Source organism: Blattabacterium cuenoti, from assembly GCF_014252255.1.
GTDB classification, from domain to species: domain Bacteria; phylum Bacteroidota; class Bacteroidia; order Flavobacteriales; family Blattabacteriaceae; genus Blattabacterium; species Blattabacterium cuenoti_J.
Genome location: NZ_CP059213.1, coordinates 173,015 through 230,685, shown reverse-complemented (window position 1 = coordinate 230,685; position 57,671 = coordinate 173,015). Strand labels below are relative to the sequence as shown.

The following is a 57,671-nucleotide window of genomic DNA, read 5'->3' as shown; positions in this document are numbered from 1 at the left end:
ATTAATAATAAAATAGCTTATATAAATCCAATAGCAGGAACTATACGTAGATCTGGAAATAAAGAAAAGGATAAAAAATTATCTGAAATTCTTTCTAAAAATCCAAAAGAAAATGCAGAACACGTTATGTTAGTAGATTTAGCAAGAAATGATTTAAGCAAAAATTCTTATAATGTAAAAGTAGAAAAATTTAAGGAAATTCAAATTTTTTCTCATGTTATACATATGATATCTAAAGTATCTGGAAAATTAGAAGATAATATATCAATTATAAAAATATTTGGAGATACTTTCCCAGCAGGAACTTTATCAGGAGCACCTAAATATAAAGCAATGGAATTAATAGATAAAATAGAAAACCAACATAGAGGAATATATGGAGGAGCTATTGGTTTTTTTGGATTAAATAATGATTATATTAATACAGCTATAGTTATTCGTTCTTTTATAAGTAAAAATAATACTCTTTTTTTTCAGGCTGGTGCAGGTATTGTTTCCGAATCTAAAGAAGAAAAAGAATTGGAAGAAGTTAATAATAAACTTATGGCTTTATTTAAATCTATCAAATTAGCTAAAAATATATGAATATGAAGTATTATGAATAAAATACTTATTTTAGATAATTATGATTCTTTTACTTATAATCTTGTTCATGCTGTAAAAAAATTAACAAAAAATTCTGTACAAGTATATAGAAATAATGAAATTAAGCTTTCTGATATAGAAAAATACAATAAAATTATTCTTTCTCCAGGACCTGGAATTCCTGATGAAGCACATATTTTAAAACCTTTAGTAAAAACTTTTGCTTCTACAAAAAGTATTTTTGGAGTTTGTTTAGGACAACAAGCAATAGGAGAAGTTTTTGGAGCAACTCTTCTTAATACTAAAGAAGTTTATCACGGAATAGCTAGTTCAATAAAAATTATAGATTCAAAAGAAGTTTTATTTAAAAAATTACCTAAAGAAATTAAAGTTGGTCGTTATCATTCTTGGATTATATCTCCACATAATTTTCCTAAAGAACTTCAAATTACAGCAATTGGAGATAAAGGAGAAATCATGGCTTTACGTCATAAATTTTACGATGTACGAGGAGTACAATTTCATCCAGAATCTATTTTAACTCCATATGGAGAAAAAATTATAAATAATTGGTTGAAAATGAAGTAATAATGAAAAAAATATTAGAAAATCTTTTTTTAGAAAAATCTTTAACAAAACAAGAGGCTAAAAATATTATTATAGAATTATCAAAAGGAAAAATTAATGAAACTCATATAGTAGCTATATCTACTATATATAATATGAGAACACCTACTTTAGAAGAAATAATAGGATTTAGACAAGCATTAATGGAATTATGTATAAAAATAAATTTAAAAGAATTTAATGCTATTGATATAGTAGGAACAGGTGGGGATAAAAAAAATACTTTTAATATTTCTACTTTAGCATGTTTTATAGTAGCAGGAGCAGGAGAAAAAGTTATTAAACATGGTAGTTTTAGTTCTTCATCAATATCTGGATCTTCCAATTTATTAAAAGGTTTAGGATATAATTTTACAAATAAAGAAGAAAATTTAAAAAATCAATTAGAAAAAGTTGGAATTTGTTATTTACATGCACCTATGTTTCATCCCGTTTTAAATATGATATCTAAAACGAGAAAAGAATTAGGTATTAGAACTATTTTTAATACACTTGGTCCGTTAATTAATCCAGTAGAACCAAAAAATCAATTATTAGGAGTTTCTAATTTAGAAATTGCTAGAATTTATTATTATATGTATCAAAAAAATATACAAAATAATTATGCTATTATTCATAGTTTAGATGGTTATGATGAAATAACATTAACGAATGATGTTAAATATTATTCTACAAAAGGTGAAAGATTATTTTCTGTGGAAAAATTATTAAAAATAGGAAAAAATAAAATAAAAATAAATCCATATGAATTAAAAGGAGGAAAAAATATAAAAGAAAATATTCGTATGTTTATTAGTGTTTTATCTGGAGAAGGTACTTTATTTCAAAATGAAGTTGTTTTAATAAATGCTACATTTGCGTTAAGCTTACTCAATAAAGATAGTTTTGAAAATAATTATAATAAAGCAAAACAATCCTTAAAAAGTGGAAAAGCAAAAAATATTCTCAAAAAATTATTGAGCTTATGAATTTTCTTGAAAAAATAGTTTTTTTCAAAAAAAAAGAAGTGCATAATAATAAAATAGTACATTCTATAAAAAAATTAGAAAAATGTTTTCTTTTTGAAAGAAAAACTTTTTCATTAGTTAAAAATTTAAAAAAAAAAAAAACTGGAATTATTGCAGAATTTAAATTAAAATCTCCATCTAAAGGAATTATAAATAATACAGTTTCAGTAGAAAAAGTAGTTAAAGATTATGAATTATCAGGAGTCAGTGGAATATCAATTCTTACAGATAAGAAATTTTTTTCTGGAAAAAATGAAGATTTAGAAAAATCACGTTCTTTAGTTTCTATTCCTATATTAAGGAAAGATTTTATTATAGATGAATATCAAATTATAGAATCTAAATCTATAGGATCTGATGTTATTTTATTAATTGCTAATATACTTTCTAAAAATCAAATTAAAAATTTTTCAAAACTTGCAAAAAGTATTAATTTAGAAGTTATTATTGAAATTCATAATGAATTCGATATTGATAAAATATCAGAATATATAGATATTGTAGGTATTAATAATAGAAATTTACAAACTTTTATTATCAATTATAATAATTGTTTTAAATTATTTTCCAAAATTCCTAATAATTATATAAAAATAGCAGAAAGTGGAATTAGTAATGTAAATCGTATTTTAGAGTTAAAAAAACAAGGATTTCAAGGTTTTTTAATTGGGGAATATTTTATGAAAAAAAAGGATCCTGGTGGAACTTGTAAAAAGTTAATAAAATCTTTATTACAAAATGTACTATGAATAGTAAATTATTAAAAATTAAAATATGTGGAATAAAATTTCATATACAAAAAATTTCTAATTTATTACCTGATTTTATGGGATTTATATTTTATCCTAATTCTCCTAGATTTGTAGGTTATGATTTTATTATTCCAGAATTAAAAAAAGGTATATTGAAAATTGGAGTTTTTGTAAATGAAGAAGAAAAAAAATTATTAGAAATAAATAAAAAAAATAAATTTGATTTTGTTCAATTACATGGGACAGAAAATCCTTTTTATTGTGAAAAATTATTTAAAAATAAATTAAAATTAATTAAAGCTTTTAGAATAGATAATTTTTTTTCTTTTAAAAAAACTATAGATTATGTTCCTTTTTGTACTTATTTTTTATTTGATAATAATACAATTTATTATGGAGGAAGCGGAAAAAAATTTTGTTGGGAAAAACTTTATGAATATAATTTTAAAATTCCATTTTTTTTAAGTGGAGGAATTGGTATAAAAGATTTTGATAAAATTAAAAATTTTTCACATTCAAAAATGTTTGGAATTGATCTTAATAGTAAATTTGAAATTTTACCAGGAAAAAAAGATAGTATCTTATTAAATCCATTTATAAAAAAAATAAGAAGATTATGAAGTATTTTGTTGATAACAATGGGTATTATGGAGAATTTGGTGGAGCTTTTATTCCTGAAATGTTATATTATAATATAACAGAATTACAAAATAAATATAAAAAATTTATTACAAGTTTTGAATTTCAAAAATTGTATAAAGAAATATTAAAAGATTATGTGGGAAGACCTACTCCTTTATTTTTTTGTAAAAAATATTCTGAAAAATATAAAGCTAAAATTTATTTTAAAAGAGAAGATTTAAATTATACAGGATCACATAAAATTAATAATGCTATAGGTCAATCATTATTAGCAAAAAAATTAGGTAAAAAAAAAATTATTGCTGAAACAGGAGCTGGTCAACATGGAGTAGCTACTGCTACTGCTTGTGCATTAATGGATTTAAAATGTATTATTTTTATGGGAGAAATGGATATACAACGTCAGTATTCTAATGTTCTTAGAATAAAATCTCTTGGAGCTGAAATTATTCCTGTTTGTAGTGGAGATAAAACTTTAAAAGATGCAGTAAATGAAGCTATTCGTTATTGGATAAATCATCCAGAATATTATTATTTAATTGGTTCTACAGTGGGCCCTCATCCTTATCCTCAAATGGTTGCAGATATTCAATCTATTATTAGTGAAGAAATTAAAATGCAATTAAAAGAAAAAGAAGAATCTTATTTTCCTAATTATGTAATTTCTTGTATAGGTGGAGGAAGTAATGCAGCTGGATCTTTTTATTATTTTTTAGATAATGATTCTGTGAATCTTATTGCCGTAGAAGCAGCAGGATTAGGTATCAATACAAAAAAAACAGCTGCAACTATTCATTGTGGATCTCAAGGAATATTACATGGAAGTATGACTATGCTTTTACAAAATACAGATGGTCAAGTTATTCCTGCTTATTCTATATCTCCAGGATTAGATTATCCTGGGATAGGACCTATGTTTGCTAATCTTTTTGTCAAAAAACGTGTTAATTTTTTATCATCAACAGATGAAGAAGCTTTACAAGCTGGATATGAACTAACACGGTTGGAAGGAATCATTCCTGCTTTAGAAAGTTCTCATGCATTAGCAGTATTAAAAAAAATATCTTTTAAAAAAGAGGATATTGTTGTGATAACTCTATCTGGAAGAGGGGATAAAGATATTAAGATTTATGAAAAATTTTTTAAAAAATTATATAATAATGAAAATGAATAAAATACATAATTTATTTATAAATAAAAATAAAAAAATATTATGCATTTATTTTACAGCTGGATTTCCAAATATAAATAGTACAATTAAAATAATAAAAATATTACAAAATTTACCTGTTGATTTAATAGAAATAGGAATACCTTATTCTGATCCTTTAGCGGATGGTGTAATTATTCAAAATAGTAATAAAATATCATTAAATAATGGAATGAATCTTTCTTTATTATTTTCACAACTTCAACAATATAAAAATAAAATAAAAATTCCTATTATTCTTATGGGATATTATAATCAATTTTATAAGTTTGGAGAAAAAAAATTTTTAAAAAAATGTGAACAATCAGGAATTTCTGGATTAATTATTCCAGATCTCCCTATAGATATTTTTATAAAAAAATATCAAAATTTATTAAAAAAATATTTATTATCAATGATATTTTTAATTACTCCACAAACAGATTCAGATAGAGTTACTTTATTAAGTAAATTAACTGATGGTTTCTTATATTTAGTTTCTTCTAATTCTATAACAGGAAAATTTGATGATTTTTTTGGAAAAAAACAAATATCTTTTTTTGAACGTATAAAAAAATTATCTATAAATATTCCTAAATTAATTGGTTTTGGTATAAATAATAAAAAAACTTTTGATTTTTCATGTCAATACGCAAATGGAGCAATTATTGGAAGTTCTTTTATTCAATCATTAAATAAAAATCAATTAGAAGAAAGTATTAAAAAATATATAAAATCGATTATAAATTAGATTTTTTTCCAAAAAGAAAAGTTCCTAATCTAATAATATTACTTCCATATTTTATTGCTATATGATAATCTCTACTCATACCCATAGAAAGTATATAATGCTTATATTTTTTTTTATATTCATTATATAACGAATGTAAATATGAAAATTCTTTCTGTATTTTTGATAGTTCTTGAAAAGAAGCAATACCCATTAAACCTATTATTTTTACATTATTCATAGATTGATAAATTTTATTTTCTAATATTTTATAAGCTTCTTGATCAGTTATTCCAGATTTACTTTTTTCGGATGAAATTTTAATTTGTAAAAGACAATTAATAATTTTATTATATTTTAACGCAATTTTATTTATTATTTGAATTTGTTTTAAATTTTGAACACTGTGAATTAAATAAATAAAAGGTATTATATACTTTAATTTATTATTTTGTATTCTTCCAATCATATGCCAACGAATATCTTTTGGTAAATTTTTATATTTTTTTATTATTTCTTGAATATAATTTTCTCCAAAATCTCTTTGTCCTAATTTGTATAATTTTTTTATAGAATAAATATCTTGACTTTTAGATACTGCTAAAATTTTTACATTTTTTGGAATTAATTTTTTTATAGAAAAAAATCTATTTTTTATCATGATGAAAATTTTCTTTCAAATTCTTTCATAATTTCAATTAAAAATTGAACACTTTTTAATGGAAGAGCATTATATATACTTGCTCTATATCCTCCAAAAAATCTATGTCCATCTAATCCAATAATGTTTTCTTTTTTCCACATTTTATTAAATTCTTTTTCCAATTTTTTTTCCTTTAAAAAAAATGAGACATTCATATTAGAACGATCTTCTTTATGTATTTTATTTTCAAATAAACTATTTTTATCTATTTCATCATATAATAATTTAGCTTTATTTTTATTTTCTTTTTCTAAAATAGAAAGTCCTCCTTTATTTTCTATCCATTCTAAAGTTAACATAGAAGTATAAATAGAAAAAACATTTGGAGTATTTAAAATACTTTTATTTTGTATATGAATTTGATAATCCATATAAGAAGGAATATTTTTTTTAGTTGTCTTTAAAATATTTTTTTTAATTATTACAATAGTCATTCCAGCAGAACTTACATTTTTTTGAGCAGAAGCATAAATTAAACTAAATTGATAAAAATTTAATTTTCTACTAAAAATATCAGAAGACATATCACAAATTATTGGAACAGATGTTTTAGGAAAAATTTTCATTTGTGTTCCAACAATTGTATTATTAGATGTACAATGAAAATAATCGACATTATGTGGAATTTTATAATTTTTTAATATATATGTATATTGATTTTCTTTTCCAGAAAATAAAATATTTACTTTTCCAAATTTTTTAGCTTCTTTAATAGCATTAATGGACCAAAATCCTGTATCTAAATAAGCAGCTTCTTTGTCCATTAAATTATATGGAACCATTGAAAATTGCAATGTAGCTCCTCCTTGAAGAAATAAAATAGCGTAATCATCATTTAAGTTCATAACTCGTTTGACTAAACAAGTAGTTTTTTCTATTATTTCTAAAAAATCTATACTTCGATGAGAAATTTCAAGTAAAGATAAACCAGAACCATTAAAATCAATTACAGATTGAGCCGATTTTATAATAACTTCTTTAGGTAAAATAGAAGGACCAGCATTGAAATTATGTATTATCATAAATAGAATAACTAATTCTTTTTAAAATTAAAAAAAAATACTTTATAAATTTATAAGATCAAATAACTTAATTTTATATTTTTATTCCTAATATTTTTTTTGTTTTTTTTCTTATTTTAAATCTATCGTCTAAACGATTTCCTACAATTAAAATAATATCACCATTACCATTAATTAATAACCATGTTTGTTCTTTTTCTAAAAGAGAAAATTTTTTTTCTTTATAATATTTACTTAATTTTTTTTTCCCTTTCATTTTAAATGGAAAAAAAAAATCTCCTTTCCTCCATGTTCTTAATAATAATGGAAATTGAATTTTTTCCAAATCTATCAAAAAAATTTTATTTTTATCTTTTTCTCCTTCTTTTATATTTAAAAAAAAATGAATATTAATTGGTAAGGATATTTGATTAATGTTTTTTATATTCGGTATTATATAATTTTTATCTTTATTTTTTAATAAAAATTTATGAGAAATTAAAATTAAATTATTTCTATTTTTAATAATACGATATTTTTTTGATATAAGTTGTTTTCCAGATTGTGCATCAATCAAATATTTTAAATTATTTATATTATTAAAACCATATGGAGAAAATAATTTAAATAAATAAAAAGATAAAGGATGCAATTTTTCTATTTTATTACACTTTATTTTCCAAATAAATGGATTATTTTTTTTCTCCATTGTTATTTCGTGATATACTTTTTTTATTTTTTCTTCTATTAAAAAATTTTCATCATGAAGATAGTTTATAGTTTTTCGAAATCCTTTATAAAAAAAAGATGAAAAAGAAGAAAATTTAGTTAAAATTAAACGAATTTTATTTCGTAAATATTTAGTTTCTTGATTACTACTATCAGAACGCCATTTTATATTTTTTATTTTAGCATAATGTAAAATTTCTTCTTTAGTAAAATCAGAAAGAGGTCGTATAAATTTTTCATTTTTTTTAGGAATTCCTAAAAGACCTTTAATTCCAGTTCCTCTTAAAATATTAATAAAAAAAGTTTCTATAGAATCATTAAGATGATGTCCTAATACTATATACTCATATAAATTAATTTTTAATAATTTAATAAACCAATTATATCTAAGTTTTCTAGCTGCCATTTGTATGGATAACTTATTTTTTTTAGAAAAATTTAAAGTATCAAATTTTTTAATATGACATATAATATTATTTTTTATACAAAAATCTTTTATAAAAATTTCATCTTCATCAGATTCTCTATTTCTTAATGTAAAATTACAATGAGCTACTTCTAATTCTAGATTAGAAATATTAAGTAATAAATTAATGAGTACCATACTATCTAGTCCTCCACTTACAGCAACACATATTTTTTTTTTTTTTTGAAATGAAAAATATTTTTTTATTTTTTCTATAAAAATATGATCATAATTATATATTTTCATTTTTTAATATATTTTATAATTTCTTTAACTATATCATTTTTAGATTTTTTATTTACATTAATTTTTTCAAAAGATTTTTCATAAAAATAAATTCTTTGTAATAAATGTTTCATAATAAATTTAAATAATTCATTTTTAGAAAAATTAGAAATTAAAGGTCTTGTTTTTTTTTCTAAAGATAACCTCTTAAATAAAGTATAACTATTCGTATTTAAATAAAATGTTTTTGAATATTTATTAAGTAAATAAATATTATTATAAAAACAAGGAGTTCCACCTCCAACAGATAAAATATATTTATCTTTATTTTTTAAAAATTTTTTTAATATTAAATGTTCTATTCTTCTAAAAGAAAGTTCTCCTTTTTTTTTAAAAATGTTATAAATAGAATCTTTTTTACTTTTAACAAGAATAGAATCTAAATCATAAAAATTTAAATTTATTTTTTGAGATAATATTTTTCCTATAGTCGTTTTTCCACATCCCATATACCCTATTAAAGTGATTTTCATAAAAAAAATAAATTTATAGTATATTTGTTTATTCAATGAATATTATTTTAATTAATTAATACTAATGACCTGATAGCTCAGCTGGTAGAGCATTACACTTTTAATGTAAGGGTCCTGGGTTCGAATCCCAGTCAGGTCATTTTTTTTATTATCTTTTTTTTTCAAAAAATCTCTAATACAGAAGGACAATGATCAGAAAATTTAACATTTGATAATAAATAAGCATTCTTAATTTTTTCTTCTAAAAAATTACTAACCATAATATAATCAATTCTCCAACCATGATTATTTATTCTAGAATTATAACGATAATTCCACCAACTATAATGATGTTTTTCTTTAATAAAATTTCTGAAACTATCTATAAATCCTAACTTCATAAAGTTAGTCATCCATATTCTTTCTTCTGGCAAGAAACCGGAAATTTTTTGATATTTAATAGGATCATAAATATCTATTTCATGATGACAAATGTTATAATCACCACAAATAATAAGATTATTAAATGTGTTTATTATTTTTTTTATATATAAAAAAAATTCTTTCATAAAAAGAAATTTAAAATTTAATCTTTTTTTCATATTATTTCCTGAAGGAAGATAAATATTCACTACTGATATTTTTTTTAAATCTATACGTAAGACTCTTCCTTCTTGATCAATAGAATTGAATCCTATTCCATATTCTACATGAATAGGTTTTTCTTTACATAAAATACATACACCACTATATCCTTTTTTTATAGAAGGGTACCAATAATGGTTATATCCTAATTTATCAAAAATATTAGTATTTATTTGTTCTGGAAAAGCTTTTATTTCTTGTATACATAAAATATATGGATCTTTTTTTTGAATCCAATCTAATAATCCTTTATTAATTCCAGATCTAATTCCATTTATATTATAGCTAATAATTTTCATTTAAATTTGTTATATTAATTAATCAATTTAATTAATTATAAAATATTCAAAATAGTTTTTATATTTGCTGTAATGCATTAATTTAATCTACTATTAAAAAGCTTACAATTGTAAGCTTTTGTTATTTTTTCCCTTATGGATAAACTTAAAATAGCTATTCAAAAATCAGGGCGTCTTTATGATGACTCTATCAAGTTGCTAAAAGACTGCAGCATTGAAGTTAATATTGGTATAGATAAATTAAAAACAACGGCTCTTAATTTTCCGTTAGAAATTCTTTTTTTAAGAGATGATGATATACCTCAATATTTAGAAGATGGAGTAGCTGATATAGGAATTGTAGGAAAAAATGTTCTTTTGGAAAAAAGAAAAAAAATAAAAATAAAAGAGACTTTAGGTTTTGGAAAATGTAGACTTTCTATAGCAGTTCCTAAATCTTTATTTTATAATAATATAAAAGATTTAAATGGAAAAAGAATTGCAACAAGTTATCCTTTTTTAGTAAAGGAATTTTTTAAAAAAAGATATATTAATGCAGAAATTCATGAAATATCTGGAGCAGTAGAAATTGCTCCTGGAATAGGTTTAGCTGATTGTATTTGTGATTTGGTTAGTAGTGGTTCTACACTTTTTATGAATGGTTTAAAAGAAGTAGAAACCGTACTTCAATCTGAAGCTGTATTAGCTTCACATTTACATTTAGGAGCTCCACAAAATATAATTATGGATAAATTATTATTTAGAATTAGAGCTGTAAAAAAAGCAAAAAATAATAAATATATTTTATTAAATGTTGCTAATGAACGATTAGAAAAAATAATATCTTATCTTCCAGGAATTAAAAGTCCAGTTGTTCTTCCTTTAGCTAATTCAAAATGTAGTTCTGTTCATTCAGTAGTAAATGAAAATGATTTTTGGGGAATTATAGAAAATTTAAAAGCACTTGGAGCGCAAGATATATTAGTATTACCAATAGAAAAAATTATACTATAAATTTAATATGGATATGATCCCAGTGTATATTAATCCTACAGATAAAATCTGTAATTTTATTTTAAATAGATCTTTTAAAAAAGATAATCAATTAACAGATTTAGTTGCTTCTATCATTGATAATGTAAAAAATTATGGAGATACGGCTGTAAAAAATTATACAATAAAATATGATCATGTTAATATAACAGATATTCAAATAACAGAAGATGATTTGCAAAAAGCAAATATGATAATTTCAAATTCTTTGAAAAAATCTATAAAAATTGCATATGAAAATATAAAATTATTTCATAAAAATCAAATACATAAAGAATCTAAAATAGAAATTTTACCAGGAGTTTTTTGTTGGAGAAAGTCTATTCCAATAGAAAAAATAGGTTTTTATATCCCAGGAGGATCTGCTCCTTTATTATCCACTGTATTAATGTTAGGAATACCAGCAAAATTAGTAGGATGTAAAAATATTATTTTATGTACACCTCCTAATAAAAATGGAAAAATTCATCCATCTATATTATATACAGCTCAATATGTTGGAATAACAAAAATATATAAAGTAGGAGGAGTACAAGCCATTGCTGCTATGACTTATGGAACAGAAAGTATTCCTTCTGTATATAAAATATTTGGACCAGGAAATTCTTATGTTACAAAAGCTAAACAAATTGTATCTCAAAAAGGAATTGTATCTATTGATATACCTGCAGGACCTTCAGAAGTTGTTATTATGGCGGATGAAAAAGCAAATCCAAAATATGTTGCAGCTGATTTATTATCTCAATCTGAACATGATCCAGAAAGCTATACTCTTTTAGTAACAATAAATAATAAATTTTGGATAGAAAAAGTACAAAAAGAATTAAAAAAACAATTTTTTCATATTTTAGAAAAAAAAAATATTATTGAAAAATCTTTAAAAAAAAGTAAAATAGTTATTTTTTCTTCTTTAGAAAAATGTATGAATTTAATAAATAAAATAGCACCAGAACATCTTATTATTAATTGTAAAGATTCTTTTTTTTGGAGTAAAAAAGTAATTAATGCAGGATCTGTTTTTTTAGGAAATTATTCTCCAGTAAGTATTGGTGATTATGCTTCTGGAACAAACCATGTATTACCAACAGATGGACATGCAAAATCTTATAGTGGATTATCTATAGATAGTTTTATTAAAAAAATAACTTTTCAAAAAATATCTAAGGAAGGATTGAAAAATTTATCAGAATGTGTAAATATTTTATCTTCCGAAGAAGGATTAATAGCACATAAAAAATCCATTAATATTCGATTAAAAAATGAATTTTAACATGAATAATAATAATAAAGATTTTTCAAATTTTGATTTATCTTCTTTAATAAGAGATAATATTTTAAAATTAGATCCTTATATATCCGCAAGAATAGAACATGATAAAGAAAAAAATTCTATTTTTTTAGATGCTAATGAAAATTCTTTTGGATCTCCTTTATCTTTTTTAAATTCTTATAATAGATATCCAGATCCTTTACAAAAAGAATTAAAAGAAAAAATTTCTAATTTAAAAAATATCTCTACATCTAAAATATTTTTAGGAAATGGAAGTGATGAAATTATTGATTTAATTTATCGTATTTTTTCTCGTCCAGAAATAGATCATGCTATAATTTTTCCTCCTACTTATGGTATGTATGAAGTAAGTGGAAAAATTCATGGAGTAGATATAATTAAAATTTCTCTTACAGAGCATAAATATCAATTAAATTTAGAAAAAATAGAAAAATTTATTTTTAGTACTAAAAATAATAAAATTATTTTTATTTGTTCTCCAAATAATCCTACAGGTAACGATATAAAAAAAAAAGATATTGAATACATTATAAAAAAATTTACAGGAATTGTTGTTTTAGATGAAGCTTATATTGATTTTTCCAATCAAAAATCATTTTCTATGGAAATTGATAAATATCCTAATTTAATTATAATACAAACACTTTCTAAGTCTTGGGGATTAGCAGGATTAAGAATAGGAATAGCTATTGCTTCTGAAGATATTATTCAATGGATGAATAAAATTAAACATCCATATAATATTAGTATTCAATCTCAAAAAATAGCAATTAAAGCTCTTGAAAATAAAGATTTATTTTTTTATCATTTAAAAAATATTCTTTTAGAAAGAAAATATATAGAAGAGTCATTAAAAAAAATTTCTATTATACAAAAAGTATATCCTAGTTCTGCTAATTTTTTATTAATAAAAACAAAAATTAATTTTTGTTCAAAACATCTTTATCAATATTTAATAAAAAAAAAAATTATAATTAGAGATCGATCAAAAATTATTATGTGTAATAATTGTTTAAGAATTACAGTAGGGACTCACGAAGAAAATGAATATTTAATAGATCAAATTAAAAAATATTCTATACAAAAAATAAAAATGTAATGAAAAAAATATTGTTCATTGATAGAGATGGTACTATTATAAAAGAAAATATTCCTACATATCAAATTGATAGTATTGAAAAAGTTAATTTTTATCCAAAAGTTATATTTTTTTTATCAAAAATAGTACAAGAATTGAATTATGATTTAGTAATGGTGACCAATCAAGATGGATTAGGAACAAATAATTTTCCTGAAAAAATATTTTGGCCTATTCATAATCATATTTTAAATGTTCTAAAAACAGAAGGAATAAATTTTTCTTCTGTTCATATAGATAAAACTTTTCCAGAAGAAAAATCTTCTACTAGAAAACCTGAAATAGGAATGCTTATTAATTATTTACAGTCTGATTTATATAATATTTCTAAATCTTTTGTTATTGGAGATAGATTAAATGATGTATTACTTGCTAAAAATTTAGGATGTAAATCTATATGGATCAAAGAAAATAATAATTTTAAAAATTTAACAAAAGAAGAAAAAAATTATTATTCGATTATAGATGAAAAAAGTTTAAAAAAAATAATATCTTTAAAAACAGATAATTGGAAAAATATTTATGAATATTTATCTTCTATTTCTAATAAAAAATTAATATATAAACGTACTACATTAGAAACTAATATTAAAATATCTATTTTATTAAATGGTAAAGGACGATCTCATATACAAACAGGTCTTGGATTTTTTGATCATCTTTTACAACAAATAGCATTACATAGTTCTATCGATATAAATATTCAAACAAAAGGAGATCTTTATGTAGATGAACACCATACAATAGAAGATACTGGTATTGCTTTTGGAGAAATATTTAATCAATCTTTAGAAAATAATAAAAAAGGAATAGAACGTTATGGGTTTTATTTAATTCCTATGGATGATAGTTTGTCTACAGTAGCATTAGATCTTGGAGGTAGAAGTCAACTAATATGGAAAGTAAAATTTTTTAGAGAGAAAATAGGAAAAGTTCCTACCGAAATGTTTTATCATTTTTTTAAATCTTTTTCTTTATCTGCAAAATGTAATTTATATATTCATTCTACAGGGAAAAATGAACATCATAAAATAGAATCTATTTTTAAATGTTTTGCAAAATCTATTAAAATGGCAATAAAAAAAAATGATTATAATAATCAAATACCTAGTTCTAAAGGAATATTATAAAAATTTTTTAATCAAAAATTATGAAAACAATTATCATAAAATATCCAGCTGGAAATGTACAGTCGGTCCTTTTTTCTTTAGAAAGAATAGGAGTACAAGCTATAGTTACAGATTCTTTAGAATCTATTAAAAATGCAGAAAAAATTATTTTACCAGGAGTTGGAGAGGCTAATTGTGCTATGAAACATTTAAAAGAAAAAAAATTGGATATACTTTTATCTAAATTAAAACAACCTATATTAGGAATATGTTTAGGAATGCAATTACTTTGTAAGTCTTCAGAAGAAAGAAGTACTACATGTATAGGAATTTTTGATTTATTAGTTAAAAAATTTCAATCAAATAATAAAAATGATAAAATACCTCAAATAGGTTGGAACACTATTCATAATCTAAAAGGTCCTTTATTTGAAAATATTCCAAATGAAAGTTATCAATATTTTGTTCATAGTTATTATGTCCCTTTGGGAAAATATACAATATCAAAAACAGAATATATAATTTCTTATAGTTCTGCATTACAAAAAAATAATTTTTATGCTGTACAATTTCATCCAGAAAAATCTTCTTATGTAGGACATAAGATATTAGAAAATTTTATACGATTGTAAAATACAATAATTTATGATGAATATTATAGTAGCTATAGATTTAATTGATGGAAAATGTGTCCGTTTAATACAAGGTGATTTTAAAAAAAAAAAAATTTATAATAATGATCCACTAGAAATGGCTTATTTTTTAGAAAATAATGGAATATCTCGACTTCATTTAGTAGATTTAGACGGAGCAAAAAAAGGAAAAGTGGTACATTGGAAAATTTTAGAAAAAATAGCAAAAAATACACATTTAATTATAGATTTTGGAGGTGGAATTCATACTGAAGATGATATACGTGCTGTATTTGATAATGGAGGACATATGGCAACTATTGGAAGTATTGCTGTCAAAAAACCAATTCTTTTAAAAAAGTGGATTCATATTTACGGAAAAGAAAAAATTTTATTAGGAGTAGATATAAAAAATAATAAAATTGCAACTAATGGATGGACAAAATTTTTTGATATTCCATTTTTTGATTTTTTAAAAGAAAAAAATAATCATGGAATAAAAAAAATTTTCTGTACGGATATATCTAAAGATGGAATTATGTCTGGACCATCTTTTTCTTTATATAAAAAAATTATTCAAAAATTTCCTAATATTGAATTTATAGCAAGTGGAGGAATTAGAAATATAGAAGATATAAATAAATTATCAAATTTAGGATGTAAAGGAGTCATTATTGGAAAAGCTATATATGAAAAAAAAATATCATTATTAGAACTTATAAATTGGGAAAAAAAAAATAATAATAATTAAATATGTTAGCTAAACGAATTATACCTTGTTTAGATATTAAAAATAGAAGAACAGTAAAAGGTGTTAATTTTCAACATTTAAAAGATGCTGGAGATCCAATTAAATTAGTTTGTTGGTATGCAAAACAAGGTGCAGATGAATTGATTTTTTTAGATATTACTGCTACAAATGAAAAACGTAAAACATTAACTAGCTTAGTAAAAGATATTTCTAGTCATATTAATATTCCTTTTACGGTTGGTGGAGGTATTAGAGAAGAAGAGGATGTTGAATTATTATTATCTGCAGGAGCAGATAAAATATCTATTAATACTGCTGCTTTTAAAGATCCAAATCTTTTAGAAAATTTTTCTAAAAGATTTGGAAGTCAATGTATTGTATTAGCTATAGATACAAAATATGAAAAAAATGAATGGTGGGTATATTTAAATGGTGGAAGAATTCCTACTAAAATAAAAACATTAGATTGGGCAAAAGAAGCTTCTAATAGAGGAGCAGGAGAAATATTATTAACTTCAATGAATCATGATGGAACAAAAAATGGATTTGCTTTAGATATTACTAAAAAAATATCAGAAAATATTTCTATTCCAGTTATTGCTTCAGGTGGTGCTGGAAAATTAGAAGATTTTTATAAAATATTTAAAATTGGAAAAGCAGATGCTGCTTTAGCTGCCAGTATATTTCATTATAAAGAAATAGAAATTCCAAATCTTAAATATTATTTAAAAAAATTTCATATTCCTGTAAGAATAACAATATAATATGATTAATTTGATAAAAAAAGAATTTTTTCAAGAAAAAATTATCAATAATTTAAAATTTGATTTAATTCCTGTTATTATTCAAGATGTAAAAACTGATAAAGTATTAATGTTAGGTTATATGAATCAAGAAGCTTATCAAAAAAGTATTCATGAAAAAAAAGTTACTTTTTATAGTAGATCTAAAAAAAGATTATGGACTAAAGGAGAAATTAGTAAAAATTATCTTTTTATTAAAGAAATATTAATAGATTGTGATGAAGATACTTTATTAATTAAAGTAGAACCTGCAGGACCGGTTTGTCATAAAGGAACAGATACTTGTTGGAAAGAAATTAATAAAAAAAATTTTTTATTTTATTTAGAATATTTAATTTTTAATAGAATAGATAAAAAAAAGAAAAATTCTTATATATATCAATTATATAAAAAAGGAATTAATAAAATATCTCAAAAATTAGGAGAAGAAGCTGTAGAATTAATTATTGAATCTAAAGACAATAATAAAAATTTATTTTTAAATGAATCCGCAGATTTATTTTTTCATTACCTTATTCTTTTATATAAAAAAGGTTTTTCTATACAAGATGTTCTCAATATTTTAAAAAAAAGACATTTTGAATAAAAATTAAGGAATATTTAACATTTTATGTATTTGAAGAGAAATTCTCCATTTTGGATTTTTTTTTATATAAAAAATTATTTTGGGAAATATTTTAAAAAAATTAGTCCATTCAGGTTGTAAAAATAGAAAACAATTAGTATTCATTACATGAATAGCTTGTTCTTCTGCAAAAAGAAAATCCTTTTCATTAGAAATAACTATTTTTAGTTCATTAGTTTTTTTATAATTTTCTTTTAAAGGTGGTTTTATTTTTTTAGGAGAAATAGTTATCCAATCTATATATTTTTCTTTTATAGGATAAAATCCTGATGTTTCAACATGAATACGATATCCTTTTTTTTTAAGAATTTTTGTTAAAGGATATAAATTCCACATCATAGGTTCTCCTCCTGTAATTATAATGTTTTTAACTGTATAATTATTAATATTATTAATAATTTTATGAATTGAAATAAAATCATTTTTTTTTATTTTCCAGCTTTCTTTAGTATCACACCAATCACATTTTATATTGCATCCTTCAAAACGAATAAAATAAGCAGCTATTCCATAATAATATCCTTCTCCTTGAATAGAATAAAACGATTCTTTTATGGGGAAATTAATTTTTTTCATTTATTTTTCTATTATTCAATGCAGCTATTAAAGTATTTTTTAATAACATGACACGAGTCATAGGTCCTATTCCACCTGGAACAGGAGTAATATATGATGCTTTTCCATAAATATTATCAAAATCTACATCTCCTACTATTTTTTTATCATTTTTTTTACTATTTATTCCTACATCTATAATAATAGATCCTTTTTTAATCATATTTTTTTTAATAAATTTTGGAATTCCAACTGCTACTATGATTATATCAGCTTTTTTTGTATAATTTTCTATATTTGGTGTATAACTATGAGTTAATGTTACTGTACTATTTCCAATTTTAAAATTATTTTTTTGACTCATTAAAATACTAATAGGTCTTCCGACTATATTACTTCTTCCAATTACTACAGTATATTTTCCATATATTTGAATTTTATTCTTTTCTAAAAGAGTTAATATTCCTAATGCAGTTGCAGGAAAAAATGCTTTCATATTTAAAGCCATTTTTCCAAAATTTTCAGGATGAAATCCATCTACATCTTTTTTTGGATCAATAGACATAATTATTTTATTATGATTAATATGTTTTTCAAGAGGTAATTGAACAATAAAACCATCTATTAATGGATTTTTATTCATTTTATGAATTTCTTCTAATAATTTTGTTTCTAAACATCCTACTGGTAAATGAACTAAAGAAGATTGAATTCCAATATTTTTACATTCTTTTATTTTACTATTTACATATGTGATACTAGATTTATTATTTCCTGTTAATATAATTCCAAGATGTGGAATACGTTTTTTTTTATTTATAATTTTCTTTTTTATTTCATCATAAATTTCTTTTTTTATTTCTAATGCTAATTCATTTCCATTTAATAATTTAGTCATTTCCTAATTTCTATTTCTTTTGTTAATTGAAGGAATTCTTTTACAGATAATTCTTCTGCTCTTTTATTTAAAAACGGTATTTTATAAAAATTTGGAAGATGGTGAAATAATTGTAAAGAATTTTTTAATTTTTTTCTTCTTTGATTAAAAGCAATTTTTACACATTGAAATAATAAATTCTTATTACAATAAAGAATATCTTTTTTCTTTTTTAAAGAAAAAACAGCAGATTTTACATTTGGCATAGGTGAAAAAACTTTTTTATTTACAGTAAAAAGATATTTTACATCATAAAATGTTTGAATTAAAACTGATAAAATTCCATAATTTTTATTTCCTTTATCAGATATAATACGTTTCACTACTTCTTTTTGAAACATACCAATACATTCTTGTATATATTGATTGTATTTTAATATATGAAATAATATTTTAGAAGAAATATTATAAGGAAAATTACCAATAATTGCAAAATTATGTAATTGAATTTCTTCAGGGTTCCATTTTAAAAAATCTTTATGAATAATTCTGTTTTTAGAAATAGAAAAATTTTTTCTTAAAAAAGAAATTAATTTTTTATCAATTTCTATTAAAAAAACATTATTATTATAATTATTTAATAAATATTTAGTTAAAATTCCTAATCCAGGACCTATTTCTACTATTGTATCATAATTTTGAAAGGAAAGATTTTTTACAATTTTTTTTGCTAAATTTTTATCTTTTAAAAAATATTGATCAAATTTATTTTTAATTATATTTAATATTTATGCATTTACATATTATACAAATATAGAAAATATTATTCGTATCTTTATTTAGATCATAAATTTGTGATAATTATTATTTTAATATTTTAATTTTTTCTATGTTTAAAGCTTTTTTTATACAAAAAAATAGAGAAAAAATTTTATTAGGATTAAAAAAACGAAATTTTCAAAAACTACATATAGTAGATGAAATACTAACTTTATATAAAAAAAAAAAAATAGCTCAAAAAGTATTAAATAAAATATTAGAAAAAGAAAATTTAGTTTCTAAAGAAATAGGAAAAATTATAAATCTTAATAAAATAAATAAAGATATTCAAATAAAATCTTTAAAAGAAAAATCTCTTTTTTTTAAAAAGGAAAAGAAAAATATTAATTTTAAATTAAAAAGAATTATTCAAATTTTAGAGGAAAAATTAAATAAAATTCCTAATATTCCTGATGAAAAAGTAAAAAATAATTTAAAAAAAAATGAAATTATTTTTCAAAAAGAAAAAATTCATTGTAATATTGAAAAACCTCTTACACATTGGGAGTTATCTAAAAAATTTTATTTATTTGATACTAAATTAGGAACAGAAATATGTGGTCCAGGTTTTTTAGTTTATATAGGAAAAGCAGCAAAATTACAAAGAAGTTTAATTCAATATTTTTTAGATAAAAATATACAAGCTTCTTATAAAGAGTATAGTTTACCTTATTTAATTAATAATAAATCTGGATATTATACGGGACAAATTCCAGATAAAGAAAATCAAATGTATTTTATAGAAAAAGATAATCTTTATCTGATTCCTACTGGAGAAATTCCTATTATGAATTGTTATAGAAATAAAATCTTTTTATATAAAGATCTTCCTATTAAATCTACTACTTATACTTCTTGTTTTAGAAGAGAGGCTGGATCTTATGGATTAAAAGTCAGAGGGTTAAATAGGTTGCATCAATTTGAAAAAGTTGAAATTATTCAAATTACTACACAAGATTCATCTTTTTTTTCTTTAGAAGAAATGATTTTACATGTCAAAAGTATTTTACAATCTTTAGATTTACCATTTCGTATTATTTGTTTAAATGGATATGATCTTGGATTTTCATCTTCTATCACTTATGATTTTGAAGTATATTCTATAGCACAAAAAAAATGGTTAGAAGTAAGTTCAATTTCTAATTGTAAAGATTTTCAATCTAATAGATTAAATTTAAGATATAAAACAATTACAGGAAATATAAAATATTGTCATACACTTAATGGTAGTTCTTTAGCATTACCACGCATTATGGCTGCTTTATTAGAAAATAATCAAACTGAAAATAAAATTAATATTCCTAAAGTTTTGATTCCTTATACTAAATTTGATCATATTAAATAAGATCCAAAAAATAAAAGTTTTTTTATATTATGTATTATGAAAGTTTATGAAAGTTATTGAGCATATTTTTAAAACAAAAAAAACTTTATTTTCTTTTGAAATATTACCTCCTTTAAGAGGAAATGATATTAAAAATATTTTTTATACTTTAGACCCTTTAATGGAATTTAATCCTCCTTTTATTGATGTCACTTATCATAGAGAAGAATTTATTTATGTCGAAAAAGATAATGGATTATTACAAAGAAGAAAAATTTCAAGACGTCCAGGAACTGTAGGAATTTGTGCTGCTATTATGAATAAATATGGAGTAGATGCAGTACCACACCTTATTTGTGGTGGATTTAATAAACAAATGACGGAGAATGCTTTAATAGATTTAAATTTTTTGGGTATAGATAATGTTTTAGTTTTAAGAGGAGATCCTTTAAAATCGGAAAATAACTTTTTTGCAAAAAAAGATGGACATAAATATGCAATAGAACTTGTTCAACAAGTTAAAGATTTAAATAGAGGAAAATACTTAGATAAAACTTTTGTTGAAAAAAAAGAATATCCATTATTTGATTTTTGTATTGGAGTAGCAGGATATCCAGAAAAACATTTAGAAGCTCCAAATATTGAAAGTGATTTATTTTTTCTAAAAAAAAAAGTAGAAGCAGGAGCTGATTATATTGTAACTCAAATGTTTTTTGACAATAAAAAATATTTTTCTTTTGTTAAGAAATGTAGATCAGAAGGAATTTCTGTTCCTATTATACCAGGTATAAAACCTATTTCTTCAAAAAATCAATTAAATAGCCTTCCTTCTCGTTTTTATTTAAATATTCCTAATGAATTAGTGAAAGAAATTGAAAAAGCAAAAGATAAAAAAGTTGTATCTAATATTGGAATTGAGTGGGCAATTCATCAATCTAAAGAATTAAAAAATTCTGGAGTAGAAATTATTCATTATTATACTATGGATAGACCAGAAAATATTTATAAAATTGTTCAATCTATTTATTAAATTTTAATAATTTTTTAAATTATATAAAGAGTTTTTTTGATAGCATTTATTATTTTTTCTTCATTTGGAAACCAATCTTTTATTAAATTTGAAGCATAAGGAGCTGGAGTATCTAATAAAGTTATTCTATTAATAGGAGCATCAAGATAATCAAATGCTTTTTTTTGTATAAAATATGAAATTTCAGAAGAAATGGATGAAAATGGCCATGATTCTTCTAAAATAATTAATCGATTAGTTTTTTTTACAGAAAAAAGTATAGATTCATAATCTAATGGACGTATAGTACGTATATCTATAACTTCTACACTAATATTTTCTCTATCTAATTTGTTAGCTATATTTAAAGCCATTTTCATAATTTTTCCAAAAGAAACTAAACTAATATCAGTTCCTTCTTTTTTTATGTCTGCTTTTCCGATAGGTAAAATATATTCTTTTTCTGGAATCATCATTTTATCTCCATACATTTGTTCTGATTCCATAAAAATTACTGGGTTATTATCTCTTATTGCAGATTTTAAAAGTCCTTTAGCGTCATAAGGATTACATGGAATAATAACTTTTAATCCAGGGCAGCTAGCATACCAACTCTCAAAAGATTGAGAATGTGTAGCTCCTAATTGACCTGCAGAACCAGTTGGTCCTCTAAAAACAATAGGAATATTCCATTGACCTCCACTCATATAACGAATTTTTGATGCATTATTAATAATTTGATCCATAGCAACTAAAGAAAAATTAAAAGTCATAAATTCAATAATAGGTCTACATCCATTCATAGCAGAACCAATTCCTATTCCAGAAAATCCTAATTCTGATATAGGAGTATCAATAATTCTTTTTGGTCCAAATTCCTTTAGCATTCCTTTAGATGCTTTATAAGCCCCATTATATTGAGCAACTTCTTCTCCCATGAGATAAACTGTTTTGTCTCTTCTCATTTCTTCACTCATAGCTTCTGCTATAACTTCACGAAAAGTTTTTTCTTTCATAAAATATTTTTTTCTAAAAATAATATACAATTAGAAAAAAACAACGGAAAAGAAAAATTTTTCTTTTCCGTTGTAATAAAATATTAATTAGTTTTTTTGTTCTTTTTCTTTTTGTTCTTTTTCTTTTTGTTCTTTTTCTTTTTGTTCTTTTTCTTTTTGTTCTTTTTCTTTTTGTTCTTTTTGATTATTTAAATAATCTTCTTTTTGTTTTTGTAAGGCAAGCCTTTCATTTTTTATTTTTGTTATTGATTTTATCAATTTATTCAAAAGAATATTTTTTTCCTTTAATATTTGTAATTTTTCTTTTCCTAATTTTTTTTGATCATCAAGTTCTTTTTGAGCTTTTATTTGTTCTAATGATCCATTAGTATGAGATCTCATCATTATTTTTTTCTGTACTATTTCATTTAATATTCCTTTTTGAAGGTCCACCATTTGATAATATTCATCATAATGTTTTTTACTTTCTTTTTCTAATTCTTTTATTTTACTTCCTACTTCTTGTAGTTTTTGGGATAATTCATAAGGTATTATCTCTATTTCTTGTGGATTATTTTCGGATGATTCAGTAGTATCAGGAGGAGTTTCGGAGGAATTTGTGTGAGATTCAATTTTTGGATTAGGCTGAGAAGAGGAAGAAGCAGTAGTCGGATTAGGAGGAATAGAAGACGTTTTTTCGACATTAGTCGTATTCACGTCAGAATTTTCTTTTCCAACGGAACTCACATCGTCATTACAGGAGAAAATAAATCCTAATGTGAGAAAAATTGTTGGAATAAAAAATTTCATAGAAGTTTTCATAATAAAAAAATTTAAATATTGTTAATAAATATATAAAAAAAATTCTTACATATAAGAAGAATTTTATATATATTATCATTATAATGAACAAATGAAAAAAACAAAAATGTCCTTTTAAGTTTAGGATATTTAGTTATAATGGTAAGATTTATTCTAAAATTTAATTTTCCTATGGATCAATTCATTAGATTAACTATAAGAGGAATATCCTTAAGTCAAATACAATCTGGAATATATGTTTTATTACTTGAAGAAGAATCTGGAAGAATAAAACTTCCTATTATTATAGAAAGTTTACAAGCTCAATCTATTGCTTCTGCTTTAGGTAAAAAAGATCTATCTAGATCTTTTACGCATGATTTATTTATTACTTTTGCAAAAGTATTTCATATAAAATTAAAAGCAGTTGTAATATATAAATTAATTAATGGAATATTTTTTTCTTATATTTTATTTGAATTTGAAGATACTTATAAAAATATAATAGAAGGAGAAAAAAAAATAGAACATAAAATAGATTCAAAAACATCAGATGCTGTAGCTTTAGCTGTTCGATTTCAAGCTCCTATTTATACAACAAAAGAAATATTTGATAAAGCTGGTATTTATTTTGAAAATGGATTTCCTATTGATAAAGAAAATGAATCTTTTGAAGAAGGAATAGAAAATGGTGGTTTTATTTTTTTTAAAAAAGAACAAAGTCAAAAAGATTTAGAAAAAATGACAGAAAGGGATTTAAATACTCTTTTAAATCACGCAGTAGTAAATGAATGTTACGAGCTCGCAGCAAAAATTAAAAAAGAATTAGATAGAAGAGAATAATTATTTTTTTTAAATTCTTTCGAATTTGATAAAACTATAATTATATAAATGATATTTATCTTTATTATAAAAATATTCGTATATTTTTTTCCATTTTTTTGTATTTATTTTTGGGAATCGTGTATCTCCATAAAATTTTTTATGAACTAATGTTAGTTCTATTGTATGCGCTTTTTCAATTGTAGAATAATATATTTTTTCTCCTCCTATTATAAATATTCTTTTATTTTTTAAATTATTTATCTGTTCAATAGATGAAAAAATTTTCATATTATTTTTATTTTTTATATGTTTGAAATGTAATGATTTTATGAAATTTATTTTATTTTTTGTTAATATAATATTTATTCTTTTTGGAAGTATTCTTCCAATAGATTCAAAAGTTTTTCTCCCCATTAAAATTGTTTCTCCTATTGTTAAATTTTTAAAACGTTTTAAATCATTAGGTAAATTCCACATTAATTGATTATTTTTTCCTATAAATCCGTTTTTTGAAACAGATGCAATTAAAATAATTTTCGTCATTATTTCAATTTTTTTTATATTTTTAAATTTATGGATATTTCAATAAAATATGATCCTAAATCTGTGGAGAAAAAAAGATATCATTATTGGATGAAAGGAAATTATTTTTCATCTTATCCAGATAAAAGAATTCCTTATACTATAATTATGCCACCTCCAAATATTACTGGAATTCTTCATATAGGACATATGTTAAATAATACTATTCAGGATATTTTAATTAGATATGCTAGAATGAAAGGATACAATGCTTGTTGGATTCCTGGAGCAGATCATGCATCTATTGCTACAGAAGCGAAAGTAGTAGATCAATTAAAAAAACAAGGATTATCAAAATCTTTTTTAGGAAGGGAAAAATTTTTGTATTATGTTCTAGAATGGTCAAAAAAACATAAAAATGTTATTTTTGATCAATTAAAAAAATTGGGTTGTTCATGTGATTGGAATCGTACTCAATTTACTATGAATAAAAAATTATCTAATTCTGTATCAAAAATTTTTATAGATTTATATGAAAATGGATATATTTATAGAGATTATCATGTAGTTAATTGGGATCCAGAAGCTAAAACTACTTTATCAGATGAAGAAGTTATATATAAAGAATGTAATGGTCAACTTTATTATTTAAAATATAAAATAAAAGGATGTATAGATTATGTTACGATTGCGACAACTCGTCCTGAAACTATATTTGGAGATACTGCTATTTGTTTTCATCCATATGATTCTCGTTATTTTCATTTAAAAGGAAAATTTGCAAAAATTCCAATAATTAATAAATATATTCCTATCATACAGGATTCATATGTAGATAAAGATTTTGGAACAGGATGTTTAAAAATTACTCCAGCTCATGATGTATATGATAAAAATATAGCGGATAAACATAAATTAGACGTAATTAATATCTTTAATGAAGATGCTACTTTAAATGAAAAATGTCTTCATTATAATGGAATGAATCGTTTTGAAGTTCGAAAAAAAATTATAGAAGAGTTAAAACAATTAGGATCTTTAGTTAAGATTGAAAAATATAATCATAAAATAGGTTTTTCTGAACGAACTTTATCAATAGTAGAACAGAAATTATCTCTTCAATGGTTTTTAAAAATGAAAGAAATATCTATTCCTGCTATACAAGCAGTAAAAAATGGAGATATTCAATTTTATCCAAAAAAATTTAATAAAATTTATTTTCAATGGATGAATAAAATTCGTGATTGGAATATATCTAGACAATTATGGTGGGGGCATCGTTTACCTGTATATTATTATGGTAAAAATACTAATGATTTTGTAGTGGCAGAAAGTTTATATCAAGCTTTAAAAAAAGCAAGAAAAAAAAGTAAAAATTCAGATTTAAGTTATGATGATATATGGCAAGATACAGATGTATTAGATACTTGGTTCTCTTCTTGGTTATTCCCATTATCTGTTTTTGATGGAATTTGTCATCCCAAAAATGAAGAAATATGTTACTACTATCCAACTGAAGATATAATAACAGGATCTGATATATTATTTTTTTGGGTAGCACGTATGATTATAGCGGGTTATTTTTTTCAAAAAAAAAAACCTTTTAAAAAGGTTTTTTTTACAGGAATTATTAGAGATTCTAAAAATAAAAAAATATCAAAATCATTAAATAATTCTCCAAATGCTGTTGATTTAATTAATCAATATGGAGCAGACGCTGTACGTATGGGATTAATATTAAAAACAAGTGCAGGACAAGATTTTCATTTTGAGGAAAAAACATGTTTACAAGGAAGAAATTTTTCTAATAAAATTTGGAATGCTTTTCGTTTAATTAAAAGTTGGAAAATACAGGAAAATAAAAATGTACCTAATTATTCTATAATTGCTATTAAATGGTTAAAAAATCGTTTTTATTATATTTTAGAAATTTTTGAAAAAAATTTTCAAGAATATAAATTTGATGAATCTTTAATGGTTTTATATAAATTTATTTGGTATGATTTTTGTTCATATTTTCTTGAAATTATTAAACCAACTCATGATAATAAATATATTTCTAAAACAGAATATTTAAATACTATAAAATTTTTTGAAAAAATATTAAAATTATTACATCCATATATGCCTTTTTTATCAGAAGAAATTTGGAATCTTATGAAAAAAAGAAAAATAGGAGAAGCTTTAATTATTTCTTCTTGGCCTAAAAAAAAATCTTATGATTATGAAATTTTAGTTTCTTTTGAAAAAATTACTCAAATAATATCTAAAATACGTAATATAAGAAATCAAAGTCATATACCTTATAAAAAGAGTCTTATATTATTCTCTATGATAAAAAAAGAAAAAAAAGTATATGATCCTATTATATTAAAATTAGCGAATTTATCGAATATTATTTATATTTTAAAAAAACCAAAAAATATATCATTATGTTCTTTCTTTTTAGATAATGATCAATTTTTTTTATTTTTAGGAGATAATAATGATAATTATTATTCTGTTTATAATAATAATATTATTAATATTGAAAAAAAAATTAAATATTTTTATAATTTATTATCTTTAATTCAAAAAAATTTGTCTAATGATAAATATGTGACTTCTGTTTCTAAAAAACTTTTTTTAAAAGAAATAAAAAAAGAAAATGATATTTTACAAAAAATAGATAAATTAGAAAAACATTTAAAATCTTTAAAAGATGAAAAAAATTCAATAAAATAATTTATTACCAATTGTCACTACAACCACCCCCTCCAAAATTTCCTCCTCCTCCAAATCCATCAAAATTATCTTCATTTTCATGATTATGAAAATTTTTATTTTTAAATAAAAAATCTGTAAAAAATAAAGTATTTAATAATGTATAATCTATCATTTTTCTTTTATAAAGTATAAAAAATATAATAAATAAAAGACTTATACTAATAAAAAAAGGCCATATAGTAAAAAAATTTTTTTTTTTATTTTTTTTATTATATTTCTTATGAAGAATTTGAAAAATTTTTTGAATACAAGAATCTATAGCTTGATAATATAATTTATTTTTTAACATAGGATTTATCTGTTCTATAATTCTAGTAGTTAAAAAATCAGTTATATAAGGTTCTATTCCATATCCATTTTGGATAGATATTTTTTTATCATTAATAGATAATAATATAACTATTCCATTATTTTTATGAAAATTTCCAATTTTCCATTTTTCTCCCCATTTAGCAGCTAAAAAATTTGGATTTTCTCCGTTAAGATCTTTAATAATAGAAATTAAAATTTCTGTTGATGTTTTTTTATAATAAGAAATAAGTTTTTTATTTAATTTATTTATTTGGTTTTTAGATAAAACCATTGCATAATCTTGAATAGGATATATTTTTTTAGGAACTTCTGGTATATGAAATTGTCCTTTTACTAAGTTTATGTAAAAAGAAATTAAAATAATTAATTGAATAATTTTTCTCATAATTTTTGAATTATTTTTCAATTTTTATTTAGAAAAATCTATAATAGGAGATTTTATTGATCCTATTTGAGATTGAAAATATCCTTTTTCTTTAAATTGAGAAAAAAAATTTGCTATAATAATTTTTGGAAATTGATTTCTATAAGTATTAAAATAATTGACATGATTATTAAATCTGTTTCTTTCTACATTAATACGATTTTCTGTTCCTTCTAATTGATTTTGTAATTCATAAAAGTTTTTTGTAGATTTTAAATTTGGATAATTTTCCACAATTAAAAGTAATTTATGAACAGTATTATTTAAATTTTCTTGTATTTTTTGATATTTATTAATTTGATTTTGATTTAAATTATTTGGATTTATAGAAATAGAAGTTGCTTTTGCTCTAGCTTCTATTACATGTAATAATGTATTTTTTTCAAAATTTGCAGATCCTTTTACTGTATTTACTAAATTTGGTATTAAATCAATTCTACGTTGATAAACATTTTCTATTTGTCCCCATTGTGTTTTGATATTTTCATTTAATTTTACTAAATGATTATACACATTAGATATCCATAATATAATTATGAATATTGGAATAAAAATATATAAAATAATTTTTAAAAAATTTTTTTTCATAAATCTTTATAATTTTCTTTTTTTAAGAAAATTTTTCTATTGGAAAAAAAAATTTGCATTCTTTAAAAGCATTTTTATTACTATCTGATCCATGTATTGCATTTTTTTCTAAAGATGTAGCATATAAATTTCGTATAGTTCCTTTTTTAGCATTGATTGGATTTGTATCTCCTATTAAAATTCTAAAATCTTTGACTGCATTTTCTTTTTTTAATATCATAGATATAATTGGGCCAGAAGACATAAATACTATTAAAGATTCAAAAAAATATTTTTCTTTATGTTCTTCATAAAATATGATAGCTGATTTTTTAGAAAGTTCTGTTATTTTAAGTGTAATAATATTAAATCCTTCGTTAATTATTTGAGATAAAATAGACATGCTATATCCTTTTTTAACTGCATCTGGTTTTATAATAGAAAGAGTAATGTTTCCAAACATATCAGAAATTATAATTTTTGATTCTTTATAAGAAACAAATTTTTTTACAAAATAAAATATAAAATTAAATAAAGAAATTCATAAATGAAAATTACTATATTTTAATGAAAAAATTATGAATTATAATAATAAATATCATTATGAATGATAATGAAGAAAAATCTTTTAATTCATTTAAAAAAATGGTTTTAAGTGATTATAAATTAGCTAAAATTAGTAGAGAAACTAGTATTTTAGGTAGAAAAGAAGTTTTAAATGGAAAAGCTAAATTTGGAATATTTGGTGATGGAAAAGAAATTCCTCAATTAGCCATGTCAAAAATTTTTAGAAATGGAGATTTTAGATCTGGATATTATAGAGATCAAACATTTATGATGGCTATTGGAGCTATAACTGTAAAAAGTTTTTTTGCACAATTATATGCTCATTCAGATTTAAAATATGAACCTATTTCTGCTGGAAGAATGATGACTTCTCATTTTGGAACACGATTTATTAATAATGATGGAACTTGGAAAAATATTATTCAACAAAAAAATTCTAGTGCTGATATATCTTCTACAGCTGCTCAAATGCCTCGATTATTAGGATTAGCTCATGCATCTAAAATTTATAAAAAACTAAAAAATTTAAAAAAAACACATAAAATATTTTCTAATGATGGAAATGAAGTAGCATTTGGAACTATTGGAAATGCCAGTATTTCTGAAGGTTTATTTTGGGAAACTTTAAATGCCGCTTCAGTATTACAAATACCTATTATTTTGTCTATTTGGGATGATGAATATGGAATATCTGTTTCTAATAAATATCAATTTTCTAAAAAAAATATTAGTGATCTTTTATCTGGTTTTCATAGAACTAAAAAAGAAAAAGGAATAGAAATAATTTGTGTAAATGGATACGATTATATTAATCTTACAAAAACATATACTTATGCAGATAAAATTGCTCGTAATGATCATATTCCAGTTATTATACATATTAAAAATTTAACTCAACCACAAGGACATTCTACTTCTTCTTCACATGAAAGATATAAATCTAAAGAACGTTTAGAATGGGAAATTAATAACGATTGTATTAAAAAATTTAGAAATTGGATTTTAAATTTTAAGTTTAATGAAAAAAATTTAACTAATGTTTATTATTTAAATAAAATAGATGTAGAAGCTAAAGAATATGTAAAAAATGAACAAAAAAAAGCTTGGGATGAATTTAAAAAACCAATTATTAAAATTAAAAACGAAGCTGTAAAAATTTTAAAAAAAATGCAAAATTCTTCTTTTTTTATTAAAAAATATATTAAAGAATTAAATGATATAACCCAAAATTTTCCAACAAAAAAATCAATATTTCGTATTACACGAAAAGTTTTATATTTATTATATCAAATAGAATCTAATTCAAAATATTGTTTAATAGAATGGGTAAAAAATCAATATAATAAAGAACAAGAAAATTATTCTTCTCATTTATATAGCATATCTAATAAATCTTTTTTTAAAAAAATAGAAATTTTTCCAGTGTATAAAAAAAATAATAATTTTAAAGTAGATGGAAGAATTGTATTAAGAGAAAATTTTGATAAATTATTAGAATTATATCCTGATCTTTTAATTTTTGGAGAAGATGTAGGAAAAATTGGAGATGTAAATCAAGGGTTAGAAGGATTACAAAAAAAATATGGAAAAACTCGCATTTTTGATACTGGAATACGTGAATCTACTATTATTGGTCAAGGTATCGGTCTTGCTATGCGTGGACTTAGACCTATAGTTGAAATTCAATATTTAGATTATATTTTATATGCTTTACAAATTATGAGTGATGATCTTGCTTGTTTACAATATAGAACAAAAGGAGGACAAAAAGCCCCTGTAATTATTAGAACTAGAGGCCATCGTTTAGAAGGAATATGGCACTCAGGATCTCCTATGGGTGGAATTATTAATTATTTAAGAGGAATTTTAATTCTTGTTCCAAGAAATATGGTAAAAGCAGCTGGATTTTATAATACTTTATTATCTGGAGATGATCCTGCTTTAGTTATTGAATGTTTAAATGGATATAGAATTAAAGAAAAATTACCAGAAAATTTAGGGGTTTTTAAAACTCCTATTGGTATAGTTGAAAAAACAAGAACCGGAAAAGATATAACAATGGTTACTTATGGTTCTACATGGAGAATTGTTAATGAAGCATCAAAAGAATTATATAAAATTAATATAGACACCGAAATAATTGATGTTCAATCTTTATTACCTTTTGATTTACAAAAAGATATTGTAAAAAGTTTACAAAAAACTAATAGATTATTAATTATAGATGAAGATGTTCCAGGTGGAGCTTCTGCTTTTATTTTACAAAAAATATTAGAAGAACAAAATGGATATTATTATTTAGATAGTCCTCCTGTTACAATTACAGCTAAAGAACATCGTCCTCCTTATGGATCAGATGGTGATTATTTTTCAAAACCTTCTGTTGAAAATATTGTAGAAAAAGTATTAAAAATAATGCATGATACTTAGAAAAAGTAAATGTTTGATTAAAAATTTTTATTAAAACATAATAATCATTTATTATATTTGTTTTGACTAATTTTTGCTTTATTTATGAGAATAGAAAAAATTTTACAATCAAGGATTGAAAAAATGGATTTTAAAAATATTTCCTTTGGTCATCAATATTCAGATCATATGTTTTGTTCTGAATATAAAAATGGAAAATGGAAAAATTCTATTATTAAACCTTTTGGAAATATAATGTTTTCTCCTATATCTCCTGTTTTTCATTACGGACAAGCTGTTTTTGAAGGTATGAAAGCTTATAAGGATAAAAATGAAGAAGTTTTTTTATTTCGTCCAAAAGAAAATTTTAAAAGAATAAATAAATCTGCTATTCGTTTAGAAATGCCTACTATACCATTAGATATATTTATGAATGGATTGATCAAATTGATAGATTTAGATAGAGATTGGATTCCTAAAAATTATGGACAATCTTTATATATTCGTCCTTTTTTAATTGCAACTAATGGAGTTTTATCTGCAAAACCTTCTAAAGATTATATGTTTATAATAATATCTACTCCTGCAGATTCTTATTACAAATATCCTTTAAAAATTAAAATAGAAGAAAAATATAGCCGTTCTTCATCAGGAGGTGTTGGATTTACTAAAGCTGCTGGAAATTATGCTTCTTCTTTTTATCCTACTAGATTAGCAAATGAAGAAGGGTTTGATCAAATATTATGGACTGATTCTTCTACTCATACAATGATAGAAGAATCAGGAACTATGAATGTTTTTTTTTGGTTAAAAAATAAACTTATAACGCCAAAAGCTAATGAAAATATATTAAGTGGAATTACTTGTAATAGTATTATTGATTTAGCAAAAAAAGAAGGAATTTACGTAGAAAAAAGAGATTTAAGTGTTTCAGAAATTATAAAAGGATTACAAAAAGGAGAATTAAAAGAAGCTTTTGGATGTGGTACAGCTGCTGTTATAAATTATTTTAAAATGATTAGTTATAAAGGAAATAATTTTGTATTACCAGATATTCCAGAAAATCAAAGAATATCTTTTTTTTTAAAAAAAAGTTTATTAGACATACAACATAATTTATCAGAAGATCCTTTTGGATGGAGATTTCCATTAAAAAGATTTTTGTAAAAATATATTCTATGTATGAATGATCATTTTCAATCTATAGAGGAAATAGCAAAAAAATCTATATTTATTTTATATAAATTAAAAAATTTTCCTGAATTAAATTTTCAATATACAAAAAAAGAATATTCAGGAGATCTTACTTTGGTTTTATTTTCTTTATCTAAAAAATTAAAACAACCTGTAGAAAAAGTAGGAGAAAATATAGGAAAATATGTTCAATCTCAACTAAGAGGTTTGATAAAATTTTCTATTATTGAAGGATTTTTAAATTTTATTTTTGAAGATAGTTATTATATTCATATTTTAAAAAAAATGTTAAATCCAGATTTTTATCATTTTAAATTTCCATCTAAAAAAATTATGATAGAATATTCTTCTCCTAATACGAATAAACCTCTTCATTTAGGACATGTAAGAAATAGTTTAATTGGATATTCTTTATCTAAAATATTAAAAATGGTTGGGCATAAAATAATAAAAATTCAAATTATTAATGATAGAGGAATACATATATGTAAATCAATGATTGCATGGAAAAAATTTGGAAAAGAAAAAACCCCATATGATGTAAAAATGAAAGGGGATCATTTTGTAGGAAAATATTATAGCTTATTTGATAAAATTTATCGTAAAGAAATGATAAAAAATTCTAAACAAAATAAAATTTCAATTATAAATGAAGCTAGAGAATTGTTACAAAAATGGGAATGTGGAGATCCAATAATTATAAATATTTGGAAAAAAATGAATAAATGGGTTTATAATGGTTTTGAAGAAACTTATCGAAAATTAGAAATAAATTTTGATAAAATAGAGTATGAAAGCAATGTGTATAAAATTGGGAAAAAAATTATTCAAAAAGGTCTTAAAAAAGGAATTTTTTTTCAAAAAAAAGATGGATCAATTTGGATTGATTTAATTAAAGAAGGTTTTGATCACAAACTTTTATTGAGATCAGATCAAACTTCAGTATATATAACTCAAGATATTGGCACTGCTGTGGAACGTTTTAAAAAATATAATATAGATCAATTAATATATATTGTAGGAAAAGAACAAGATTATCATTTTCAAATTCTTTTTAGTATATTAAAACGTTTAGGATATACATGGGTAAATAAATTATCTCATTTATCATATGAAATGGTATACTTACCAAGTGGTATTATGAAATCTAGAGAAGGAAATGTAATATACGCAGATAGTCTTATTTCAAAAATGTATTCTATTGCAAAATCCAATTTTTTAAAAAAAAATTCAAAATTAAAAAAAGAAAAAAAAGAACAAGATCAATCTGCTAAAATAATAGGATTAGGTGCTATGAAATATTATTTTTTGAAAATAGATCCAAAAAAAAAAATTATTTTTTATCCTGAAAAATCTATAGATTTTAAAGGAAAAACAGGAACATATATTCAATATACTTATTCTAGAATTCGTTCTTTAGAACGAAAATTTTTTAAATTATGTTCATTATTAAATTATGATTGGTCAAATATTAAATTTGATATATATGAAAAAAATTTAATTAAAATTCTCCAAAAATACCCATTAATTTTAAAAAAATCAGCTATAAATTTAAATCCATCATTAATAGCAAATTATATTTTTGAAGTTTCCAAAACTTTTAATCTTCTTTATCAAAAAAAGAAATTAATAGATCCTTTTAATATTATTCATAGTAATATTTGTATGAATATTATTCATATTACAGGAAATATATTAAAATTGGGAATGAATTTATTAGGTATTAAAATGTTAGATTGTATGTAAAATATGTAAAAATTGCACATTTATGTTTGAAAATTTACAAAATAAATTTCAAAAAGCCCTTCATATTTTGAAGGGAAATGATAAAATTACAGAAATCAATATTGCTTCTACTATGAAAGAAATAGGAAGAGCTCTTATTGATGCGGATGTAAATTATAAAATTGTTAAAGATTTTATTCATAGAATTACAAAAAAATCTATTGGAAAAAAAGTATTTACTTCATTAAATCCAAAACAGTTTATTATAAAAATAGTACATGATGAATTAGTAAAATTGATGGGAGAAAAAACTGAAAAAATAAATTGTTCTAAAAATCCTTCTATCATTTTAATTTGTGGATTACAAGGAAGTGGAAAAACTTCTTTTTCTGCTAAACTTGCTTTTTTTTTAAAAAAAAAAAATAAATCTCCTTTATTAGTAGCTGCAGATATTCATAGACCTGCAGCTATAGATCAGTTAGAATTTATTGCAGAAAAAGTAAATATTCCTGTTTTTTCTTTAAAAGGAAATAAAAATATTATAGAAATATTAGATAAATCGGTTATTTATGCTTATGAAAAAAAGAGAAATGTAATTATTATTGATACAGCTGGAAGATTATCTATTGATAAAATAATGATGGAAGAAATAATACAAATTAATAAACATTCTCATCCAGATGAAGTTTTATTTGTTGTAGACGCAATGACAGGACAAGATGCTATTAATACTGCTCAATCTTTTTCAAGAATATTAAATTTTAATGGAATTGTAATGACTAAATTAGATGGAGATAGTAGAGGTGGAGCAGCAATTACTATGTCTAGTTCCGTTGGGAAACCTATAAAATTTATTAGTAATGGAGAAAAAATAGAAGATATTGAAATTTTTCATCCAGATCGTATGGCCAATAGAATTCTAGGAATGGGAGATATAGTTTCTTTAGTAGAGAAATTACAAGATAAATTTGATGAAAAAAGAACTAAAAAAATTTATCATAATATTTCAAAAAATCGTTTTAATTTTAATGATTTATTAGAACAAATTCAACAAATTAAAAAAATAGGAAATATAAAAAATATTATTTCTATGATTCCTGGAGTTGATAGATTTTTTTCTTTTAATGATGGAATTAATCAAAAAGATTCTTTAAAAAAAATAGAATCAATTATTTATTCAATGACACATAATGAAAGAAAAAATCCAAAATTATTTACTGATATTAAAAGAAAAGAAAGAATATCTAAAGGATCTGGTGTAACATTAAATCATATAGATCTTTTTTTTAAACAATTTGATGATATAAATAAAATAATGAAAAAAATTAATGTTAATTCAGGACAAAAAATGATAAAAGATTTTATATCTAAAATGATGAATCAAAAAAATAGTATTTAGTTTATATTAATTTTAATTAAAATTTTCTTTTATTGAAAATATTTTTAATTTTGTTTGTATAATATTTTCAAAATTCCAATAGGAATAAGATTTTATTTAAAATTTGATATGAGTAAAATATGATGAAAGATTTTTTAAATAGAGATAAGTTTTTGAACATTTTAAAAAATGTAAATATTTGGGATATTATCATTATTGGAGGTGGAGCAACAGGATTAGGTATTGCTTTAGATTCTTCTTCTAGAGGATATAAAACTCTTCTTTTAGAACAATCTGATTTTTCTAAAGGTACTACTAGTCGTAGTACAAAATTAGTTCATGGAGGAGTACGGTATTTAGCTCAAGGAAATATAAAATTAGTTTATGAAGCTTTACAAGAAAGAGGACTTTTGTTAAAAAATGCACCTCATTTAGTAAAAAAACAAAAATTTATTATTCCAATTTTTAGTTGGAAAATGGGATTTTTATATTGGACTGGGTTAAAATTATATGAATGGTTATCTGGTTCCTTAAGTTTTGGAAAATCCAAATTTTTATCCAAAAATGAAATAATTAAAAATTTTCCTGAAATTAAAACTCATAAATTAAAAGGAGGTATTTTATATTATGATGGACAATTTGATGATTCTCGTTTAGCAATTAATTTAGCACAAACTTGTGTTCAAAAAGGTGGAATTTTATTAAATTATTTTCCAGTTAAAAGTCTTATAAAAAAAGTTGGAAATAAAATATCTGGAGTTGTAGCTTATGATATTGAAACTAATAAAAAATATTCTATTTATTCAAAAATTGTTATAAATGCTACTGGTGTTTTCTCTAATTCTATTTCAAAAATGGATGAATCAAAATGCCCTATTTTAATAAAACCTAGTCAAGGAACACATATTGTATTAAATAAATCATTTTTTAGTAGTTTAAATGCAGTGGTAATTCCAAAAACTTCGGATGGAAGAATATTATTTTGTGTTCCATGGTATGATCATGTTTTAGTAGGAACCACAGATACTTTTTTAGAAAAAAGTGTTCTTGAACCAAAACCTTTAGAAGAAGAAATAGATTTTATTTTACAAACTTTTAACAAATATTTTATTATAAATCCAAAAAAAAGTGATATACTCAGTGCTTTTTCTGGATTACGTCCTCTTTTTGTTCATTCTTCTATTAAAACTAAAACAAAAGATATTTCTAGATCTCATAAAATTATAATTAGTTCTTCTGGATTAATAAGTATTGTAGGAGGAAAATGGACTACATATAGAAAAATGGCGGAAGAAACTGTTAATAAAGCTATTGAAATAGGAAAATTAAATAAAATGCCTTCTATAACAAAAAATATTAAAATTTATGGATCTAATTCTTCATATAAAAGTCAAAATTTGTATTGGAAAAAATATGGAGAAGATGAATATCATATAAAAAAATTAATTGAAAAAAATCCATTATTAAAAAATAACTTAATATCAAAATGTAAAGATTCTTCTTCTTATTCTTATTATTGTACAGAAGCGGAAGTTATATGGATGGTACGTTTTGAAATGGCTCGAACAATTGAAGATGTTTTAGCAAGAAGGTTCCGTTTATTATTTTTAAATGCAAAAGAAGCAATAAATGTAGCACCAAAAGTGGCAGCATTAATGGCTAAAGAACTTTCTAGAGATGAAAAATGGGAAAAATCACAAATAGAGGCTTTTAAAGAGTTAGCTATGCGTTATTATTATCCTATTATTTGATGTTGTAATACCTTTCATATATATATTTATGAAAAAATATGTACTATCATTAGATCAAGGAACGACTAGTTCTAGAGCTATTATTTTTGATAAAATTGGAAATATTATTTCTATAGCTCAAAGAGAATTTACACAAATTTATCCTTATCCTGGATGGGTGGAACATAATGCAGAAGAAATATGGTCTACACAAGCTTCAGTTGCTTTAGAGGCAATTTTAAAAGCAAATTTAGATGGTGAAAATATTGTTTCAATAGGAATAACCAATCAAAGAGAAACTACTGTTGTTTGGGAAAAAAAAACAGGAGAACCTATTTTTAATGCTATTGTATGGCAAGATAGGAGAACATATAAATATTGTGATCAAATTAAAAAAGAAGGATTAACTGAAATGATTAGAAAAAAAACAGGGTTAATTATAGATCCTTATTTTTCTGCTACAAAAATTAAATGGATATTAGATAATGTTCCAGGTGCAAGAAAAAAAGCTAATTCTGGATATTTAGCATTTGGAACTATAGATTCATGGTTAATATGGAATTTAACAGGTAAAAAAATTCATGTTACAGATGTAACCAATGCCTCTCGTACTATGCTTTTTAATATTCATACCCTGAATTGGGATAAAGATTTAATTGATTTATTTGATATTCCGATAACAATGCTACCAGAAGTCAAATCATCTAGTGAAATTTTTGGTTATACTACAGGACATATTCTATCTCATAGAATACCTATATCAGGAATAGCTGGAGATCAACAAGCGGCTCTTTTCGGTCAAATGTGTACTAAAATTGGAATGGTAAAAAATACTTATGGAACAGGTTGTTTTATGTTAATGAATGTAGGAGATTCTCCAGTTTTTTCTCAAAATAATTTAATAACTACTATTGCTTGGAAAATTAAAAATAAAGTTCAATATGCGTTAGAAGGAAGTGTTTTTATTGCAGGAGCTGTTGTTCAATGGCTTAGAGATGGATTAGGTCTTTTATTGTCTTCAAATGAAGCAGAAACTTTAGCTTCTTCAGTAGAAAATACAGAAGGTTTATATCTTGTTCCAGCTTTTTCTGGTTTAGGAGCTCCTTATTGGGATCAAAAAGCTAGAGGAACTATTGTTGGAATAACAAGAGGAACTTCTTCTGCACATTTTGTTCGTGCAGCATTAGAAAGTATTGCTTTTCAAAATATGGATGTTTTAAAAGCTATGGAAGCAGATTCTGGTATATCTATAAAAGAACTTCGTGTAGATGGAGGAGCAACGGTTAATAAATTATTAATGCAATTTCAATCTGATATTTTAAATGTAAAAGTAGTAAAATCAAAAATATCTGAGCTTACAGCAGCTGGAGCTGCTTATTTAGCTGGATTATCTGTAAATTATTGGACTAGTTTAGAAGATATTCAAAAAAAATGGCAATTAGAACAAGTTTTTGAACCAAAAGGTATGTCTAGTCGTTTAGAAAGAATTCAAGGATGGGAAAAAGCAATTAAAACAACTCGTTCATGGTCTGGATCTGTTCAATAAAAAATAAATAAAATGACAAAAATATGTTCAGAAATTATAGGAACAATGATTTTAGTATTTTTAGGAAATGGAGTAGTAGCAAATGTAATTTTATCAAAAACTAAGGGTCACAGTAAAAAAAATAGTGGAGAATGGCTTACTATTACTATAGGATGGGCATTAGCTGTTTTTATGGGAATTATAGTTTCTTCTCCTTATAGTGGAGCTCATTTAAATCCATGTGTTACAATTAGTTTTGCAATAATTGGAAAATTTAATTGGAATATGGTTCCATTTTATATTTTTTCTCAATTTATTGGAGCTATGTTAGGGTCTCTATTTGTATGGATTTTATATAAAGACCATTTTATGGAAACTAAAAATGAAGAAGATAAATTATCTGTTTTTGTTACAACTCCTTCTATAAGAAATTTATATTCTAATTTTTTAAGTGAAGTATTATCTACTTTTATTTTTATATTTATTTCTTTATATTTAAAAACTAAAGGTTTTCTTTTTTTGAAAGAAAATAAATATTCTATAGGGTTAGGTTCTTTAGAAGCATTAGTTCCTGCTTTAGTAGTATTCGGTATTGTTTTATCCTTAGGAGGAAATACTGGTGCTGCTATTAATCCTGCTCGTGATTTAGGTCCTAGAATTATATATTCTATTATTCCAATTCATGGAAAAGAAAAAAATCATTGGAATTATGCATTTATTCCTGTATTAGGTCCTATTTGTGGAAGTATAATAGCTTCAATATTATATTTATTTTTATCCTAAAAAAGAAAAATTTGTAATTTTTTTTCATGTATAAAAATAAATTAAAAGAAGATTCTAATACTATAGATCATAAAAAAATAGGTAAAAAATTAAAATTTTTTCTATTTTCTGATAGAGTTGGTATTGGATTACCGTTATGGCTGCCTAAAGGAACAATTTTTAGAAAGAATTTAGAAGAATTTTTAACTGAAATTCAGAAAAAAAATGGATATGAAATGATAATAACTCCACATATTGGACATAAAGAGTTATATATAAGGAGTGGACATTGGGATAAATATGGAAAAGATAATTTTAAATCTATTCATACACCTTATAAAAAAGAAGAATTTTTATTAAAACCTATGAATTGTCCTCATCATTGTGAAGTTTATCGTTCTCAAGAATGGTCTTATAAAGATCTTCCTAAACGTTTTGCAGAGTTTGGTACAGTATATCGTTATGAAAAAAGTGGAGAACTTAATGGATTAACTAGAGTAAGATGTTTCACTCAAGATGATGCACATATTTTTTGTACTAATGATCAATTAGTAGAAGAATTTAAAAAAGTTATAAACTTAGTTTTTTATGTTTTTAGATGTTTAGGTTTTTATGAATATACAATTAGAATTTCTTTAAGAGATACAAAAAAAATAGATAATTATATTGGATCAGAAAATAATTGGAAAAAGGCGGAAAAAGCTATATTAAAAGCTGTTGAAGAAGAAAAAATTAATGTATCCATAAATTATGGAGAAGCAGCTTTTTATGGCCCAAAACTTGATTTTCTTGTCAAAGATTCTTTAGGAAGAAGTTGGCAATTAGGTACTATTCAAGTAGATTATAATTTACCTGAAAGATTTGATTTATATTATAAAGGTAAAAATAATGAAAAATGTCGTCCAGTAATGATACATAGAGCTCCTTTTGGTTCATTAGAACGAATTATCGCTATTATAATAGAACATACAAAAGGAAATATACCATCATGGTTGACTCCTAATCAAGTAGTTATACTTCCTATAAGTAATAAATATATAATTTATGCAAAAAAAATTTTAAATTTGATGTTAAATTATAAGATTCGAGTATCTATTGATATAAGGAATGAGAAAATTAATAAAAAAATTAGAGATTCTGAAGATAATAAAATACCTTATATGATTATTTTAGGAAAAAAAGAAGAAGAAAATAAAATGATTTCATTACGTCGTCATGGATTAGGACATATAGGAATATTTTCTATCACTAAAGGAATAGAAATAATTTCTAAAGAAATAAATTTAAAAAAATAAAATTAAAAAGCTATTATAAAAAAAAAATTTTCTAGAGGAAATAAAAGGAAAAAGATTTTTAGGCCAATTTTACAAAAAAAAGAGGAATATCGTATTAATGAAAATATTCATTCGAAAAAAGTTCGTTTAGTAGGTAATACTTCTATAGAAAATGGTATTTATTCTATACAAGAAGCTATACAATTTTCTAAAGAAAAAGAATTGGATTTAGTTGAAATTAATCCAAAATTAGATCCTCCAGTATGTAAAATATTGGATTATAAAAAATTTTTATATGAACAAAAAAAAAGAAAAAAACAATTTAAAGCAAAACAAATTAAAGTAAATACTAAAGAAATAAGATTTGGACCACAAATAGGTGATCATGATGGAAAAGTTAAGATTAAAAGCGCTGAGAAATTTTTAATGCGTGGAGATAAAGTGAAAGTTTTTGTTTTTTTTAAAGGGCGTTCTATAGTATATAAAGATCAAGGTAAAATAAAATTATTAAAATTTGCAGAAGAAATTGAAGAATATGGAAAAGTAGAACAAATGCCGGTTATGGAAGGAAAAAGAATGTACATGATATTGGCTCCAAAAAAATTTTAATTTTTATAATTATGACAAAATTGAAAACAAAATCAGGATCAAAAAAAAGATTTAAAAAAACAGCAAATGGACATATAAAAAAAAAACATGCATTTAAAAATCATATTTTAACTAAAAAATCGAAAAGGAGAAAACGTAATCTTTCTAGATTTACTTTATTACATAAATCAGATAAACAGAATATTAAAAAACAAATTTAAAAAAAATTATGCCAAGATCTACAAATGCGGTTTCCTCTAGACGAAGAAGAAAAAAAATACTAAAATTAGCAAAAGGATTTTATGGATCAAGAAGTAAAGTTTATACAGTTGCTAAAAATGCCGTTGAAAAATCTTTTATTTATGCTTTTTCAGGAAGAAAAAAAAAGAAAAGAGATTTTAGATCTATTTGGATTCAACGTATTAATGCGGGAGTACGTAAATATGGACGGTCTTATTCTGAATTTATAAAAAAATTATCCGATAAAAAAATGAAAATAAATAGAAAAATTCTTTCAGATTTTTCTATGAATGATCCGAGCACTTTTGAAAAAATAATAAATTATATTTATTCATAAATTGTATGATAAATTAATCAATTTTTTTTCTATTATTTTTCTTTTTTTATAAGAAAAATAATCTATAAAAAGTTTTCCATCAAGATGATCATATTCATGAAGAATAACTCTAGCACATATTCCTGTTAATATTTTTTTTTGTTTTTTCCAATTATGATCATAATATTCAATTAATATATTTGGTTTTCTTTTTACATATCCCATAACTCCAGGAATACTAAGACATCCTTCATAAAATTTATATTTTTTTCCATATATTTTTAATATTTTAGAATTAATAAAAACTTCCTTATAATTATTTATTTTTTTTTCATATAAATAAGGAGTTTCGACTATAAAAAGTCGTATATTTTGTCCAATTTGAGGAGCAGCTAATCCTATACCTTTTACTTTATGTATAGTATCAAACATATTTTTTATTAATTGATTCATTTTTTTTTTACAAGAATGTAAATCTACATCTAAACATTTTTTTCTTAAAATAGGATTTCCATAAAGGATTATAGGTAATACCATAAATTAATTTTTATTTTTTTTAAGATAAGATTGTAAAATAATAGTAGCACTAATTTTATTTAAAATTATTTTTTTTCTTTTTTTTTTAAAACCTAATTCAATCATAGTATTCAAAGCCATTTTAGAAGTAAAACGTTCATCTAATCTTTCTATAATAATTTTAGGATATTGGATATGAAATTTATTAATAAATATTTGAATATCTTTTTCTATTAATGTTTCTATTTGATTATTTAGTTTTTTAGGTAAACCTATTACAATTTTATTTATTGTTTCATAATTTAAAAAAGTCTTTAAAAAATTCATTAATTGTTTAGTTTTAATAGAATCTAATCCAAATGCAAATATTTGTTTATTATCCGTTATAGATAAACCTGTTATTACTTTTCCATAATCAATTCCTAATATTTTTGACATTTTTTTTATTAAATACAATACTATTATAACAAATATATATACTTGTTATCTTATTTTATTTTTACTACTTTTGTTTTTAATAAACCTTTATGAAAGTGAATGAACTAAAATTAGAGATAGAAAAAGCTTGGATACAAAAAAATTTATGGAATATTGACGATCATATCAATAATATAGTTATTCAAGTTATTGATCATTTAGAAAATGGAAAAATTAGAGTTTCTTATCCATTAAAGAATGGAGATTGGGTAGTAAATGAATGGGTCAAAAAAGCAATTATAATGTATTTTTCTGTTAGAAAAATGAATGTTATAGAATTAGGTCCATTAGAATTTTATGATAAAATACCTCTAAAAAATAAATTTCAAGAAAAAAATATTCGTGTAGTTCCTCATGCTATAGCACGTTATGGTTCATATATATCACCAGGGGTTATTCTTATGCCTTCTTACGTAAATATAGGATCATATATAGGAGAAAAAACTATGATAGATACATGGGCTACCGTAGGTAGTTGCGCTCAAATTGGTTGTCGTGTACATATAAGCGGAGGAGTTGGAATAGGAGGAGTGTTAGAACCCTTACAAGGGAATCCTGTAATTATTGAAGATGATGTTTTTATTGGATCTAGATGTATTTTAGTAGAAGGAGTGTTAATAAAAAAAGGTTCTGTTTTAGGAGCAAATGTTGTTTTAACAGCGTCTACTAAAATTTTTGATATTACTAATAATCAACCTATTGAATTTAAAGGATTTATACCTAAATATTCTGTAGTTATTCCTGGATCTTATCCAAAAAAATTTCCTTCAGGAATATATTATATTCCATGTGCTATGATTATAGGAAAAAGAAAAGAAAGTACGAATAAAAAAACTTCTTTAAATGAAGCATTAAGAACTCATAATATTTCAATTTAATAATTAGTAATTTATAAATGTAAATGTCTTTTTACAAAGAAATAGAAAAAAGTGTATATACATTAAAAAATGGAAATGTTTTATTATATCCTACAGATACTATTTGGGGATTAGGATGTGATGCATTTAATATGCAAGCTATAAAAAAAATATATAAAATAAAAAATAGAACTTTTTCTAAATCTATGATCGTTTTAGTAGAAAGTATGGATCGTTTACATCAATTAGTAGGATTGATTACGAATTTTACTAGAAAAATTATTATTGATAATATTACAAAAAAAAATAAACCTATTACCATAGTATACGATAATGTTAATAAAATAGCATATAATTTATTAAGTATAAATAATACTTTAGCTGTTCGTTTAACATATGATCCATTTTGTATTTGTTTAATAAAAAATTTGGATAGGCCTATTATTTCTACTTCTGCAAATTTATCTGGATTTTATTCTCCTAAATCATTTTATGAAATAAATCCTTTTATTTTAAACAAAATAGATTATTCTGTCAATTTTCGTCGAAAAAAAATATCTAATTATAATAGCTCTTCTATTATAAAGATTGTTTCCGGTAAAGTTAAAATATTACGTATGTAATAGTAAGTAATGAATTTATCATTTGCTATTTATAAAAAAATATTTCGTATTATCAGTTTTTCTTCTCAAAAAATTAAACAAGATAGTTATGTAATAGGAGGTTATGTTAGAGATTTTTTATTAGGAAAAATGGAATCAGAAGATTTAGATATTTTAACAATAGGAGAAGGAATTAAATTAGCTAAAGAAGTTTCTAAATATATTAAACCTTATCCTAAAATAAAGATATTTAAACGTTTTGGAACTGCTATGTTAATATATGAAAAACAAAAAATAGAATTTGTTGGATCTAGAAAAGAATCATATCATTTTTCTAGTAGAAAACCTTTAATTAAATTAGGCTCATTACAAGATGATCAAAATAGAAGAGATTTTACAATTAATGCTTTAGCTATTAGTTTAAATCGTTATAATTATGGTGAATTAATTGATCCATTTGGAGGAATTTATGATTTAAAAAAAAAAATATTAAAAACACCATTAGATTCAAATATTACTTATTCTGATGATCCATTAAGAATGATGCGAGCCATTCGATTTGCTACTCAACTTCAATTTACAATTGAAGAATATTCATTTAAATCTATTCAAAAAAATAAATATAGAATAAATATTGTTTCTATAGAAAGAATTATAGAAGAATTTAATAAAATTTTATTATCTAATAAACCTTCTATAGGATTATTATTATTATATAAATCTGGATTATTATCAATAATTTTACCAGAATTAACATTATTAAAAGGAATAGAAGAAAAAAATGGATATAAACATAAAGATAATTTTTATCATACTTTACAAGTAGTTGATAATATTAGTAAAAGAAAAAAAAATTCACTTTGGTTAAGATGGGCTGCATTACTACATGATATAGGAAAAGTTTATACAAAAAAATTTTTACCAAAAATAGGTTGGAGTTTTCATTCTCACGAATTTGTAGGATCAAAAATGGTTTCCAATATTTTTCAACGTTTAAGACTTCCAAAAGGTTTTCCTATGAAATATGTAAAAAAAATTATTCAATATAGTTATAAACCTATAGCATTAATAGAAAATAATATTAGTGATTCTGCTATACGTCGATTATTATTTGATCTTGGAGAAGATCTAGAAGATTTAATAAAATTATGTATAGCTGATATTACTACTAATAATATAGAAAAAAAAAGTAAGTATAAAAAAAATATTTATCTTCTTATGGAAAGAATTAAAAAATTAGAAAAAAAAGATAGAATAAAAAATTGGAAATCACCTATATCAGGAAATGATATTATGAAGGTATTTCATATTGATCCATGTAAAAAAATAGGAATTATAAAAAATTTTATTAAAAATTCTATTTTAGAAGGAAAAATATCTAATGAATTTCATTCTGCTTATATTCTTATGTTACAAAAAGGAGAAGAATTAGGATTGAAAAAAAAATAATAAATATATAGTATATATGTTTTTTTCTAGTATTAACGGAACAAATAAAAAAAAAATTATTTTATTACCACATAATAATCCTGATGGAGATGCTTTAGGATCATCTTTAGCTCTTTTATTTTATTTTAGAAAATTGAAACATGATGTAGATTTAATATCTCCAACAGAATATTCTGAATTTTTTCAATGGCTTCCAGGAATAAAGGATATTATTGTTTTTTCAGAAAAAACTGAATCTATAATAAAAAAAAAAATTATAAATTCTGATTATATTTTTTTTATAGATTTTAATAATTTATCAAGAATTAAAAAATTAAGGGAATTTATTTTATCTTCAAAAGCAAAAAAAATATTAATAGATCATCATCCTTTTCCATTTCAATTTGATTTTATGTTTTTTGATCCAAAAGTTGCAGCTACCAGTATTTTAATTTTTAAATTTATATCTAAAATGAATTTTTTAGAAAAAATAGATAAAAAAATAGCTACATGTTTATACGTTGGATTAATGACTGATACAGGATTTTTTCGTTTTCCTTCCGTTACTTCAGAAACTCATTTTATTGCTGGTAAATTAATAGAAAAAGGAATTAATATAAATCAAATATATAATCATTTACAAGAAAAATATAATATAAATAAATTAAAATTATTATCTAAAGCATTAAAAAAATTAAAAATTCTAAAAAAATTTCGTACAGCTTATACAAGTATAAGCTCTTCTGAGCTAAGAAATTATTCCTATAAACAAGGATATACTGAAGGTATTGTAACCTATGGATTAGGTATAAAAAATATTGTTTTTTCGGTTTTCTTTTTTGAAGAAAATGAAAAATATCCAATTAAAATTTCTTTTCGTTCTAAAGGTAATTTTGATGTAAACATGTTTGCTAGAAAACATTTTGGAGGAGGTGGACATAAAAATGCATCAGGAGGTTTATTAGAAAAAAGTTTATCTGAATCTATTGAATATTTTTTAAATATAATTCCTAATTATTATAATAATCTTATATTTTCCATTTAATATTGCATCCGTAACTTAATTTTGAAATTAAATTTATATTTTTTCCTTTTAAAATATTGTGCAATACATTTCTTACATCAGAACCTGTTACTGGTATTTCATTATTTGGTCTAGAATCATCTAACTGACCATGATAACATAAATTTCCTTTACCAGAAAAAATAAAAAATTCAGGAGTACATTTTACTCCATAGTATTTAGCTACATTTTGTTTTTCATCAAAAAAATAAGGGAAAGTATAACCTAATTTATAATGTATTTTTTTCATATTTTCCGGAGAATCTTCTGGATATTTTTTTGCATCATTAGAATTAATAGCTAAAAATGAAATTCCTTTTGGAATAAAATCATTAGATAAACGCACTAATTCTGTAGTTATATGTTTTACATATGGACAATGATTACAAATAAACATAATTACAGTTGCTTTATTAGAAAAAAAGTTTTTCATAAATTTTTTTTCACCCGAAGAAACTTCTAATAAGAAGAAATTTTTTATTGAAATTTTAATTTTATCAGAAGAATAAGTTCCTGCCATAATTTATTTTATTTTATTATTTTTTCTTTTTTTTACAAAATATTTTTTCTCTTCTTCTTCAGCTAATTCAGAATCTATTAATATTCTTCCACTGTGTTCATCTATTAAAAGTTTATTACGTTGTATCAATTCTGAATATTTTTGAGGTGTTATTGCTAAATAAGACCCTAATGGAGCTCCTCTTTGTACTGGAGCAACTGCTACTCCATTTTTAACTCCACTTCTTATTTTTTTATAAGTTTGTAACAAATTATTATCAACTTTTTTAGAGAAAAATAACGATTTTTCCAAAAGTATTTTTTCTTCTTTATTATTTTCTAATAAAATATTATTCAATTCTTTTTTTTTATGAAAAAGATGTTCTTCTTTATTTTTCAATAATTCTTCTTTTTGATTAAAAAAATTTTCTTTTTGATTAATTTTTATATTCAATTCTTTTATTATTTTTTTGGATAATTGAATTTCTAATTTTTGATAATCAATTTCTTTATTAAGAGAATATAATTCTTTATGATTTTTAACATTATCTTTTTGTTTTTCATATTTTTTTATCAGTATTTCTGAAGACTTAATATTTTTAATTTGTTTATCTACGTTTTCTTTTATAGAAAGAATATCATTATGAATATCTTCTAAATTTTTTTTCATTTGACTAAGTTCTTCTTCTAAACTTTTTATTTCTATGGGAATATTTTCACGAAATTTTCGTATTTCATCTATACGAGAATCTATTAATTGAAGATTATATAATGCTCTCAATTTATCTACTACTGTGATAGTTTCTTGTATTTTATGGATCATAACACATAATTAAAAATATTCAATTGGATTAGTATGAATTTTCGATTCATAAATAGAAATAAAAGGAAAATTTTTATCTAAAAAAGATTTTAATAAATTTTTATTAATTTTTTCTGATTCATAATGACTGACATCCACAATCAATATTTTTTTTTCAGATTTAAAAAAATCATGATATTTTAAATCTGAGGATATAAAAACATCAGCTTTTTCTTTAATTGCATATTCTATTCCAAAACGACCTGAACCTGTTATTATAGCTATTTTTTTAATTTTTTTGTTTGTAAAATGAGAATGACGAATATAAGAAAAATTCATTTTTTTTTTTAAAAAAACTAAAAAATCATATTCATTCATATCTTTTTCTAGTTCTCCTAAAAAACCTATTCCTACATAAGGATTAACATTTTCAATATTATAAATTTCATAAGCAACTTCTTCATAAGGATGATTTTTAAAAAGTGCTTTTTTAATAACATTTAATTTATGAGAAGGAAAAATAACACCAATACAAGTCTCTTTTTTCATATAAAAAATTTCTTTTTCTCCAAAAAATGGTTTAGTTTTATTATTTCCCATATAACTTCCAAATCCATCAAAATTATAACTACAATGACTATAATTAGAAATATTTCCAGCTCCTGCTTCAAATAAAGAATTTCTTACTTTTTCTGCATAACTAATTGGAACATAAGTAATCATTTTTTTTATTGTTTCTTTTTTTGGAATAAGAACCTTTTCTTTTTTTATTTTCAACAATTTGAATATATAATCAGAAGGTCCTTCCCATATTGAATCTAAATTTGTGTGAATAACATAAATAGATACATTATTTTTTAATGCAGAAATTATAATTCTTTCTGAAAAAGTTTTTCCAATTATATTTTTTATTGGTTTAAAAATAATAGGATGGAAAGATATTATAAGATTACATTTTTTATTGATAGATTCATTAAAAACATCTTCAGTTAGATCTAAAGTTATCAGTATATTTATTATTTTTTGATCTAACGATCCAACTATCAATCCAACATTATCATAAGAATCTGCATATTCTATAGGTGCTAGATTTTCTAATTTTTTAGTAATATCTCTTACAAATACTTCCATGGCAAAAACATACCTACATCATATAAACAAATTTATCAAAAAAAATTGATTTTTATAATATTATTGTATATATAAAAATAGAAATTAAATAAAAATAATTATGAATATTTTTCAAAAAAAACCAAAATGGATAAAAGTAAAATTACCAATTAATAAAAATTATCATAAACTACAAAATTTAGTTTCTTTACATAAATTGAATACAATTTGTCAGAGTGGAAGTTGTCCTAATATAGGAGAATGTTGGGATAAAGGAGTGGCAACTTTTATGATATTAGGAAATATTTGTACAAGATCTTGTAGATTTTGTGGAGTAAAAACAGGAAAACCTAAAAAAGTTGATTGGGAAGAACCAAAAAAAGTCGCAAAATCTATACAAATATTAAATGTAAGACATGCTGTATTAACTTCTGTCAATCGAGATGATTTAATAGATCTAGGATCTTCTATATGGGTAAAAACTATACAAAAAGTACGATATTTAAATCCTAAAATAACAATAGAAGCTTTAATTCCAGATTTTAAAGGAGAAGAAAAAATAATAGATAAAATTATTAATGTACAACCAGAAGTTATTTCTCATAATATAGAAACTATTTCTAGATTAACAAAAAAAATACGTATTCAAGCTAAATATGATAGAAGTCTTAAAGTATTACAATATATAAAAGAAAAAAATAAAAATATTCGTACAAAAACAGGAATTATGTTAGGATTAGGAGAAACAAAAAGTGAAATTATTCAAACGATGAAAGATATAAGAAAATCTAAAGTAGATATCCTAACAATAGGACAATATTTACAGCCTTCTTTAAAACATTATTCTGTTCGTTTTTTTGTTATTCCAGAAGAATTTAAAGAATTGAAAGATATTGGATTAAAAATGGGATTTAAATATGTAGAAAGTGGTCCATTGGTTCGTTCTTCTTATCATGCAGAAAAACATGTGAAGTAAATTTATTTTATTTTTTTCCAAAAGAGTATTGATATTTTTTGTCATTCCATATTTTTTTTTCACAAAGAAAATTTTTAATGTAAAATGATACGGATTTTTCATTTTCTAATTTTGAAAATAAAATTAATTGTTCTATAGAACGGGTAGTGGCTACATATAATAGATTTATATTATCAAATACTGTATTTGATAAATAATTTTCATAAAAATTATGAATATTTTTATCATGTTGTATGTTTTTTAAGTATGGTTCTATTTCTAAATAAATAGTATTCAATCCATGATACAAATTAGGATTAACATTTATCCATGATCCTTCTTTATTTTTAGACATAAAATTCCAATCAGTAAAAGGAAGAATAACTACTGGAAATTGTAATCCTTTAGATTTATGAATAGTCATAACACGAATAGCATTTTTATTCTCCGAAATAATAATACTTTCTTTTTCTTTATTAGATTCCCAGTAATTGAGAAAATCAATAATCGAATTCCCTCCTTTTTTTATAAATCTATAAACAAAATCTAGAAAAGAATAAATAGATACAGTATTATGTTTATTTAATAATCTAAAAGATTCAATTATTTCTTCTGATATATTATATATAGATTTATTATATAATTTATTTAATGATAATGAATTTTTTGATAAAATTTTTTTTAAAAATAGATCTAATGGAAAAAAAATAATTTTTATGATAAAATCATGATATTTTTTTTTAGTACAAAAAAATTTTTTTTTAAATAAAAGAAAAATTAAAGTAATTCTTTTTTGATAACAATAGGGATTTGCAAGAATATAAAATAAATTTATAATTATTTGTATTTCTAAATGATTTTTTATTAATAAAGAAACAGAGGTATTTACATTAATACCATCTTCAATAAGTTTTTCTGATAAAAAATGTCCTTCTATATTATTCCTAACTAATATAGAAATATCTGATAAAACATATTTTTTTTGTAATAATTTTTTTATTTTATTTTTTACTTTTAAATAAATATATTCTTTATAATTTTTATTTTTTAAACTTTTTAGAAAATTTATTTCTACATATCCTCCAGGTTTTTTAAAAATTTTTTGTTTAGAATTTTTATATATATTTTTATAAATATTGGAATAAAAAATTTTAGATATATATTCATAAAATGAATTATTAAATTTCACAATTTCTTCATAACTACGAAAATTTGTTTCTAAAGTTTTAAATTTTTTATTATAACTGATTGATTCAATGTTTTTTAAAAAAATAAATTGTTGTACATCACCTCCCCTCCATCTATATATAGATTGTTTTGGATCTCCTACTATCATAGCTGATCCATTTTCAGATAATGCATTTTCAATTAAAATTTTAATATTATACCATTGTAAAAATGAAATATCTTGAAATTCATCTATAAAATAATGTTTATATTGTATTCCTATTTTTTCATATATTTTAGGAAATGTCCCTTGAATAATTTTTTCATAAAGAATTTTATTTAATTCTATATTTAAAAGAATTTTATTTTCGTTTTTTATAAAATTGAATTCTTTTTCTATTTCATGTATAATTGAAAATATACTAATATTTTTTAGAAAAAGTTTATCTAAAAGATAACGTGATATATTTTTTATGTATATATATTTTGTTTTTTTATATAATGAAATAATCTTATTTTTATTTTTTTCTATTAATATTTTTTGATTTTTTTGTATAGAAGATTTAGCATATAATATATTTTTTTTAAAATATTTTTCAACACGTTCATTAAAAGGATTATAAAATAAATTATTAATTTGTAATTTTTTAAAAAGTCTTGGTAATTCTGAATAAATAAATGAATTTTTTTTAATGGAAGTTTTTTTTAAAAACAGAAAAAATTTATCTCCTTGTATTTTACATTTTTTTTCAAATTTTTGAGTTCTTTTTATCAAAATATTTTTCAATTGTATAAAATTTTTTAAAGAATAATTTTTAATTTTTTTTATATAAAAAAAATTTTGTTCTTCTAACATGAGATTAGCTATTTGAAATAATTCTTTTCTTATATCCCAATTTTTTCCTTCTTTTAATTTATCAATAGAAAATTGAACTAAAATATTTGACCATTCTTCTGAATATGTTAATCTATGTAATAAATTATCTACAATTTTTAATAAAAAATTGTAGGTATCCATTTTTAATTCTAAGTTTATTTCTTGATTTGAAATAAAAGATCTAACAATATTATAAGTAAATTTATCTATTGTACTTATATTTTTAGAAAAAGAAGAAAAATCATATAAAATAGAATATAATATTTTTTGAGATCGTTCATATAATTGATTTTTTGTAAATTTTAAATCTTTCATAAGATGATCAAATAAAGAATAATATTCTTTTTTAACTATTTTATTTGAAAATTCTTTAATACATTGTAGAATACGTTTCTTCATTTCTTCAGAAGATTTTTTAGTAAAAGTCAAAGCTAAAACTCTTTTAAATTCATCAGGATAAGGACTTTTTAATAGAACATAAAGATAATTTTTAACTAAAAAAAAAGTTTTTCCAGAACCTGCTGAAGCATTATATATTTTTAATGTAGATGGAATAATCATAATTTATAAAAAAATTTTTTGTATATATTTTTTTTACGAAATTATAGATATTAATTATCAATTAATCTATTAAATTTATTAATACTTACTTTTTGTTACATTTGTTTATCCTTAATTATTAAAAATTAATAATTTAAATAAATTTTAAAATACATGTCTAGAAAATTTCCTTTTGGAGTAGCTACTGGTAATCTTGTTAGAGAAATATTTGAATATGCTAAGGAAAATGTTTTTGCTATACCTGCTGTAAATGTTATTGGGTCTAATACTATTAATGCAGTAATGGAAACTGCTGTAGAAATGAATTCTCCTGTTATTATTCAATTATCTAATGGAGGCGCTATTTTTAATGCAGGAAAGGGATTAAATAATCATGAACAAAAAGCAGCAATTCAAGGATCTATAGCTTGTGCTATGCATATTCATGAATTAGCATCATATTATAAAGCAACAGTTATTATTCATACTGATCATTGTTCAAAACCTTTTCTACCATGGATTGATGGATTAATAGAAGCTAATGAAAAATATTATAATCGTTTTGGAAAAACTTTGTTTAGTTCACATATGTTAGATCTTTCTCAAGAACCATTAAAAGAAAACATTAATATTTGTGAAAAATATTTTGAAAAAATGAATCACAAAAATATGACCCTTGAAATAGAATTAGGTGTAACTGGTGGAGAAGAAGATGGAATAGATAATTCAAATATAGAAAATAATAAATTATACACTCAACCAAAAGAGGTTAGTTATGCTTATAATCAATTAATTAAAATTAATAAAAATTTTATTATAGCAGCTTCTTTTGGAAATGTACATGGAGTTTATAAGCCTGGTAATGTTATTCTTCGTCCTGAAATATTAAAAAATTCTCAAATTTATATACAAAAAAAATTTAATACTAAAAAAAAACCAGTTTCTTTCGTTTTTCATGGTGGATCAGGATCTTCTAAAAAAGAAATACAAGAAGCTATTAATTATGGTGTTGTTAAAATGAATATAGATACAGATTTACAATATGCTTTTACTTGTGGAGTTCGAAATTATATGAATAATAATAAGGAATATTTAAAAAATCAAATAGGAAATCCAAAAGGAGAACATATTCCAAATAAAAAATATTATGACCCTAGAGTTTGGTTAAGAGAAGGAGAAAAATCTTTTAAAATTATTCTAAAAAAATATTTTACATTCATGAATAATATGAATACTTTATAATATAAAAAAATAAATTATGGCTTGGTTTTTGAGAAAAAAAAAAAATATTATAACGTCTATAGACGAAAGAAAAGATTTACCAAAAGGATTATGGCATAGAACGCCTAGCGGCAAAATTATAGATACAGAAGTATTAAAAAAAAATGCTTATGTTAGTCCAGAAGATGGATATCATGTTAGAATTCATAGTAAAGAATATTTTGAAATTCTTTTTGATAATGGTCATTTTTTAGAAATAAATAAAAAAATGATTAGTAAAGATCCTATAAAATGGAAAGATTATAAAACATATACAGATAGAATTAAAGAAGCTAGAAAAAAAACAAATTTATACGACTCTATTAGAACAGGAATAGGTAAAATAAAAGGAATGAATGTAGTTATATCCTGTATGGATTTTTCATTTATAGGAGGATCGATGGGTTCTGTTGTAGGAGAAAAAATATCTAGAGCAATAAAATATTGTATAGAAAAAAAATTTCCATATATATTAATATCTAAATCTGGTGGAGCAAGAATAATGGAATCTTCTTTTTCATTAATGCAAATGGCTAAAACAATCGCTAGATTAACTCAATTGCGTGAATATCGAATTCCTTATATATCTGTTTTAACAGATCCTACTACAGGAGGAGTTACCGCTTCTTATGCTTTACTTGGAGATATTAATATAGCAGAACCGGGAGCTCTTATTGGATTTGCTGGACCTAGAGTAATTAAAGAAACAATTGGAAAAGATCTTCCAGAAGGATTTCAAACATCAGAATTTCTTATGGATAATGGATTTATAGATTTAATTTCTTCTAGAACTGAATTAAAGAAAAATATATATAATTTAATTTCTATGATGACATAAAAAATTTATTCCCATTCAATAGTAGATGGGGGTTTAGAGGTAATATCATAGACCATTCTATTAATTCCATCCACTTCATTAATAATTCTATTTGAAATTTTTTCTAAAAAGTCATAAGATAAATGTGAAAAAGTCGCAGTCATGAAATCTTCTGTATTAATAATACGCAATACCGCAACATATTCGTATGTTCGTTTATCTCCCATAACTCCTACAGATTTAATAGGCAATAAAATTATAAAAGCTTGACTAACAGAATTATAAATATTATAATTTTTTAATTCCTGCAAAAGAATACTTTCTGCTTCTTTGAGAATAGAAATTTTTTTTTCATTTATTTCTCCAATAATTCGAATACTTAATCCAGGACCAGGAAATGGATGACGATATAAAATTTCTTCTGGAAGTCCTAATTTTTTTCCTATTTTTATTACTTCATCTTTAAACAATTTTTTTAATGGTTCAATCAGCTTTAATTTCATAAATGTATAATGAGGTAATCCTCCTACATTATGATGAGATTTTATAAAATGACTTAATTGATTATTTCTTGAAGAAGACTCAATAATATCTGAATAAATAGTTCCTTGTGCTAAAAATTCAACATCTTTAATTTTTTCTGATTCTTTTTGAAAAAGATAAATAAATTCTTTTCCTATAATTTTTCTTTTTTTTTCAGGATCAATAATACCATTTAATCGAGATAAAAAATGATTTTTAGCATCTATTATTTTAACAGAAAAATTCATTTTTTTACATAAAAAAGATATTCTTTCTTTTTCTTTTTTAAGTAGAAATCCTGTATCTATAAAAATACAATTTAAATAATTTCCAATAGATTGATGAATGATATAAGCAGTTACAAAAGAATCAACTCCTCCAGAAAAACCTAGTATAACCTTTTTTTTATTTACACGTTTTTTGATTTTATATATTGAGTTTTTTACAAAATTGTTTAAATCCCAATTTTTTTTAGTACACTTACAAATACGTAAAATAAAATTTTTCAATATAGAAATTCCAAATTCTGTATTTTTTACTTCTGGATGAAATTGTACGGCATAAATTTCTTTATTAAGATGCATAATAGATGCAATAGAACAAGAAGAAGTATGTCCTATAATTTGAAATTTTTTGGGAATATTTTTTATTTCATCACAATGACTCATCCAAACAACAGATTTTATAGGAATTTCATAAAATAAATTATTATTAAAATGATCAATAATAAAGTATGACTTTCCATATTCTTTATATTTAGATTTTTTTATTTTTCCACCAAAAAGAAAAGAAATTAACTGCATTCCATAACAAATTCCAAGTATAGGAATATCTAATTGAAAAATATTTTTAGATATTAATGGAGCTCCATTATCATAAACAGAAAATGGACCTCCTGATAAAATAATTCCTTTAGGTTTTATTGATAAAATATGGGATATTGAAATATTATAATTACATAAAGAAATAGATACCCCTATATCTCTAATTCTTCTTGCAATCATATAACTATATTGAGAACCAAAATCTAATATTAAAATCAAGTCTTTTTTCATTTTTTTATTTGTTTTTAATATTTTTATTCTTTATATAAACCAATATCTTTTCGATAATACAATTTGTTAAATTGTATTTTTTCTACTTTAGAGTAAGCTTTTTTTCTAGCTTCTTTAATTGTTGGGGC

The 57,671-nt window shown here is 22.3% G+C and carries 59 protein-coding genes and 1 tRNA gene (2 of these 60 running past the window's edge); 38 read left to right on the top strand and 22 right to left on the bottom strand.

Translation table 11 applies throughout. The features are described 5' to 3' along the window. The 7 genes in view from H0H41_RS01090 to trpA are tightly spaced (at most 12 nt apart) and all read left to right on the top strand, a layout consistent with a single transcriptional unit that may run on beyond the window. Positions 1-585, top strand: partial view of an anthranilate synthase component I family protein gene (locus H0H41_RS01090; protein WP_185872406.1) — the 3' portion only. Its footprint begins 825 nt before the window's first position; 585 of the gene's 1,410 nt are visible here — the last part of the coding sequence; the start codon falls outside the window, past its left edge; the stop codon is at positions 583-585. 12 nt (positions 586-597) lie between these two features. Then, positions 598-1,173, top strand: coding sequence for an anthranilate synthase component II (locus tag H0H41_RS01085; protein ID WP_185872405.1), 576 nt, complete (start codon positions 598-600; stop codon positions 1,171-1,173). Positions 1,174-1,175: 2 nt separating this feature from the next. Continuing rightward, positions 1,176-2,180, top strand: coding sequence for an anthranilate phosphoribosyltransferase (gene trpD, locus H0H41_RS01080; protein ID WP_185872404.1), 1,005 nt, complete (start codon positions 1,176-1,178; stop codon positions 2,178-2,180). Beyond that, on the top strand, positions 2,177-2,968 hold the full coding sequence (gene trpC, locus H0H41_RS01075; RefSeq protein WP_185872403.1) for an indole-3-glycerol phosphate synthase TrpC: 792 nt from the start codon (positions 2,177-2,179) through the stop codon (positions 2,966-2,968). The genes trpD and trpC overlap by 4 nt, the downstream gene beginning before the upstream one ends. After that, positions 2,965-3,591, top strand: coding sequence for a phosphoribosylanthranilate isomerase (gene trpF, locus H0H41_RS01070; protein ID WP_185872402.1), 627 nt, complete (start codon positions 2,965-2,967; stop codon positions 3,589-3,591). Before trpC ends, trpF begins: the two co-directional genes overlap by 4 nt. Beyond that, the gene (trpB, locus tag H0H41_RS01065; RefSeq protein ID WP_185872401.1) at positions 3,588-4,787 is read left to right on the top strand and encodes a tryptophan synthase subunit beta; all 1,200 of its coding nucleotides are present in this window, start codon (positions 3,588-3,590) and stop codon (positions 4,785-4,787) included. Before trpF ends, trpB begins: the two co-directional genes overlap by 4 nt. Continuing rightward, positions 4,780-5,553: a tryptophan synthase subunit alpha gene (trpA, locus tag H0H41_RS01060; RefSeq protein ID WP_185872503.1), complete on the top strand. Its 774-nt coding sequence runs from the start codon at positions 4,780-4,782 to the stop codon at positions 5,551-5,553. Before trpB ends, trpA begins: the two co-directional genes overlap by 8 nt. Here trpA and H0H41_RS01055 read toward each other — a convergent pair. From H0H41_RS01055 to H0H41_RS01040, 4 genes are all read right to left on the bottom strand, one after another. Continuing rightward, on the bottom strand, positions 5,543-6,193 hold the full coding sequence (locus tag H0H41_RS01055; protein ID WP_185872400.1) for a YggS family pyridoxal phosphate-dependent enzyme: 651 nt from the start codon (positions 6,191-6,193) through the stop codon (positions 5,543-5,545). The two genes, trpA and H0H41_RS01055, sit on opposite strands and share 11 nt — an antisense overlap. Next, on the bottom strand, positions 6,190-7,257 hold the full coding sequence (gene serC, locus H0H41_RS01050) for a 3-phosphoserine/phosphohydroxythreonine transaminase (RefSeq protein WP_185872399.1): 1,068 nt from the start codon (positions 7,255-7,257) through the stop codon (positions 6,190-6,192). Before serC ends, H0H41_RS01055 begins: the two co-directional genes overlap by 4 nt. Positions 7,258-7,330: 73 nt before the next feature. Further along, positions 7,331-8,677, bottom strand: a complete 1,347-nt coding sequence (gene tilS / locus H0H41_RS01045) for a tRNA lysidine(34) synthetase TilS (RefSeq protein WP_185872398.1) — start codon at positions 8,675-8,677, stop codon at positions 7,331-7,333. Then, a complete protein-coding gene (locus H0H41_RS01040; RefSeq protein WP_185872397.1) occupies positions 8,674-9,189 on the bottom strand; it encodes a shikimate kinase in 516 nt (171 codons plus the stop codon). Before H0H41_RS01040 ends, tilS begins: the two co-directional genes overlap by 4 nt. A 66-nt stretch (positions 9,190-9,255) precedes the next feature. Between H0H41_RS01040 and H0H41_RS01035 the strand changes: the two genes are divergently transcribed. Continuing rightward, positions 9,256-9,328 (top strand) — tRNA-Lys (locus H0H41_RS01035). Positions 9,329-9,350: 22 nt separating this feature from the next. Here the strand turns inward: H0H41_RS01035 and H0H41_RS01030 are convergent. Further along, complete coding sequence (locus H0H41_RS01030; RefSeq protein WP_185872396.1) at positions 9,351-10,112, bottom strand: exodeoxyribonuclease III; 762 nt, start codon at positions 10,110-10,112, stop codon at positions 9,351-9,353. A gap of 135 nt (positions 10,113-10,247) precedes the next feature. Between H0H41_RS01030 and hisG the strand changes: the two genes are divergently transcribed. Genes hisG through hisIE form a run of 8 tightly spaced genes read left to right on the top strand, consistent with a single transcriptional unit; the run spans position 10,248 to position 17,454 of the window. Next, a complete protein-coding gene (gene hisG / locus H0H41_RS01025; RefSeq protein ID WP_185872395.1) occupies positions 10,248-11,105 on the top strand; it encodes an ATP phosphoribosyltransferase in 858 nt (285 codons plus the stop codon). Between the two features lie 7 nt (positions 11,106-11,112). Next, positions 11,113-12,414 (top strand): histidinol dehydrogenase, encoded by a 1,302-nt coding sequence (gene hisD, locus H0H41_RS01020; RefSeq protein WP_185872394.1) that lies wholly within the window; start codon positions 11,113-11,115, stop codon positions 12,412-12,414. Position 12,415: 1 nt separating this feature from the next. Continuing rightward, on the top strand, positions 12,416-13,534 hold the full coding sequence (gene hisC / locus H0H41_RS01015; RefSeq protein ID WP_223843734.1) for a histidinol-phosphate transaminase: 1,119 nt from the start codon (positions 12,416-12,418) through the stop codon (positions 13,532-13,534). Then, positions 13,534-14,703 (top strand): bifunctional histidinol-phosphatase/imidazoleglycerol-phosphate dehydratase HisB, encoded by a 1,170-nt coding sequence (gene hisB / locus H0H41_RS01010; protein WP_185872392.1) that lies wholly within the window; start codon positions 13,534-13,536, stop codon positions 14,701-14,703. Before hisC ends, hisB begins: the two co-directional genes overlap by 1 nt. Positions 14,704-14,723: 20 nt before the next feature. Beyond that, positions 14,724-15,314: an imidazole glycerol phosphate synthase subunit HisH gene (gene hisH / locus H0H41_RS01005; protein WP_185872391.1), complete on the top strand. Its 591-nt coding sequence runs from the start codon at positions 14,724-14,726 to the stop codon at positions 15,312-15,314. A gap of 16 nt (positions 15,315-15,330) precedes the next feature. Further along, the gene (gene hisA / locus H0H41_RS01000) at positions 15,331-16,065 is read left to right on the top strand and encodes a 1-(5-phosphoribosyl)-5-[(5-phosphoribosylamino)methylideneamino]imidazole-4-carboxamide isomerase (protein WP_185872502.1); all 735 of its coding nucleotides are present in this window, start codon (positions 15,331-15,333) and stop codon (positions 16,063-16,065) included. A 2-nt stretch (positions 16,066-16,067) separates the two neighbouring features. Beyond that, the gene (gene hisF, locus H0H41_RS00995) at positions 16,068-16,829 is read left to right on the top strand and encodes an imidazole glycerol phosphate synthase subunit HisF (protein ID WP_185872390.1); all 762 of its coding nucleotides are present in this window, start codon (positions 16,068-16,070) and stop codon (positions 16,827-16,829) included. A 1-nt stretch (position 16,830) separates the two neighbouring features. Continuing rightward, on the top strand, positions 16,831-17,454 hold the full coding sequence (gene hisIE / locus H0H41_RS00990; protein WP_185872389.1) for a bifunctional phosphoribosyl-AMP cyclohydrolase/phosphoribosyl-ATP diphosphatase HisIE: 624 nt from the start codon (positions 16,831-16,833) through the stop codon (positions 17,452-17,454). Between the two features lie 3 nt (positions 17,455-17,457). Here the strand turns inward: hisIE and H0H41_RS00985 are convergent, their stop codons facing one another. The 3 genes from H0H41_RS00985 to rsmA are packed head-to-tail and all read right to left on the bottom strand — an operon-like array spanning position 17,458 to position 19,713. Beyond that, positions 17,458-18,069: a 7-carboxy-7-deazaguanine synthase QueE gene (locus H0H41_RS00985; protein WP_185872388.1), complete on the bottom strand. Its 612-nt coding sequence runs from the start codon at positions 18,067-18,069 to the stop codon at positions 17,458-17,460. Continuing rightward, positions 18,056-18,946 carry a bifunctional 5,10-methylenetetrahydrofolate dehydrogenase/5,10-methenyltetrahydrofolate cyclohydrolase gene (locus tag H0H41_RS00980; protein ID WP_185872387.1) on the bottom strand — a complete coding sequence of 297 codons (891 nt, stop codon included), beginning with the start codon at positions 18,944-18,946 and terminating at the stop codon, positions 18,056-18,058. The genes H0H41_RS00985 and H0H41_RS00980 overlap by 14 nt, the downstream gene beginning before the upstream one ends. Beyond that, positions 18,943-19,713, bottom strand: coding sequence for a 16S rRNA (adenine(1518)-N(6)/adenine(1519)-N(6))-dimethyltransferase RsmA (gene rsmA, locus H0H41_RS00975; protein ID WP_185872500.1), 771 nt, complete (start codon positions 19,711-19,713; stop codon positions 18,943-18,945). Before rsmA ends, H0H41_RS00980 begins: the two co-directional genes overlap by 4 nt. Positions 19,714-19,814: 101 nt before the next feature. Here rsmA and serS point away from each other — a divergent pair, with 101 nt between their 5' ends. Both serS and metF read left to right on the top strand, forming a co-directional pair. Then, entirely contained in the window at positions 19,815-21,089 is a 1,275-nt protein-coding gene (serS, locus tag H0H41_RS00970; protein WP_185872386.1) for a serine--tRNA ligase, read from the top strand. A gap of 46 nt (positions 21,090-21,135) precedes the next feature. Beyond that, the gene (metF, locus tag H0H41_RS00965) at positions 21,136-22,098 is read left to right on the top strand and encodes a methylenetetrahydrofolate reductase [NAD(P)H] (protein ID WP_185872385.1); all 963 of its coding nucleotides are present in this window, start codon (positions 21,136-21,138) and stop codon (positions 22,096-22,098) included. A gap of 14 nt (positions 22,099-22,112) precedes the next feature. On the opposite strand, the gene H0H41_RS00960 is transcribed toward metF, so the two are convergent. Together H0H41_RS00960 and H0H41_RS00955 are read right to left on the bottom strand one after the other, a co-directional pair. Then, complete coding sequence (locus H0H41_RS00960; protein ID WP_185872384.1) at positions 22,113-23,093, bottom strand: pyruvate dehydrogenase complex E1 component subunit beta; 981 nt, start codon at positions 23,091-23,093, stop codon at positions 22,113-22,115. An 87-nt stretch (positions 23,094-23,180) separates the two neighbouring features. Beyond that, positions 23,181-23,894 carry a hypothetical protein gene (locus H0H41_RS00955; protein WP_185872383.1) on the bottom strand — a complete coding sequence of 238 codons (714 nt, stop codon included), beginning with the start codon at positions 23,892-23,894 and terminating at the stop codon, positions 23,181-23,183. Between the two features lie 171 nt (positions 23,895-24,065). Here H0H41_RS00955 and H0H41_RS00950 point away from each other — a divergent pair, with 171 nt between their 5' ends. Next, a complete protein-coding gene (locus H0H41_RS00950; RefSeq protein ID WP_185872382.1) occupies positions 24,066-24,716 on the top strand; it encodes a bifunctional nuclease family protein in 651 nt (216 codons plus the stop codon). Between the two features lie 9 nt (positions 24,717-24,725). On the opposite strand, the gene H0H41_RS00945 is transcribed toward H0H41_RS00950, so the two are convergent. Beyond that, positions 24,726-25,241, bottom strand: a complete 516-nt coding sequence (locus H0H41_RS00945) for a dihydrofolate reductase (protein WP_185872381.1) — start codon at positions 25,239-25,241, stop codon at positions 24,726-24,728. 30 nt (positions 25,242-25,271) lie between these two features. Between H0H41_RS00945 and H0H41_RS00940 the strand changes: the two genes are divergently transcribed. Beyond that, the gene (locus tag H0H41_RS00940; protein WP_185872380.1) at positions 25,272-27,944 is read left to right on the top strand and encodes a valine--tRNA ligase; all 2,673 of its coding nucleotides are present in this window, start codon (positions 25,272-25,274) and stop codon (positions 27,942-27,944) included. A gap of 4 nt (positions 27,945-27,948) precedes the next feature. On the opposite strand, the gene H0H41_RS00935 is transcribed toward H0H41_RS00940, so the two are convergent. Genes H0H41_RS00935 through H0H41_RS00925 form a run of 3 tightly spaced genes read right to left on the bottom strand, consistent with a single transcriptional unit; the run spans position 27,949 to position 29,752 of the window. Further along, positions 27,949-28,704 (bottom strand): TPM domain-containing protein, encoded by a 756-nt coding sequence (locus H0H41_RS00935; RefSeq protein ID WP_223843733.1) that lies wholly within the window; start codon positions 28,702-28,704, stop codon positions 27,949-27,951. 3 nt (positions 28,705-28,707) lie between these two features. Beyond that, positions 28,708-29,310: a LemA family protein gene (locus tag H0H41_RS00930; protein ID WP_185872379.1), complete on the bottom strand. Its 603-nt coding sequence runs from the start codon at positions 29,308-29,310 to the stop codon at positions 28,708-28,710. 22 nt (positions 29,311-29,332) lie between these two features. Beyond that, complete coding sequence (locus tag H0H41_RS00925) at positions 29,333-29,752, bottom strand: nucleoside-diphosphate kinase (protein WP_185872378.1); 420 nt, start codon at positions 29,750-29,752, stop codon at positions 29,333-29,335. A 140-nt stretch (positions 29,753-29,892) separates the two neighbouring features. On the opposite strand from H0H41_RS00925, the gene H0H41_RS00920 reads away from it, so the two are divergent. The 11 genes from H0H41_RS00920 (at position 29,893) to rplT (ending at position 43,018) form a co-directional block, all read left to right on the top strand. Beyond that, positions 29,893-32,286: an alpha-ketoacid dehydrogenase subunit alpha/beta gene (locus H0H41_RS00920; protein ID WP_185872377.1), complete on the top strand. Its 2,394-nt coding sequence runs from the start codon at positions 29,893-29,895 to the stop codon at positions 32,284-32,286. A gap of 84 nt (positions 32,287-32,370) precedes the next feature. After that, the gene (locus H0H41_RS00915; RefSeq protein WP_185872376.1) at positions 32,371-33,432 is read left to right on the top strand and encodes a branched-chain amino acid aminotransferase; all 1,062 of its coding nucleotides are present in this window, start codon (positions 32,371-32,373) and stop codon (positions 33,430-33,432) included. Positions 33,433-33,447: 15 nt separating this feature from the next. Continuing rightward, complete coding sequence (gene argS, locus H0H41_RS00910; protein ID WP_185872375.1) at positions 33,448-35,205, top strand: arginine--tRNA ligase; 1,758 nt, start codon at positions 33,448-33,450, stop codon at positions 35,203-35,205. Between the two features lie 22 nt (positions 35,206-35,227). Then, complete coding sequence (gene ffh, locus H0H41_RS00905; protein ID WP_185872374.1) at positions 35,228-36,583, top strand: signal recognition particle protein; 1,356 nt, start codon at positions 35,228-35,230, stop codon at positions 36,581-36,583. Positions 36,584-36,702: 119 nt separating this feature from the next. After that, on the top strand, positions 36,703-38,313 hold the full coding sequence (locus H0H41_RS00900) for a glycerol-3-phosphate dehydrogenase/oxidase (protein ID WP_185872373.1): 1,611 nt from the start codon (positions 36,703-36,705) through the stop codon (positions 38,311-38,313). A gap of 28 nt (positions 38,314-38,341) precedes the next feature. Beyond that, a complete protein-coding gene (glpK, locus tag H0H41_RS00895; RefSeq protein WP_202985485.1) occupies positions 38,342-39,838 on the top strand; it encodes a glycerol kinase GlpK in 1,497 nt (498 codons plus the stop codon). 12 nt (positions 39,839-39,850) lie between these two features. Continuing rightward, entirely contained in the window at positions 39,851-40,600 is a 750-nt protein-coding gene (locus H0H41_RS00890) for an MIP/aquaporin family protein (protein ID WP_185872372.1), read from the top strand. Between the two features lie 26 nt (positions 40,601-40,626). After that, positions 40,627-41,874, top strand: coding sequence for a threonine--tRNA ligase (gene thrS, locus H0H41_RS00885; protein WP_185872371.1), 1,248 nt, complete (start codon positions 40,627-40,629; stop codon positions 41,872-41,874). A 66-nt stretch (positions 41,875-41,940) separates the two neighbouring features. Next, positions 41,941-42,462, top strand: coding sequence for a translation initiation factor IF-3 (gene infC / locus H0H41_RS00880; RefSeq protein ID WP_185872496.1), 522 nt, complete (start codon positions 41,941-41,943; stop codon positions 42,460-42,462). Between the two features lie 11 nt (positions 42,463-42,473). Then, on the top strand, positions 42,474-42,662 hold the full coding sequence (rpmI, locus tag H0H41_RS00875; protein WP_185872370.1) for a 50S ribosomal protein L35: 189 nt from the start codon (positions 42,474-42,476) through the stop codon (positions 42,660-42,662). A gap of 8 nt (positions 42,663-42,670) precedes the next feature. Then, positions 42,671-43,018 carry a 50S ribosomal protein L20 gene (gene rplT / locus H0H41_RS00870; protein ID WP_185872369.1) on the top strand — a complete coding sequence of 116 codons (348 nt, stop codon included), beginning with the start codon at positions 42,671-42,673 and terminating at the stop codon, positions 43,016-43,018. On the opposite strand, the gene def is transcribed toward rplT, so the two are convergent. Both def and ruvX read right to left on the bottom strand, forming a co-directional pair. Then, entirely contained in the window at positions 43,013-43,534 is a 522-nt protein-coding gene (def, locus tag H0H41_RS00865) for a peptide deformylase (protein WP_185872368.1), read from the bottom strand. The two genes, rplT and def, sit on opposite strands and share 6 nt — an antisense overlap. A gap of 3 nt (positions 43,535-43,537) precedes the next feature. Then, the gene (gene ruvX, locus H0H41_RS00860) at positions 43,538-43,951 is read right to left on the bottom strand and encodes a Holliday junction resolvase RuvX (protein WP_185872367.1); all 414 of its coding nucleotides are present in this window, start codon (positions 43,949-43,951) and stop codon (positions 43,538-43,540) included. A gap of 89 nt (positions 43,952-44,040) precedes the next feature. Here ruvX and H0H41_RS00855 point away from each other — a divergent pair, with 89 nt between their 5' ends. The 4 genes from H0H41_RS00855 to H0H41_RS00840 are packed head-to-tail and all read left to right on the top strand — an operon-like array spanning position 44,041 to position 47,922. Next, positions 44,041-44,868 carry a 2,3,4,5-tetrahydropyridine-2,6-dicarboxylate N-succinyltransferase gene (locus H0H41_RS00855; protein WP_185872366.1) on the top strand — a complete coding sequence of 276 codons (828 nt, stop codon included), beginning with the start codon at positions 44,041-44,043 and terminating at the stop codon, positions 44,866-44,868. 23 nt (positions 44,869-44,891) lie between these two features. Continuing rightward, a complete protein-coding gene (locus H0H41_RS00850; protein WP_185872365.1) occupies positions 44,892-45,470 on the top strand; it encodes an L-threonylcarbamoyladenylate synthase in 579 nt (192 codons plus the stop codon). 9 nt (positions 45,471-45,479) lie between these two features. Then, the gene (locus H0H41_RS00845) at positions 45,480-46,898 is read left to right on the top strand and encodes a CCA tRNA nucleotidyltransferase (protein ID WP_185872364.1); all 1,419 of its coding nucleotides are present in this window, start codon (positions 45,480-45,482) and stop codon (positions 46,896-46,898) included. Positions 46,899-46,914: 16 nt separating this feature from the next. Next, a complete protein-coding gene (locus H0H41_RS00840) occupies positions 46,915-47,922 on the top strand; it encodes a DHH family phosphoesterase (protein ID WP_185872363.1) in 1,008 nt (335 codons plus the stop codon). On the opposite strand, the gene H0H41_RS00835 is transcribed toward H0H41_RS00840, so the two are convergent. From H0H41_RS00835 to H0H41_RS00825, 3 genes are read right to left on the bottom strand one after another with little or no spacing between them, the layout of a single operon-like run. Continuing rightward, the gene (locus H0H41_RS00835) at positions 47,906-48,460 is read right to left on the bottom strand and encodes a thioredoxin family protein (protein ID WP_185872362.1); all 555 of its coding nucleotides are present in this window, start codon (positions 48,458-48,460) and stop codon (positions 47,906-47,908) included. The two genes, H0H41_RS00840 and H0H41_RS00835, sit on opposite strands and share 17 nt — an antisense overlap. 3 nt (positions 48,461-48,463) lie before the next feature. Continuing rightward, entirely contained in the window at positions 48,464-49,261 is a 798-nt protein-coding gene (locus H0H41_RS00830) for a zinc ribbon domain-containing protein (RefSeq protein WP_185872361.1), read from the bottom strand. A 9-nt stretch (positions 49,262-49,270) separates the two neighbouring features. Next, on the bottom strand, positions 49,271-50,371 hold the full coding sequence (locus H0H41_RS00825; protein WP_185872360.1) for a Nif3-like dinuclear metal center hexameric protein: 1,101 nt from the start codon (positions 50,369-50,371) through the stop codon (positions 49,271-49,273). Positions 50,372-50,471: 100 nt separating this feature from the next. Between H0H41_RS00825 and lipA the strand changes: the two genes are divergently transcribed. Next, entirely contained in the window at positions 50,472-51,326 is an 855-nt protein-coding gene (gene lipA, locus H0H41_RS00820) for a lipoyl synthase (protein WP_185872359.1), read from the top strand. 7 nt (positions 51,327-51,333) lie between these two features. Here the strand turns inward: lipA and H0H41_RS00815 are convergent, their stop codons facing one another. Continuing rightward, positions 51,334-53,910 (bottom strand): UvrD-helicase domain-containing protein, encoded by a 2,577-nt coding sequence (locus tag H0H41_RS00815; protein ID WP_185872358.1) that lies wholly within the window; start codon positions 53,908-53,910, stop codon positions 51,334-51,336. A 153-nt stretch (positions 53,911-54,063) separates the two neighbouring features. On the opposite strand from H0H41_RS00815, the gene fbaA reads away from it, so the two are divergent. Beyond that, positions 54,064-55,131 (top strand): class II fructose-bisphosphate aldolase, encoded by a 1,068-nt coding sequence (gene fbaA, locus H0H41_RS00810; RefSeq protein ID WP_185872357.1) that lies wholly within the window; start codon positions 54,064-54,066, stop codon positions 55,129-55,131. Between the two features lie 16 nt (positions 55,132-55,147). Further along, positions 55,148-55,987 (top strand): acetyl-CoA carboxylase, carboxyltransferase subunit beta, encoded by an 840-nt coding sequence (gene accD / locus H0H41_RS00805; protein ID WP_185872356.1) that lies wholly within the window; start codon positions 55,148-55,150, stop codon positions 55,985-55,987. A 5-nt stretch (positions 55,988-55,992) separates the two neighbouring features. Here accD and guaA read toward each other — a convergent pair whose 3' ends face one another. Together guaA and purD are read right to left on the bottom strand one after the other, a co-directional pair. Further along, positions 55,993-57,543 carry a glutamine-hydrolyzing GMP synthase gene (guaA, locus tag H0H41_RS00800; protein WP_185872355.1) on the bottom strand — a complete coding sequence of 517 codons (1,551 nt, stop codon included), beginning with the start codon at positions 57,541-57,543 and terminating at the stop codon, positions 55,993-55,995. A gap of 23 nt (positions 57,544-57,566) precedes the next feature. Beyond that, positions 57,567-57,671, bottom strand: partial view of a phosphoribosylamine--glycine ligase gene (purD, locus tag H0H41_RS00795; RefSeq protein WP_185872354.1) — the 3' portion only. Its footprint extends 1,140 nt past the window's final position; the window shows 105 of its 1,245 coding nt (coding positions 1,141-1,245); the start codon falls outside the window, past its right edge; the stop codon is at positions 57,567-57,569.

What these genes read in the sequence shown, in the direction of transcription:
- H0H41_RS00890 (WP_185872372.1), top strand. Translation starts at nt 39,851, where the DNA reads ATGACAAAAATATGTTCAGAAATTATAGGAACAATGATTTTAGTATTT.
- H0H41_RS00825 (WP_185872360.1), bottom strand. Translation starts at nt 50,371, where the DNA reads ATGGAAGTATTTGTAAGAGATATTACTAAAAAATTAGAAAATCTAGCA.
- hisIE (WP_185872389.1), top strand. Translation starts at nt 16,831, where the DNA reads ATGATTAATTTGATAAAAAAAGAATTTTTTCAAGAAAAAATTATCAAT.
- H0H41_RS01030 (WP_185872396.1), bottom strand. Translation starts at nt 10,112, where the DNA reads ATGAAAATTATTAGCTATAATATAAATGGAATTAGATCTGGAATTAAT.
- trpD (WP_185872404.1), top strand. Translation starts at nt 1,176, where the DNA reads ATGAAAAAAATATTAGAAAATCTTTTTTTAGAAAAATCTTTAACAAAA.
- ffh (WP_185872374.1), top strand. Translation starts at nt 35,228, where the DNA reads ATGTTTGAAAATTTACAAAATAAATTTCAAAAAGCCCTTCATATTTTG.
- H0H41_RS00845 (WP_185872364.1), top strand. Translation starts at nt 45,480, where the DNA reads ATGAATTTATCATTTGCTATTTATAAAAAAATATTTCGTATTATCAGT.
- H0H41_RS00915 (WP_185872376.1), top strand. Translation starts at nt 32,371, where the DNA reads ATGAGAATAGAAAAAATTTTACAATCAAGGATTGAAAAAATGGATTTT.
- hisG (WP_185872395.1), top strand. Translation starts at nt 10,248, where the DNA reads ATGGATAAACTTAAAATAGCTATTCAAAAATCAGGGCGTCTTTATGAT.
- tilS (WP_185872398.1), bottom strand. Translation starts at nt 8,677, where the DNA reads ATGAAAATATATAATTATGATCATATTTTTATAGAAAAAATAAAAAAA.
- hisA (WP_185872502.1), top strand. Translation starts at nt 15,331, where the DNA reads ATGAATATTATAGTAGCTATAGATTTAATTGATGGAAAATGTGTCCGT.
- H0H41_RS00950 (WP_185872382.1), top strand. Translation starts at nt 24,066, where the DNA reads ATGGATCAATTCATTAGATTAACTATAAGAGGAATATCCTTAAGTCAA.
- H0H41_RS00985 (WP_185872388.1), bottom strand. Translation starts at nt 18,069, where the DNA reads ATGAAAAAAATTAATTTCCCCATAAAAGAATCGTTTTATTCTATTCAA.
- rplT (WP_185872369.1), top strand. Translation starts at nt 42,671, where the DNA reads ATGCCAAGATCTACAAATGCGGTTTCCTCTAGACGAAGAAGAAAAAAA.
- guaA (WP_185872355.1), bottom strand. Translation starts at nt 57,543, where the DNA reads ATGAAAAAAGACTTGATTTTAATATTAGATTTTGGTTCTCAATATAGT.
- glpK (WP_202985485.1), top strand. Translation starts at nt 38,342, where the DNA reads ATGAAAAAATATGTACTATCATTAGATCAAGGAACGACTAGTTCTAGA.
- H0H41_RS00980 (WP_185872387.1), bottom strand. Translation starts at nt 18,946, where the DNA reads ATGACTAAATTATTAAATGGAAATGAATTAGCATTAGAAATAAAAAAA.
- trpC (WP_185872403.1), top strand. Translation starts at nt 2,177, where the DNA reads ATGAATTTTCTTGAAAAAATAGTTTTTTTCAAAAAAAAAGAAGTGCAT.
- hisB (WP_185872392.1), top strand. Translation starts at nt 13,534, where the DNA reads ATGAAAAAAATATTGTTCATTGATAGAGATGGTACTATTATAAAAGAA.
- H0H41_RS00960 (WP_185872384.1), bottom strand. Translation starts at nt 23,093, where the DNA reads ATGAAAGAAAAAACTTTTCGTGAAGTTATAGCAGAAGCTATGAGTGAA.
- hisF (WP_185872390.1), top strand. Translation starts at nt 16,068, where the DNA reads ATGTTAGCTAAACGAATTATACCTTGTTTAGATATTAAAAATAGAAGA.
- H0H41_RS00840 (WP_185872363.1), top strand. Translation starts at nt 46,915, where the DNA reads ATGTTTTTTTCTAGTATTAACGGAACAAATAAAAAAAAAATTATTTTA.
- thrS (WP_185872371.1), top strand. Translation starts at nt 40,627, where the DNA reads ATGTATAAAAATAAATTAAAAGAAGATTCTAATACTATAGATCATAAA.
- H0H41_RS01085 (WP_185872405.1), top strand. Translation starts at nt 598, where the DNA reads ATGAATAAAATACTTATTTTAGATAATTATGATTCTTTTACTTATAAT.
- H0H41_RS00940 (WP_185872380.1), top strand. Translation starts at nt 25,272, where the DNA reads ATGGATATTTCAATAAAATATGATCCTAAATCTGTGGAGAAAAAAAGA.
- H0H41_RS00855 (WP_185872366.1), top strand. Translation starts at nt 44,041, where the DNA reads ATGAAAGTGAATGAACTAAAATTAGAGATAGAAAAAGCTTGGATACAA.
- H0H41_RS00955 (WP_185872383.1), bottom strand. Translation starts at nt 23,894, where the DNA reads ATGAAAACTTCTATGAAATTTTTTATTCCAACAATTTTTCTCACATTA.
- H0H41_RS00930 (WP_185872379.1), bottom strand. Translation starts at nt 29,310, where the DNA reads ATGAAAAAAAATTTTTTAAAAATTATTTTATATATTTTTATTCCAATA.
- serC (WP_185872399.1), bottom strand. Translation starts at nt 7,257, where the DNA reads ATGATAATACATAATTTCAATGCTGGTCCTTCTATTTTACCTAAAGAA.
- H0H41_RS00815 (WP_185872358.1), bottom strand. Translation starts at nt 53,910, where the DNA reads ATGATTATTCCATCTACATTAAAAATATATAATGCTTCAGCAGGTTCT.
- serS (WP_185872386.1), top strand. Translation starts at nt 19,815, where the DNA reads ATGTTTAAAGCTTTTTTTATACAAAAAAATAGAGAAAAAATTTTATTA.
- argS (WP_185872375.1), top strand. Translation starts at nt 33,448, where the DNA reads ATGAATGATCATTTTCAATCTATAGAGGAAATAGCAAAAAAATCTATA.
- H0H41_RS00945 (WP_185872381.1), bottom strand. Translation starts at nt 25,241, where the DNA reads ATGACGAAAATTATTTTAATTGCATCTGTTTCAAAAAACGGATTTATA.
- H0H41_RS00920 (WP_185872377.1), top strand. Translation starts at nt 29,893, where the DNA reads ATGAATGATAATGAAGAAAAATCTTTTAATTCATTTAAAAAAATGGTT.
- fbaA (WP_185872357.1), top strand. Translation starts at nt 54,064, where the DNA reads ATGTCTAGAAAATTTCCTTTTGGAGTAGCTACTGGTAATCTTGTTAGA.
- H0H41_RS00830 (WP_185872361.1), bottom strand. Translation starts at nt 49,261, where the DNA reads ATGATCCATAAAATACAAGAAACTATCACAGTAGTAGATAAATTGAGA.
- H0H41_RS00850 (WP_185872365.1), top strand. Translation starts at nt 44,892, where the DNA reads ATGTCTTTTTACAAAGAAATAGAAAAAAGTGTATATACATTAAAAAAT.
- H0H41_RS00835 (WP_185872362.1), bottom strand. Translation starts at nt 48,460, where the DNA reads ATGGCAGGAACTTATTCTTCTGATAAAATTAAAATTTCAATAAAAAAT.
- H0H41_RS00900 (WP_185872373.1), top strand. Translation starts at nt 36,703, where the DNA reads ATGATGAAAGATTTTTTAAATAGAGATAAGTTTTTGAACATTTTAAAA.
- accD (WP_185872356.1), top strand. Translation starts at nt 55,148, where the DNA reads ATGGCTTGGTTTTTGAGAAAAAAAAAAAATATTATAACGTCTATAGAC.
- trpA (WP_185872503.1), top strand. Translation starts at nt 4,780, where the DNA reads ATGAATAAAATACATAATTTATTTATAAATAAAAATAAAAAAATATTA.
- rpmI (WP_185872370.1), top strand. Translation starts at nt 42,474, where the DNA reads ATGACAAAATTGAAAACAAAATCAGGATCAAAAAAAAGATTTAAAAAA.
- trpF (WP_185872402.1), top strand. Translation starts at nt 2,965, where the DNA reads ATGAATAGTAAATTATTAAAAATTAAAATATGTGGAATAAAATTTCAT.
- metF (WP_185872385.1), top strand. Translation starts at nt 21,136, where the DNA reads ATGAAAGTTATTGAGCATATTTTTAAAACAAAAAAAACTTTATTTTCT.
- hisC (WP_223843734.1), top strand. Translation starts at nt 12,416, where the DNA reads ATGAATAATAATAATAAAGATTTTTCAAATTTTGATTTATCTTCTTTA.
- ruvX (WP_185872367.1), bottom strand. Translation starts at nt 43,951, where the DNA reads ATGTCAAAAATATTAGGAATTGATTATGGAAAAGTAATAACAGGTTTA.
- hisD (WP_185872394.1), top strand. Translation starts at nt 11,113, where the DNA reads ATGGATATGATCCCAGTGTATATTAATCCTACAGATAAAATCTGTAAT.
- H0H41_RS01040 (WP_185872397.1), bottom strand. Translation starts at nt 9,189, where the DNA reads ATGAAAATCACTTTAATAGGGTATATGGGATGTGGAAAAACGACTATA.
- def (WP_185872368.1), bottom strand. Translation starts at nt 43,534, where the DNA reads ATGGTATTACCTATAATCCTTTATGGAAATCCTATTTTAAGAAAAAAA.
- H0H41_RS00925 (WP_185872378.1), bottom strand. Translation starts at nt 29,752, where the DNA reads ATGTTTGGAAACATTACTCTTTCTATTATAAAACCAGATGCAGTTAAA.
- hisH (WP_185872391.1), top strand. Translation starts at nt 14,724, where the DNA reads ATGAAAACAATTATCATAAAATATCCAGCTGGAAATGTACAGTCGGTC.
- trpB (WP_185872401.1), top strand. Translation starts at nt 3,588, where the DNA reads ATGAAGTATTTTGTTGATAACAATGGGTATTATGGAGAATTTGGTGGA.
- lipA (WP_185872359.1), top strand. Translation starts at nt 50,472, where the DNA reads ATGAATATTTTTCAAAAAAAACCAAAATGGATAAAAGTAAAATTACCA.
- H0H41_RS01055 (WP_185872400.1), bottom strand. Translation starts at nt 6,193, where the DNA reads ATGATAAAAAATAGATTTTTTTCTATAAAAAAATTAATTCCAAAAAAT.